This window comes from Novosphingobium sp. AAP1 (assembly GCF_001295765.1).
Lineage (GTDB): Bacteria > Pseudomonadota > Alphaproteobacteria > Sphingomonadales > Sphingomonadaceae > Novosphingobium > Novosphingobium capsulatum.
On record NZ_LJHO01000008.1, the window covers coordinates 1 to 57671 of the forward strand.

Annotated in this window: 44 protein-coding genes (1 of these 44 running past the window's edge); 27 read left to right on the forward strand and 17 right to left on the reverse strand. The window is 66.5% G+C overall.

Translation table 11 applies throughout. The features are described 5' to 3' along the window. Together IP65_RS14850 and IP65_RS14855 are read right to left on the reverse strand one after the other, a co-directional pair. The coding region (locus IP65_RS14850; RefSeq protein ID WP_054132200.1) for a DUF885 family protein at nt 1-1833 on the reverse strand (1833 nt) is incomplete at its 3' end. Nucleotides 1834-1850: 17 nt separating this feature from the next. Then, complete coding sequence (locus IP65_RS14855) at nt 1851-2516, reverse strand: 2OG-Fe(II) oxygenase (RefSeq protein WP_022676162.1); 666 nt, start codon at nt 2514-2516, stop codon at nt 1851-1853. A 375-nt stretch (nt 2517-2891) separates the two neighbouring features. On the opposite strand from IP65_RS14855, the gene IP65_RS14860 reads away from it, so the two are divergent. Beyond that, complete coding sequence (locus IP65_RS14860) at nt 2892-3191, forward strand: PadR family transcriptional regulator (RefSeq protein WP_231627728.1); 300 nt, start codon at nt 2892-2894, stop codon at nt 3189-3191. A 79-nt stretch (nt 3192-3270) separates the two neighbouring features. On the opposite strand, the gene IP65_RS14865 is transcribed toward IP65_RS14860, so the two are convergent. Further along, nucleotides 3271-4284, reverse strand: a complete 1014-nt coding sequence (locus IP65_RS14865; RefSeq protein WP_156306635.1) for an RcnB family protein — start codon at nt 4282-4284, stop codon at nt 3271-3273. 203 nt (nt 4285-4487) lie between these two features. Between IP65_RS14865 and IP65_RS14870 the strand changes: the two genes are divergently transcribed. Next, nucleotides 4488-5069, forward strand: a complete 582-nt coding sequence (locus IP65_RS14870; protein WP_054132203.1) for a pyridoxamine 5'-phosphate oxidase family protein — start codon at nt 4488-4490, stop codon at nt 5067-5069. A 90-nt stretch (nt 5070-5159) separates the two neighbouring features. Here IP65_RS14870 and ettA read toward each other — a convergent pair whose 3' ends face one another. The 3 genes from ettA to IP65_RS14885 form a co-directional block, all read right to left on the reverse strand. Further along, nucleotides 5160-6839 (reverse strand): energy-dependent translational throttle protein EttA, encoded by a 1680-nt coding sequence (gene ettA, locus IP65_RS14875; protein ID WP_022675635.1) that lies wholly within the window; start codon nt 6837-6839, stop codon nt 5160-5162. A gap of 113 nt (nt 6840-6952) precedes the next feature. Next, the gene (locus IP65_RS14880; protein ID WP_054132204.1) at nt 6953-8470 is read right to left on the reverse strand and encodes a chemotaxis protein CheW; all 1518 of its coding nucleotides are present in this window, start codon (nt 8468-8470) and stop codon (nt 6953-6955) included. Further along, on the reverse strand, nt 8457-10187 hold the full coding sequence (locus IP65_RS14885; protein ID WP_054132205.1) for a PAS domain-containing methyl-accepting chemotaxis protein: 1731 nt from the start codon (nt 10185-10187) through the stop codon (nt 8457-8459). Before IP65_RS14885 ends, IP65_RS14880 begins: the two co-directional genes overlap by 14 nt. A 219-nt stretch (nt 10188-10406) precedes the next feature. Between IP65_RS14885 and IP65_RS14890 the strand changes: the two genes are divergently transcribed. Then, nucleotides 10407-11714: an O-acetylhomoserine aminocarboxypropyltransferase/cysteine synthase family protein gene (locus tag IP65_RS14890; RefSeq protein ID WP_054132206.1), complete on the forward strand. Its 1308-nt coding sequence runs from the start codon at nt 10407-10409 to the stop codon at nt 11712-11714. An 86-nt stretch (nt 11715-11800) separates the two neighbouring features. Next, on the forward strand, nt 11801-13168 hold the full coding sequence (locus IP65_RS14895) for a M28 family peptidase (protein WP_054132207.1): 1368 nt from the start codon (nt 11801-11803) through the stop codon (nt 13166-13168). 43 nt (nt 13169-13211) lie between these two features. On the opposite strand, the gene IP65_RS14900 is transcribed toward IP65_RS14895, so the two are convergent. Further along, nucleotides 13212-14282: a sensor histidine kinase gene (locus IP65_RS14900; protein WP_054132208.1), complete on the reverse strand. Its 1071-nt coding sequence runs from the start codon at nt 14280-14282 to the stop codon at nt 13212-13214. A gap of 142 nt (nt 14283-14424) precedes the next feature. Between IP65_RS14900 and IP65_RS14905 the strand changes: the two genes are divergently transcribed. The 4 genes from IP65_RS14905 (at nt 14425) to trxB (ending at nt 18431) form a co-directional block, all read left to right on the forward strand. Continuing rightward, entirely contained in the window at nt 14425-15666 is a 1242-nt protein-coding gene (locus IP65_RS14905) for a M20 family metallopeptidase (protein ID WP_054132244.1), read from the forward strand. Between the two features lie 104 nt (nt 15667-15770). Next, the gene (locus tag IP65_RS14910) at nt 15771-16967 is read left to right on the forward strand and encodes a PAS domain-containing protein (protein WP_231627729.1); all 1197 of its coding nucleotides are present in this window, start codon (nt 15771-15773) and stop codon (nt 16965-16967) included. A gap of 41 nt (nt 16968-17008) precedes the next feature. Beyond that, on the forward strand, nt 17009-17356 hold the full coding sequence (locus IP65_RS14915; RefSeq protein WP_231627730.1) for a response regulator: 348 nt from the start codon (nt 17009-17011) through the stop codon (nt 17354-17356). 103 nt (nt 17357-17459) lie between these two features. Further along, nucleotides 17460-18431 (forward strand): thioredoxin-disulfide reductase, encoded by a 972-nt coding sequence (gene trxB / locus IP65_RS14920; protein WP_054132210.1) that lies wholly within the window; start codon nt 17460-17462, stop codon nt 18429-18431. Here trxB and IP65_RS14925 read toward each other — a convergent pair. From IP65_RS14925 to IP65_RS14940, 4 genes are read right to left on the reverse strand one after another with little or no spacing between them, the layout of a single operon-like run. Continuing rightward, nucleotides 18428-19210, reverse strand: coding sequence for a hydrolase 1, exosortase A system-associated (locus IP65_RS14925; protein ID WP_054132211.1), 783 nt, complete (start codon nt 19208-19210; stop codon nt 18428-18430). The genes trxB and IP65_RS14925 overlap by 4 nt on opposite strands. Then, entirely contained in the window at nt 19207-19899 is a 693-nt protein-coding gene (locus IP65_RS14930; RefSeq protein WP_156306636.1) for a hypothetical protein, read from the reverse strand. The genes IP65_RS14925 and IP65_RS14930 overlap by 4 nt, the downstream gene beginning before the upstream one ends. Beyond that, on the reverse strand, nt 19892-20167 hold the full coding sequence (locus tag IP65_RS14935) for an acyl carrier protein (protein ID WP_054132212.1): 276 nt from the start codon (nt 20165-20167) through the stop codon (nt 19892-19894). The genes IP65_RS14930 and IP65_RS14935 overlap by 8 nt, the downstream gene beginning before the upstream one ends. Before the next feature lie 10 nt (nt 20168-20177). Next, entirely contained in the window at nt 20178-21227 is a 1050-nt protein-coding gene (locus tag IP65_RS14940) for a GNAT family N-acetyltransferase (RefSeq protein ID WP_231627731.1), read from the reverse strand. A gap of 40 nt (nt 21228-21267) precedes the next feature. Between IP65_RS14940 and IP65_RS14945 the strand changes: the two genes are divergently transcribed. The 13 genes from IP65_RS14945 (at nt 21268) to IP65_RS21995 (ending at nt 39732) form a co-directional block, all read left to right on the forward strand. Then, nucleotides 21268-22809: an acyl-CoA ligase (AMP-forming), exosortase A system-associated gene (locus tag IP65_RS14945; RefSeq protein WP_054132213.1), complete on the forward strand. Its 1542-nt coding sequence runs from the start codon at nt 21268-21270 to the stop codon at nt 22807-22809. An 11-nt stretch (nt 22810-22820) separates the two neighbouring features. Next, nucleotides 22821-24068, forward strand: coding sequence for a pyridoxal-dependent decarboxylase, exosortase A system-associated (locus IP65_RS14950; protein ID WP_054132214.1), 1248 nt, complete (start codon nt 22821-22823; stop codon nt 24066-24068). Between the two features lie 293 nt (nt 24069-24361). Continuing rightward, nucleotides 24362-24952 carry an XrtA/PEP-CTERM system exopolysaccharide export protein gene (locus IP65_RS14955; RefSeq protein WP_231627739.1) on the forward strand — a complete coding sequence of 197 codons (591 nt, stop codon included), beginning with the start codon at nt 24362-24364 and terminating at the stop codon, nt 24950-24952. A gap of 58 nt (nt 24953-25010) precedes the next feature. Then, nucleotides 25011-26528, forward strand: a complete 1518-nt coding sequence (locus tag IP65_RS14960; protein ID WP_054132215.1) for an XrtA system polysaccharide chain length determinant — start codon at nt 25011-25013, stop codon at nt 26526-26528. Between the two features lie 11 nt (nt 26529-26539). Continuing rightward, on the forward strand, nt 26540-27664 hold the full coding sequence (locus tag IP65_RS14965; protein ID WP_054132216.1) for an AAA family ATPase: 1125 nt from the start codon (nt 26540-26542) through the stop codon (nt 27662-27664). Then, entirely contained in the window at nt 27661-29352 is a 1692-nt protein-coding gene (locus IP65_RS14970) for a hypothetical protein (protein ID WP_054132217.1), read from the forward strand. The genes IP65_RS14965 and IP65_RS14970 overlap by 4 nt, the downstream gene beginning before the upstream one ends. A 22-nt stretch (nt 29353-29374) precedes the next feature. Further along, complete coding sequence (locus IP65_RS14975; protein WP_054132218.1) at nt 29375-30655, forward strand: XrtA/PEP-CTERM system-associated ATPase; 1281 nt, start codon at nt 29375-29377, stop codon at nt 30653-30655. 17 nt (nt 30656-30672) lie between these two features. Next, nucleotides 30673-31563: an XrtA system polysaccharide deacetylase gene (locus tag IP65_RS14980; RefSeq protein WP_043608188.1), complete on the forward strand. Its 891-nt coding sequence runs from the start codon at nt 30673-30675 to the stop codon at nt 31561-31563. Next, nucleotides 31560-32621, forward strand: a complete 1062-nt coding sequence (locus tag IP65_RS14985) for a FemAB family XrtA/PEP-CTERM system-associated protein (RefSeq protein WP_054132219.1) — start codon at nt 31560-31562, stop codon at nt 32619-32621. Before IP65_RS14980 ends, IP65_RS14985 begins: the two co-directional genes overlap by 4 nt. Then, the gene (locus IP65_RS14990; RefSeq protein ID WP_369801298.1) at nt 32555-33853 is read left to right on the forward strand and encodes a TIGR03087 family PEP-CTERM/XrtA system glycosyltransferase; all 1299 of its coding nucleotides are present in this window, start codon (nt 32555-32557) and stop codon (nt 33851-33853) included. The genes IP65_RS14985 and IP65_RS14990 overlap by 67 nt, the downstream gene beginning before the upstream one ends. Then, nucleotides 33822-35441: an exosortase A gene (xrtA, locus tag IP65_RS14995; protein WP_231627732.1), complete on the forward strand. Its 1620-nt coding sequence runs from the start codon at nt 33822-33824 to the stop codon at nt 35439-35441. The genes IP65_RS14990 and xrtA overlap by 32 nt, the downstream gene beginning before the upstream one ends. A gap of 18 nt (nt 35442-35459) precedes the next feature. Next, the gene (locus IP65_RS15000; protein WP_022675962.1) at nt 35460-37364 is read left to right on the forward strand and encodes an XrtA/PEP-CTERM system amidotransferase; all 1905 of its coding nucleotides are present in this window, start codon (nt 35460-35462) and stop codon (nt 37362-37364) included. 178 nt (nt 37365-37542) lie between these two features. After that, on the forward strand, nt 37543-39732 hold the full coding sequence (locus IP65_RS21995) for an EAL domain-containing protein (RefSeq protein WP_231627733.1): 2190 nt from the start codon (nt 37543-37545) through the stop codon (nt 39730-39732). A 504-nt stretch (nt 39733-40236) separates the two neighbouring features. On the opposite strand, the gene zapE is transcribed toward IP65_RS21995, so the two are convergent. Together zapE and IP65_RS15015 are read right to left on the reverse strand one after the other, a co-directional pair. Further along, nucleotides 40237-41355 (reverse strand): cell division protein ZapE, encoded by a 1119-nt coding sequence (gene zapE / locus IP65_RS15010; RefSeq protein ID WP_022675960.1) that lies wholly within the window; start codon nt 41353-41355, stop codon nt 40237-40239. Nucleotides 41356-41451: 96 nt separating this feature from the next. After that, on the reverse strand, nt 41452-42234 hold the full coding sequence (locus IP65_RS15015) for a succinate dehydrogenase iron-sulfur subunit (protein ID WP_022675959.1): 783 nt from the start codon (nt 42232-42234) through the stop codon (nt 41452-41454). A gap of 373 nt (nt 42235-42607) precedes the next feature. Between IP65_RS15015 and IP65_RS15020 the strand changes: the two genes are divergently transcribed. After that, nucleotides 42608-44548: a S9 family peptidase gene (locus IP65_RS15020; protein ID WP_197279263.1), complete on the forward strand. Its 1941-nt coding sequence runs from the start codon at nt 42608-42610 to the stop codon at nt 44546-44548. Nucleotides 44549-44554: 6 nt separating this feature from the next. Here IP65_RS15020 and IP65_RS15025 read toward each other — a convergent pair whose 3' ends face one another. From IP65_RS15025 to IP65_RS15035, 3 genes are all read right to left on the reverse strand, one after another. Next, nucleotides 44555-45556 carry an SRPBCC family protein gene (locus tag IP65_RS15025; RefSeq protein ID WP_054132222.1) on the reverse strand — a complete coding sequence of 334 codons (1002 nt, stop codon included), beginning with the start codon at nt 45554-45556 and terminating at the stop codon, nt 44555-44557. 109 nt (nt 45557-45665) lie between these two features. Beyond that, the gene (locus IP65_RS15030; protein ID WP_022675956.1) at nt 45666-46247 is read right to left on the reverse strand and encodes a GbsR/MarR family transcriptional regulator; all 582 of its coding nucleotides are present in this window, start codon (nt 46245-46247) and stop codon (nt 45666-45668) included. A gap of 128 nt (nt 46248-46375) precedes the next feature. After that, nucleotides 46376-49216 (reverse strand): ribonuclease E/G, encoded by a 2841-nt coding sequence (locus IP65_RS15035; protein WP_054132223.1) that lies wholly within the window; start codon nt 49214-49216, stop codon nt 46376-46378. Nucleotides 49217-49955: 739 nt separating this feature from the next. Between IP65_RS15035 and IP65_RS15040 the strand changes: the two genes are divergently transcribed. The 5 genes from IP65_RS15040 to IP65_RS15060 all read left to right on the forward strand — a co-directional run bounded on the left by IP65_RS15040 (nt 49956) and on the right by IP65_RS15060 (nt 57021). After that, nucleotides 49956-50867, forward strand: a complete 912-nt coding sequence (locus tag IP65_RS15040; RefSeq protein ID WP_082350182.1) for an N-acetylmuramoyl-L-alanine amidase — start codon at nt 49956-49958, stop codon at nt 50865-50867. 75 nt (nt 50868-50942) lie between these two features. Then, the gene (locus IP65_RS15045) at nt 50943-53522 is read left to right on the forward strand and encodes a penicillin-binding protein 1A (protein ID WP_082350183.1); all 2580 of its coding nucleotides are present in this window, start codon (nt 50943-50945) and stop codon (nt 53520-53522) included. A 31-nt stretch (nt 53523-53553) separates the two neighbouring features. After that, nucleotides 53554-54111: a peroxiredoxin gene (locus IP65_RS15050; protein ID WP_022676314.1), complete on the forward strand. Its 558-nt coding sequence runs from the start codon at nt 53554-53556 to the stop codon at nt 54109-54111. Between the two features lie 135 nt (nt 54112-54246). Further along, entirely contained in the window at nt 54247-55374 is a 1128-nt protein-coding gene (gene prfB, locus IP65_RS15055; RefSeq protein ID WP_022676313.1) for a peptide chain release factor 2, read from the forward strand. A 237-nt stretch (nt 55375-55611) separates the two neighbouring features. Further along, nucleotides 55612-57021, forward strand: coding sequence for a nitronate monooxygenase family protein (locus tag IP65_RS15060; RefSeq protein ID WP_022676310.1), 1410 nt, complete (start codon nt 55612-55614; stop codon nt 57019-57021). 85 nt (nt 57022-57106) lie between these two features. On the opposite strand, the gene IP65_RS15065 is transcribed toward IP65_RS15060, so the two are convergent. Continuing rightward, on the reverse strand, nt 57107-57671 hold the final stretch of the coding sequence (locus tag IP65_RS15065; RefSeq protein WP_054132224.1) for an ammonium transporter. The gene runs 758 nt beyond the window's last position; only the last 565 of its 1323 coding nucleotides appear in the window; its start codon lies beyond the right edge, outside the window — the gene reads right to left on this strand; its stop codon occupies nt 57107-57109.

Genomic DNA, 57671 nt, shown 5'->3' on the forward strand with positions numbered 1-57671 from the left:
CCGCGCCGCCTGTTCCTCGATCCAATCGTGGATCTTGTCTTCCAGCACCGGCAGCGGCAGCGCGCCGCTGCCCAGCACTTGCGCATGGAAGGCGCGCAAGTCGAAGCGTGGGCCGAGGCGGCGTTCGGCTTCGCCGCGCAGGCGCTGGATGGTCAGGGCGCCGATCTTGTAGGCCACGGCCTGGCCGGGATCGGCGATATAGCGATCGACTTCGGCCTGCGCATCGCTGCGGCCCATCCCGGAATTGGCGAGCATGTAGTCCAGCGCCTGGGCGCGGCTCCAGCCCTGGCTGTGCAGCCCGGTGTCGACGACCAGCCGCATGGCGCGCAGCATCTCGTCATCCAGCGTGCCCCAGTGCTGCATGGGATCATCGTACAGCCCCATCGCATAACCCAGGGTTTCGGCATAGAGCGCCCAGCCTTCGACATAGGCGGTGTTGCCGCCATAGCGCTGGAAATCGGGGAGGCGCGGGTTTTCCTGGGCCAGGCTGATCTGGAAATGGTGGCCCGGCGCGCCTTCGTGCAGATAGAGCGTGGCGATCCCGGTCAGGAACCGGCTCTTGAGATCGAAGGTATTGAAATAGAACACGCCCGGCCGGCTGGCATCGGCGGTGCCGGGGCTATAGCTGCCGCCAGCTTCGAACCGTGCGCGATAGGCCGGATGTGGCATGATCAGCAGCGGCGTGCGCGGCATGGTGATGAAGAAGCGCGGTGCCTGCGCTGCCACGACCTGGGCCACGCGGCGATAGCCGGCGGCCAGATCCTCGGTCTTGCGCGGGTGATAGCGCGGATCGACGCGGATTTCGTCGAAGAACGCATGGAGCGAGCCGGTAAAGCCAAGCTGGGTCTTGACCACGTCCATCTCGGCCTGGATGCGCGCCACTTCGGCGAGGCCCAGGGTGTGGACCTGCGCGGGATCGAGATCGAGCGTGGTGTGGTGGTGCAACAGCGCGCGATAGAGCGCAGCGCCGCCGGGCAGGGCATCGAGGCCGACGCTGTCGCGCGTGGCGGGCAGATATTCGTTGGCAAGGAACGCGCGCAGAGTGCGATAGGCGGGATAGACCGCCTCGATCGTGGCGGCGCGATATTCGGCCAGCAGGCGGCGGCGCGCAACCATGGCAGACTTGCCGTTCAGGCCTTGTGCCTGCTGCGCCGGGGTCATGAACAGGGAATGCTCGGGCGGGCGTGCCAGCAGCGCGTCGATCTGCCCGATCAGGGTTTCCACCACCGGGCGCGGGCTGGTCACGCCGCGCGCCAGCCCTTCGCGATAGCGGGCGATGGCCGCATCGAACACCGCCGGCAAGGCACGATCGCGCGCCAGGTTGGCGGCATGGTCTGCGCCGGTAGCAAGCTCCATCGGCCCGCCGGCTGAGGCGAGGCCGGGATATTCCACCTGCAATCCGCCGACAGGATTGAGCGGCATCATCGCCAGCATGTCGGCTACCGGGGGGCTGAGCATGGCCTGCTCGTCATCGAGCACGGCGGCATAGGCCTTGGCCGAAATGCGCTGCGCCGGATCGAGCGTGTCGGGGTTGATCCGCGCCAGGGCATCGCGCGCGGCGGCATTGCGCGCGCGCTGCATCGTGGTCAGCGCCGGATCGAAGATCAGGCGGAACTGCTCGGCCGTCAGTGGCTCGCCCCGTTCCAGGGTGTCGAGCGGATCGAGCGCGCGGCGGGCGGCGTCATCCTGCGCCAGGAACACGGCCAGTGCCGCATCGCTCCGCTGGCGTTGCTCGGGTGTGGTTGTTGTGGCGGTGGCGGGCAGGGCCTGCGCCCCGGCCGGGTGGGTGGCCAGGGCCGATGCCGCCAGCAGGGAAAGGAGGAAGGCGCGCACCAGCCTGGTGCCAGGCCTCAATTCCACGGGCGGGACCGATACCACTTGGTTAGCACGTATTTGACGCCGCGGATCACCGGCCGCCCGGCATGCATGCTCTTGGGATTGGGCCGCCCGTCACGGTTCATGTTGTTCCAGATCAGCAGCGCGCCGGGCTGGGGCGGAACCGACAGGTTGACCTTGGGAAAGTCGGTCGAGCCGCCTTCTTCCACGGTGTTGAGATAGGCCATAGCCGTCCAGCTGCGCTGGCCGCCGTTGCGCATTTCTTCGGCCCACATCGGGTCTGACGGGCGGAAATGATCGAAATGCGCCTTGAATTCCTGGCCGGGTTGATAGCGCTGGCCCTGGATGGTTTCGCCAAAGGCAGGGTCCAGCCCCATCAGGTCGTCGATCCGCCGCTGCAGCATGCGGATGAACGGATCATGGGGATTGACATCGCCGCTATAGCTCGTGCGGCCGCCATCGGTGCTGTAGGTGTCTGATGGGCGGGCCACGGCATCGACCACGCCGATCAGCCGCTCGCACTCGGGCCGGGTGAAGAATTCGCCCACGGCATAGATCTCGAAATCCTCAACCGGGATGCGATAGGCGGCCGGATCGGCATCGAGGCGCGTGCGCACCTGGTTACCGATGCGCTTGAGATCGGCACTGTCGGGATGGGGCTCGGAACGGAACAAAACCATGATAGGGACGTCATGCAAGAACGTGTCGCCGGCTGCAAGCGGGCTCGGCGGGAACCCTTGGGAAAGCGGGCGCAAATGTAAATTCTGGTAGGTTTTGGTCCGATGTGGACCGAAATCGTTGATAATTCTCGCGAAATATTGTCGATATGGGGCTATTGCAAGGTGCGGTTAACCTGAAGCTGTCCAGCGGTTTGGGCATTGTGTCCGATCGAAGGCCTCGCGAAAGTAACGGGAACCACTGTGACGACCAAGCCATTCGCGCCTGCAGTTCCCTTAGGCAGCAAAACTGCTCCAGTTGTGGGAGGTCGCGTTCCGTTGGATGCCCTAGTCGATGCCGAAGCGGAATCCTTCCGCATTGCCAAGGCCTTGTATGCATTGCGCCGGCGTCGCGACGGGGTGACACCGGTGAAGGGCCTGTTTGGCGAACCGGCGTGGGACATCCTGCTGGATCTCTATATCGCCCACAAGCGCGGCACCGAATTGCAGGTGTCGAGCGTGTGCCTGGAAGCCGGCGTGCCTTCCACCACGATTCTGCGCTGGATCGCGCGGCTCGAACGCGAAGGGCTGCTCTACCGCCAGGCCGACACGGGCGATCTGCGCCGGCGCTATGTGCGCCTGACCGACGATGGGCTGGCGATGATGCGCAACATTCTGGGGGCGATCGGCACGATCTAAACGGGGCGTTCCGCGCCGCGCAGATGTTCATCGCATACAAGAAGGCCGGCGCAAGGCCGGCCCTCCCGTGTCATCGTTCTTACCAGAAGAAGTCGTAGATCACGTCCACCACCTGTCCGGTGTAGGTGTCGATCAGCACGACATCGTCGTAATAGCGCACCCAGCGATAAGGCGGATAGGCGGCCGGCAAGCGATAGGCCCACGGATCAGCGATCCAGTATTGCTGGGCAAAAAATGGTGCGCCCAGATAGATGCCGATGTTCAGGCGGCTGTAGCGATAGTTGGGCATCGGCGCGAAGTAGCGCGGCCCGCGGAACAGATCGCGATGGTCACTGCGCCAGCCCTGCCAGTCATAGCGGCGATCCTGCCGCCAATCGTTGCGCCAGGGGCCACGGTTGTCACCCCAACCAGGACGGCCGGGGCCGCGATCGTTGTCCCAACCGGGACGGCCATAGTTGCCGTTGTTGTTCCAGCCGGGACGGCCGGGACCACGATCGTTATTCCAACCAGGGCGGCCGGGGCCACCGTTGTTGTTCCAGCCGGGACGACCCGGTCCGCCATCGTTGTTCCAACCTGGACGGCCTTGGCCACCGTTGTTGTTCCAGCCGGGGCGACCCTGTCCGCCGTTGTTGTTCCAACCCGGGCGGCCCTGGCCACCGTCATTGTTCCAACCGGGACGGCCGGGGCCACGATCCCCGCCAGGGGCGTTGCCCTGCCAGCCTGGCTGCGGCGGTTGACCGGGTTGCGGCACGGCATGTCCGCCGCGCCAGCCACCGGGCTGGCCCTGGAAACCGCCACCAAAGCCGCCCTGCGGGCCGCGCGGGCCTTGCTGCGGCATGGGCTGGGGCGCCTGCTGCTGCATTTGCGGCATCGGGCGCGGTTGCCCGCCACCCGGGAAGCCGCCACCGCGGGGCTGTCCGCCACCGGGGAAACCACCGCCACGCGGCTGGCCACCGCCGGGGAAGCCGCCGCGGTTTTCACCACCGCGATGATCGTGGTCGTCGGCAAAGGCCGTAACGGGAACGGCGGCTGCCAGCGAGGCAACGGCCAGCGCCGCGCCGATCTTCGTTGTCCATTTTCTACTGGCGGCCATGGCCGTCTCCCTTTCGAACGTGTTTTCAGGAAATGTCGCGCGATGGCATTGGTTTCCCATCACTTGCCAATAGTGATAGAGCATTGCCGCTGTCGCATCGCTGAACCGGATGGATAGCCCGCCGTTCATCTTGCTACTTAGGCAATCGGCCAGCCCTATCGGCCATCTTTGCAAAGACGCAGCGCAACGACCACACTATCGCCATGAATAGGCTGGAAGATATTATTGCCGATGCCCAGGCACGGCTGGACGCTGCCGTCGCCGATCGCCATGCAGCGATGCACAGCCCGGTGGTGGGCACGCCCGATGGCGAGATGCGGATCATGGTGTTGCGCGCGGCGGCGCCGGGCCTGAACGCACTGCGCTTTCACACCGATGCACGCAGCCCCAAGGTGGCGACGATCGCCCGATACGGCCGTGCCAGCGTGCTGGCCTATGATCCGGCGGCGCGCGTGCAGTTGCGCCTGGCCGGGTCGGCACGGATCGAGCAGCACGGCGCCTTGGCCGATGCCGCCTGGGATGCTGCGGCGGTGTTCAGCCGCCGATGCTATCTGGCCACGCATGGCCCGGGCGCACCGCTGGCAGAGGCAGGCAGCGCGCTGCCTGCCGATCTGCTGGGCCGCCGCCCAACCCTTGAGGAAACCGAGGCTGGCCGCGATGCCTTTGCGGTGCTGCTGGTAAAGCCCGAGACGCTCGACTGGCTCAGGCTTGATGCCCATGGCGGCGTGCGCGCGCGCTTCGTGCGCGGGGCGCAGGGCTGGGTGGGGAACTGGGTGGCGCCCTGACGTGCGTCGCTCTTGGCTTCCACCACCCCCAAACCCCCTCCTCTTCAGAGGAGGGGGGCGGGGGGTGGTGCGAAACCTAACGCAGCCTGATCAGCGCGTGAGCTTCTTGTACGCCAGGCGCGTCGGGCGATCGGCCGCATCACCCAGGCGGCGGCGCTTGTCTTCTTCGTACATGGCAAAGTTGCCTTCGAACCATTCGACGTGGCTGTTGCCTTCGAACGCCAGGATGTGGGTGGCCAGGCGATCGAGGAAGAAGCGGTCGTGGCTGATGACCACGGCGCAGCCGGCGAAGTTTTCGATGGCTTCTTCCAGCGCCGCGAGCGTTTCCACGTCGAGGTCGTTGGTCGGTTCGTCGAGCAGCAGCACGTTGCCGCCCTGCTTGAGCATCTTGGCCATGTGCACGCGGTTGCGTTCACCGCCCGAGAGCTTGCCGACGTTCTTCTGCTGGTCCTGGCCCTTGAAGTTGAACGCGCCGACATAGGCGCGGGTCGAGGTGTCGAACCCGTTGACCTTCATGTAGTCGAGCCCGTCGGAGATTTCTTCCCAGACGTTCTTCTTGGGATCGAGGTGATCGCGGCTCTGGTCGACATAGCCCAGGCGCACGGTCGAGCCGATGTCGATCTCACCGGTGTCGGGGGTTTCCTGGCCGGTGATCAGCTTGAACAGGGTCGACTTACCCGCGCCGTTCGGCCCGATCACCCCCACGATGCCGCCGGGCGGCAGCATGAACGAGAGGTTTTCGAACAACAGCTTGTCGCCATAGGCCTTGGAAATGTTCTTGGCCTCGATCACCTTGCCGCCCAGGCGCTCGGGCACCTGGATGACGATCTGGGCCTTGCCGGGCGAGCGGTTTTCCTGGCTGGCGACCAGTTCCTCGAACTTCTTGATACGCGACTTCGACTTGGTCTGGCGGCCCTTGGTGCCGGCGCGGATCCATTCGAGTTCGTCGTTGATCGCCTTCTGGCGGCCGGTCGCCTCGCGGTCTTCCTGCTCCAGGCGCTTGGCCTTCTTTTCCAGGTAGGTCGAGTAATTGCCTTCGTAGGGGAAGTACTTGCCCCGGTCGAGTTCGAGGATCCAGCCGACCACGTTGTCCAGGAAGTAGCGGTCGTGGGTGATCATCAGCACCGCGCCGGCATATTCCTTGAGATGGTTTTCCAGCCATTCGACGCTTTCAGCGTCGAGGTGGTTGGTCGGTTCGTCGAGCAGCAGGATCGACGGCTTTTGGATCAGCAGGCGAGTCAGCGCGATGCGGCGCTTTTCACCGCCCGAGAGGCTTTCCACCGACCAGTCGCCCGGCGGGCAGCGCAGCGCTTCCATCGCGATTTCGAGCTGGTTGTCGAGCGTCCAGCCATCGACCGCGTCGATCTTGCCCTGCAGGTCGCCCATTTCGTCCATCAGCGCGTCGAAATCGACGTCTTCTGGCGGATCGGCCATGATGTTGGAAATCTCGTTGAAGCGATCGACCAGGTCGGCCACTTCGCGCGCGCCTTCCTTGACGTTTTCCAGCACGGTCTTGGTGGGATCGAGCTGCGGCTCCTGCGGCAGGTAGCCCACGGTGATGTGCTCACCCGGCCATGCTTCGCCCGTGAAGTCTTTGTCGATGCCGCCCATGATCTTCATCAGCGTGGACTTGCCGGCGCCGTTGGGGCCGACGATGCCGATCTTGGAGCCCTGGTAGAACTGCAGGTTGATGTTGTTGAGCACCGGCTTTTGCGCGCCGGGGAAGGTTTTCGTCATGTTCTTCATGACGTAGGCGTATTGGGCGGCCATCTGAGGGTCCTTGCGCGAGACAGAACGTTTGGCAAAACGTGCGAAATTGTCCCGCGCTCTACAGGGCGCGCCCAAGTTGGGCAAGCACTTGGGGATGCCCGGCGCCAGGCTGGTTAGGCGGTGAGGCAGGCGATATCCGCAGGCGGGGTTGCCTCACCAGCCAGGCCCAGTGCTGCCGCGTCGAGCACTTCCCAGGTCTCGTTGGCGCGGCAGCGGATCGTCGCTGCAGGCAACTGCCGCGAGGTGGCCTGCGTGCGCAGCGCCTGAAGCGGCACGCGCTCGACCGAGCACAGCATATCGACCAGAAAGGCCCGGCGCTGGCCGGCCATGCCGACCACCACCATGATCGCCTCGTCCACGGCTGCGGTGCGCGAGCAGCCAAGGCGCGCGGCGAGATCGAGCACGGGTGTTGGCCGGTCGCGATGCAGGAACACGGCCGATAATGGAAATTGCCCAGCCAGCGGCAAGAGCGGCTGTTCGCCCGGCAGCACCGCTTCCACTGCGCCCAGCGGCAGGGCATAGCGCGCCTCGCCCAGGCGAAAGGTGAGCCAGGCATTGGCCGTGCTGGTGGCGCCGGTGGCAGCGGGCAATCCGCGCAGGCGCTGGTGCCCATCGGTATCCTCGGGCGCGACCGGCACCTGCATGGCCGCCACTTCTGCCAGGCGCGGATCGCCGGTAATCGCCGTCGCGGACAGGTGCAGCACCGGCTGGCCGCCCAGGTCGACCAGGGCATGGGCCGCGCCAGTGCCGGCAATGCCGATCGCACCCAGCGCGGCGCCGGCATGGCGCGGCAATTGGCGGATATCGTCCACCCCGTCGATCAGCAGCGCGGCCCGGGCGCGGGTGCCGGCTGCGCTATCTGCCGGGCCGACGTGGATGACCACGGCGGCGCTGCGCCCCGGCGTGCGGCCGAGGCTGCCCATGCCGGCCAGGCGCAGGGTGTCGACCGCCGGCACAGCCACGCCGTTCCACGCCAGCGACCCCATCCACAGCGCGTTGCTCACCGGTGGCGGAGCGAGGGCAGATTCGGGCAGCGTGGCGACGATGGCGTGGGCATCGAGCGCCAGGCGCTGCCCACCGGCGCGGAACACCAGGCAGGTGACCTTGTCACCCGCGCCATGGCCCAGGCGGTGTTCGTGGCGCTGCCCGGCAAGGCTGTCGGGCACCAGGGGCAGGCCCGGCATGGCGGCAAGTTGCGCGGTATCGAGCACGACCCCGCGCGTGTCGCCGTGCAGGAAGCCAGCGGCGGCAAGACGGTGGAGCGGCGCGTCGTCAGGATAGTGCAGGGCGCCCAGCGCGCTTTCGGGCAGGCGGGCAATGCCTTCGATGCAATCGAGCAGAAGGCCGGTAACGCCGCCTTGGTGCCGCACGATCGCGACGATGCCATCGTGCACGCATGCCGGGGCCAGGCCCAGCATCAGCCCCATGTCGATGACGGGGATGATCGCCCCACGCACCGCGATGGCCCCGGCCAGATCGGGCCGGGTGATCGGAAAGGGCAAGAGCTGCGCCGGCCGGGGCACCACCTCGCGGATCGCTGCCGTCGCCATCGCCAGCGTGATGCCGGCTACCTGCAACAGGCCATAGAGGCGCGAGGTTGCGGCTGGCCCGGCCGGTTCAGGCGGGGTCATGGGCGGCGGCGGCCAGTTCCTGGATCAGGGTGACGATGTGGCGCGCCACCTCGTCCTGGGCCAGGGCAGAGCGGGTGATCACTTCGATCGCAGAACTGGTGTCACCCACGCTGGCGGCGATCGCACTGAACGCGCTTTGTGCAGCCTGGGCGCGCTCGGTGCCCATGCCGATGCGCACCAGGCTTTCCTCGATCAGCCGGCTGATATCGCGCGCAGCGGTGCTGCTGCGTTCTGCCAGCTTGCGCACCTCGCCCGCCACCACGGAAAAGCCGATGCCATGCTCGCCGGCGCGCGCTGCCTCGATCTCGGCATTGAACGCGAGCAGGTTGGTCTGCCCGGCGATCTCGGAAATGACGCGCACGATCTCGGCAATCCCGGTGGCCGATTTCTGGATCAGTTCGATCGATTCGAGCGCAGACTTGAGCGCCACGCCGCCTTCATCGGCCTTCGTCTCGGTCAGATTGGCCAGCTTGTTGGCGGTTTCGGTGCTGCGGTTGATTTCCTCGATGGTGCGGCCCAGGCGATCGGCCACGCCGGCGGTTTCCTGCGATCGCGCGGCGATCTTCTGCTCCAGGCGCACCTGCTCGGTTACGTCCGTAGCGTATTTGACGATGCGGCGCGGCTTGCCGCGCAAATCGAGCACGGGATTGTATGTCGCCTGGATCCAGACGTCGCGGTTGTGCTTGCCCACGCGGTGAAACCGGCCCGACTGGAACTGCCCCTGGTTGAGCGCAATCCAGAAATCGGCATATTCGCGGGTGCGGACAAACTCGGGCAGGCAGAACATCGCGTGATGCTGGCCCAGGATCTCGCGCGGGGAATAGCCCATAACCGACAGGAAATTGTCGTTGGCGCTCACCACGTTGCCATCCAGATCGAATTCCACCACGGCCATGGCGCGGTCGATCGCTTCCAGCTTGGCTTCGTATTCGGCAGTGGACAGGCGCTCGGCGGTGATATCATAGGCTATCTTGAGCACCCGCTCCAGCTTGCCATCGGCACCGCGGATCGGGGTGTAGGAGGCGCGCACCCAGATATCCGTCTCGTTCTTGCCCACGCGCTTGTAGGCGCCATGGCACACCTGGTCGCGGCGCAGGGCGGCCCACAACTCGCGATAGGCATCCGATGCGGCCGTGTCCTTGTCGCAGAACAGCGTGTGCGACTGGCCCATCACCTCGGCCAGGGTATAGCCGGTCAGCTTGAGATAGTTTTCGTTGGCGGCCACCACTTCGCCATCCATGGTGAATTCCACCAGGGCCACGGCGTGATCGAGTGCGCCGAGCTTGGCCTGCGCGTTGAACCGCGCCAAGCCATCGCGGCTGATGTCGATGCCCACGGCCAGGATGCGCGTGGGCAGCCCTTCGGCGGTATCGAGACGCGTGAACGCCAGGCGCACCCACACCGGCGGGCGATCCTGCACCGCCAGGCGCAGCGCGGCAACCTGGCCCTGGCCATCGGCCAGGCGCTGCCAGAAGGCCGGCTCCGTGCTGGGGTCCTGCAAACCCTCGTGGCAAAGATTGTGATAGCGCCGCCCGACAAGGTCTTCGGCCGGCTCGCCCAGCAGATGGGCAAAGTTTTCGTTGGCGCCGATGATCACGCCGTCGCCGGTGAACTCGCACAGCAGCAGCGCGCGTTCGATCGCGTCGTTGCGCTGCACGGTCGCGTTTTCCTGCGCGCGCTTGCGATCGGTGGCGGAAATCGGTGTCTGGTCCGTCATGGCCTGAAAACCCCCAGTTCAAAACCCCATCCCCGGGGGTCGCGCGCGTTGAGCCGTGTGGATGGTGGTGTAACCAGGCCATGGTTGATCGCGCTTGTCCCCGCGCCTGCGCATTGCCACGCAGTATCGGCCACAGGATGCCATGCGCAATTCCGGGCTTGATTATGTCAATTGAATAAGTAGACAAACAGGGCGAATGCCCAGCGACCAGAGGATGCCATGAGCGACACAACGCCAGAAACCCGCACGCCCCGTCCCGAAACCCTGGCCCTGCATGCCGGCTGGCGCGCCGATCCGGCCACCGGCGCGGTGGCCGTGCCAATCTACCAGACCACGTCGTATCAGTTCGACAGTACCGAGCAGGCCGCCAACCGCTTTGCCCTCAAGGAACTCGGGCCAATCTATACGCGGCTGGGCAATCCGACGACCGACGTGCTGGAACAGCGGGTGGCGGCGCTGGAGGGCGGGGCCGCTGCGGTGGCCGTGGCATCGGGCCAGGCGGCCTCGACCTATGCCGTGCTCAACCTGGCGCGGGCGGGTGACAATATCGTCAGTTCCACCGATCTCTATGGCGGCACCTGGAACCTGTTTGCCAACACGCTCAAGGATCTGGGCATCGAGGTGCGCTTTGTCGATCCGGCCGATCCGGAAGGGTTTGCCCGCGCGACCGACGACCGTACCCGCGCCTATTACGCCGAAAGCCTGCCCAATCCCAAGCTGGTGGCCTTTCCGATTGCCGAAGTGGCGGCAATCGGGCGCAAGCTGGGCGTGCCGCTGATCGTCGACAATACTGCCGCCCCGCTGCTGATCCGCCCGTTCGACCATGGCGCGGCGGTGGTGGTCTATTCCTCGACCAAGTACCTGGGCGGGCATGGCACCTCGATCGGCGGCCTGATCGTGGATGGCGGCAACTTCGCGTGGGACGAATTTCCCGAACGCCAGCCGCTCTTCAACCTGCCCGATCCCAGCTATCACGGCGCGGTGTGGGCGCGCGATATCAAGCCGCTGGGGCCGATCGCCTATGCCATCCGCGCCCGCGTGATCCTGCTGCGCGACATGGGCGCGGCGCTGTCGCCGTTCAACGCGTTCCAGCTGATCCAGGGGATCGAAACGCTGCCGCTGCGGATCGAGCGGCACAGCCAGAACGCGGCGGCGGTGGCGCAATGGCTTTCCGGCCATGCCAAGGTCACGCGCGTGATCCATCCCTCGCTGGCCCAGGGCCGCGCGGCAGACCTGGCCGCGAAATATCTGCCGCACGGGGCAGGGGGGCTGGTCGGCTTCGAACTGGCCGGTGGTGCCGATGCCGGGCGGGCGTTCATCGATGCACTCAAGCTGTTCTACCACGTTGCCAATATTGGCGATGCGCGCAGCCTGGCGATCCATCCGGCGTCTACCACCCATTCCCAGCTTTCTGCCGAAGAGCAGGCCGCTGCCGGGGTCAGCCCCGGTTATGTGCGCCTGTCGATCGGCATCGAGCACATCGACGATATCCTGGCCGATCTGGAACAGGCACTGGCGGGGGCGTGAATCGCATGTTTTGAACAGGCTGGCGGTTGACTTCCCAGGGGGGCGCGCAAATGTGGCGCACCCCCAACTCCTTCCGGGATTTGCCGATGCGCTCGTTGACCGCCCGCCTTTCTGCCGCCGCCGCCGTTCTCTCGCTTGCGCCCGCCATGGTGCCCACCCTGGCCCACGCCGCGGCGCCTGCACCCGATGTGGCCTGGGATCTGGTGCGCGACCTGACCACGCAGGTCGGCCCGCGTCCCGCTGGCAGCCCGGCCGAGGCCCGCGCCCGCGAGTGGGCCGCCGCCCGCCTCAAGCAGCTGGGCTTCCAGAACGTGGCAATCGAGCCGTTCACCATGCGCGCCTATCGCCGCGGGATCGACAAGGCCGAACTCGTCGGCTTTGCCGCGCAGCCGCTGGCGATCACCGCGCTGGGCTATTCCGGCGCCACGCCCGAGGCGGGCATCACCGCGCCGCTGGTCTATTTCCCCTCGCTCGCCGCGCTGGAAGCGGCGCCCGATGGTTCGCTGGCGGGCAAGATCGCCTTTATCGACCATGCCATGGCGCCAACCCAGGATGGCAGCGGCTATGGCCCCTATGGCAACGTGCGGCGCCAGGGGCCGGGCGTGGCCGTGGCCAAGGGCGCGCTGGCGGTGGTGATCCGCTCTGTCGGCACCGACAAGCACCGCAACCCGCACACCGGGGTGATCAGCTGGGCCAATGGCGTGAAGCCCATTCCCGCCGGCGCAGTATCCAATCCCGATGCCGATCAGATTGCGCGGCTGGCCGCCACCGGCCAGCCGCTCAAGCTGCACCTGACGCTGACCGGCCAGATCATCGACAATGCGCCTTCGGGCAACGTGGTGGGCGAATTGCCCGGTCGCGATCCGTCGCTGCCGCCGGTGCTGGTGGCGTGCCACCTCGATAGCTGGGATCTGGGCACCGGGGCGATCGACGATGGCGCCGGCTGCGCCATCGTGGCTGGCGCGGCGCTGGGCGCGCAGACCAGCGGGCCCGATGGCGGCAAGCCTCTGCGCACGATCCGCGTGCTGTTTGCCGGAAGCGAGGAAGTGGGAGGCTTTGGCGGCGAAGCCTATGCGCAAAAGCATGGCAAGGAGCCGCATGCCTTGGCGATGGAAAGCGATTTCGGCGCAGACCGGGTATGGCGGGTGATCACCAATTTCGCGCCGTCAGCCGATGCGGTGAAGGCGCGCCTGCTGGCCGCGCTCAATCCGCTGGGCGTGGTGCCGGGCGATGGCACGGCCAATGGCGGCGAAGATGTGGGCGCGATCATTGCCGCGCAAAAGCTGCCGGTGGTGGACCTGAACCAGGACGGCACCCACTATTTCGATCTGCACCACACGCCCGATGATACGCTGGACAAGATCGATCCGGCCATGTTGGCGCAGAACGTGGCCGCCTGGCAAAGCACGCTGGCGATCGTCGCCAACGAGCCGGGGCCGATCGCCGCGCGTTAAGCGGCGCGCGCTGGCCCGCCAGGGCGGTGATCAGCCTGCCTGGTCAGCCCTGGCGGCCAAGCGTTTCGGGGAACAGCACCACGGTGGTTACGCCGGGATTGGCTGCTCCGTCGGTGCCGCTGCGCACGCGGTGGCGGCCGCCCAGCTGCGCCACCAGCCCGGCAATGATCGCCGTGCCCAGTCCGCGCCGGGTGCGCACGCCGCCCGGGATGTGATCGGCCGGATCGGCGGCTGGCATGCCGCGGCCATTGTCTGCCACGGTCAGGCACAGCCGGGCATCATCGACCCGTTCCAGCCGCACGTCGATGCGCCCGGGCTGGCCAGGCGCAAAGGCATGCTTGAAGCTGTTGGCGAGCAGTTCGGTCAGCAGCAGCACCAAAGGCAGCAGGCGGCCTACCTCCAGCCGCACATCCTCGGCCACCACGTCCACGTCCACCGCATCGGCATCAGCCATTTCGCGCGCCAGGTTCACGGCTGAGGCCAGGATTTCGCTGATCGGCTTGGTCTGCGCGGCCGGATCATAGAGCTGGCGATGCACCCGGCCCATCATCTCGATGCGCTGGTCCGCGCGATCGATCAGCGGCAGGGCGAGTGCTGGGTTGCGTTCGATCTGGCGTCGCTGCAGCCGCAGCATCGAGGCGACAGAGGCCAGGTTATTGGCGACGCGGTGCTGCAATTCCTTGAACAGCAAGGCCTGGTTTGCCGCCATCTCGGCCAGGCGTGCCTCGCTTTCCTCCAGCTGCCGCTGGCGGCGGGTGAGGCCATCGATCAGTACGATGTCTACCGCCACCACGCCGGTGTAGAACAGCATGGCGGTGGCAACCTGGGTGTTGATGGCAAAGCTGAATTCGGGCGGCACGAAAAAGTACCACGCCGCAAGGCCACTCAATATGGCGCAGACGATGCCAGGCCCGCGCCCGGCAATGAACGTGGCGATGATGACCGCAGGAAAGAACGTCAGGAAGGGAAAGCCGGGCGGAAACAGATCATCGGCCACCCAGCGCAGCGACAGCGCGAGCACGAACAGAAGCACGCCCACGGTATAGCGGATGGGGGGGCTGCAGGATTGCAGGCCGCGGATGGACCACAGCGGGGGGCGCGGCGCAGACGTCATTCCTTCTAGCCATGCCCGATGGCGCAGCCCAGCGCAACCGCCGGCTCGACACGGCTGTCCAGCCCGTCCTAAAGGGCATGAGGCGTGGGCGATGGCCGCAGTGCATCACCGCGCGGCGCGCAAGTGGCATGGAGAGCATGGGATGGCAGAAGGCAACAGCGGGATCGGCGATGTGCGCGCAGCGGCACAGGCGCTCGCGCCCAAGATCGTGTCCTTGCGCCGCGCAATCCATGCCGAACCGGAACTGGGCCTGCACAACCCAGCCACGCGTGACAAGATCCGCGCCGCCCTGGCGCATCTGCCCCTGGAATGGGCGCAGGGACCATCGACGACGGGACTGGTTGCCACCTTGCGTGGCGGGGCCGTGCCGGCTGGCGCGGATCGGCCCTGCGTGCTGTTGCGTGGCGATACCGATGCCCTGCCGATGCATGAGGAAACCGGGCTGGAATTTGCCTCTACCATTCCCGGCGCCATGCATGCCTGCGGGCACGATACGCACGTGGCCATGCTCGCCGGTGCCGTGGAACTGCTGGCGGCTCGGGCCGACAGTCTGGCGGGCGACGTGCGCTTCATGTTTCAGCCCGGTGAAGAGGGGCACCACGGCGCCCGCTTCATGATCGACGACGGGCTGCTGGGCGATCCGCTGCCTGATGCCGCGTTTGCGCTGCACATCATGCCCAACAGCCGGCATGGCCTGGTGGCGGGACGGGGCGGCGCGCTGATGGCCTCGGCCGACCAGTTCGAGATCGTGGTGGAGGGGCGCGGCGGTCATGCCTCGATGCCGCACGATGCGCTCGATCCCGTGCCGGTGGCGTGCGAGATCGTGAGCGCGATCCAGGCGATGGTCACGCGGCGGTTCTCGGTGGCCGATCCGGTGGTGGCCACGGTGGCGCGGATCGAGGCGGGCAGCGCGCACAACGTGATCGCCGATCGCGCGCGCATGATCGGCACCTTGCGCACGCTGTCGCCCGGCAACCGCACGCGTCTGCGTGAGGCGCTGGAAACCTGCGCCACCCATGTCGCCGCCGCCCACGGCCTGACCGCGCAGGTGACGCTGCACGAAGGCTTTCCCGTGACGATGTGCGATGCCCGCGCAGTGGCTTTGGGCGAAGCGGTGGCCCGCGATCTGGCCGGGCCCGAGGCCTTTGTGCGGCTGGACCAGGCCATCATGGCCGCCGAAGACTTTTCCTATGTGCTCGAACAGGTGCCCGGCGCCATGTTCTTCCTGGGCGTGGCACACGAGGGGGCGGACTGGCGCCATGCCTGCGGCATCCATTCCACCCGCATGGTGGTGGATGAAGCGGCCCTGCCGACGGGCACCGCCCTGCTCGCCGGGTGCGCGCTGCGCTATCTGTCGCAGGGTTTTGCCGGTTTGCAGGTGTAGCGCAAAATTTTCGCTATCGCGGGGAACCGCTCCCGGCCCTGGCGCATTTTGCCGCCATTAAGTGGCATTCTGCCATGGGTCGAGAGAACATCAGGAACAAACGTTTGTCGAGTGACAGGGCAGATCAGGCGCCGGAGCGCCCGGACGAGGCCACGAAGGCGGGTGAAGCCGCGAGCGGCGACGACAGGGCGTTTTACGATGCCGGCGGCGCTGGGCAGTCTGCTGGCCCGCAACGTGCAAGCCAGGCCGGTGGCGCCTATGACGACAGCGCCGAACGGTTCCTTGCCAACCATCCTGACGATGCTTTTATCGGTGCCTCTGGCGTGCTGTTCGAGCAGGCCATGGCCCAGACCCGCATGGCCGTCTGTCTGTGCGATCCGCATACGCCCGACGCCCCGATCGTCTTCGTCAACCGCGCGTTCCGCTGGCTGACGGGCTATGAAGAACATGAGATCATTGGTCGCAACTGCCGCTTCCTGCAGGGGCCGGGAACCGATCGCAGCGCTGTTGCCCGTATTCGTCAGGCAGTCGACAACGAAGACGTGGTGGTGGTGGAACTGCTCAATTATCGCAAGGACGGTTCGGCGTTCTGGAACGCGCTCCACCTGGGCCCGATCTATGACGCGCAAGGGCGCCTGATCTATTATTTCGGCAGCCAGTGGGACGTGTCCGACGTACGCGCCGCCCGCGCCGATGAACGCCATGCCCGCGAACTGGCGCGTGAACTCTCGCACCGCATGAAGAACATGTTCGCCGTGATAGGCGGCATCGTCAACTTTACCGGGCGCAGCCGCGGTATCGAGGTTGAAGCGCGCGAGATCAACGATCGCATCCAGGCCTTGGGCCGCGCCTATGAAACCACGCTGGACGAGGCATCGAGCGGGTCGATCGAAGTCGGCCAGGCGATCCGGTCCGTGCTGTCGCCTTATGACCCGGATGGTAAGCGCATTCATTTCAAGGGCAACGGGTTGCGCAGCGATTTCTCCGCGGTTTCCGTGCTGGGACTGTCGCTTCACGAACTGGCGGTGAACGCGGCCAAGCATGGCGCGCTCAGCAGCGATGGTGGCGAGGTTACGGTCGCCTGGCAGAAGAACGGTTCCAGCGAGGCACCCACGATCGTGATCGACTGGATCGAACAGGGCGGGCCGGCGGTAAACCCGCCCGAAAACAACGCGGAGGCGCCCACCATGGGGATCGTCGACCGCATGCTGCACATGGCAAGGGGCAACATCATGCGTGACTGGCATCCCGATGGATTGAGGGCAAGGCTGCGCGTTCCCCTGCGCGAGGACGCAGTCTGATGGGCCAGTCGTGTTGCCCGAATGATGGTTGTCGCGTGCTGGTGCTCGACGACGAGCCCCTCATTCTGCTCGATCTGGAATTTGCGGTGGAGGATGCAGGTTGCGTTCCGCTGACCGCGCTTGAACTGGCCGAAGCGCTGGCAATTGCCGAGAGCGAGCACATCGTGGCGGCCATTCTCGATGTCTCGCTCGCCCATGGCCAGACCTGCGCCCCGGTGGCCAAGGCGCTGGCGGAACGTGGCGTGCCCTATGTCTTGCACACCGGCGATCTTGATCGCATGGATGAAGCCGTGCGCAAGCTGGGCGGCGTGCTGGTGCCCAAGCCCACCCCGGCGGCGGTTGTCGTCAGCCGCGCCTTGGAAGGCGTGACGCTGCGCCAGGGTGCCTGAGCCTAGGCGTATCCGCGCCCTAGTTTAACCGCAGGCAAGTTTTGCTTGGGCTGGTGTTTTTCCCGACCAGCCCCTATCTCGCGCGCCATCGGAAGGAGTTTCCATGGCGACGACGCACAAGACCCGCATGCTTATCATCGGTTCCGGCCCGGCAGGCCTGACGGCGGCCATCTATGGCGCGCGCGCCGGGATGGAGCCGATCGTGGTGCAGGGGCTGCAGCCCGGCGGGCAGCTGACCATCACCACCGATGTCGAAAACTATCCCGGCTTCCGCGACGTGATCCAGGGCCCCTGGCTGATGCAGGAAATGGAAGCGCAGGCGCAGCATGTCGGCACGCGGATGATGTGGGACACCATCACCGATATCGATCTGGCCGGCCCTCCGTTCCGCGCCGTGGGCGACAGCGGCGATATCTATGAAGCCGATACCCTGGTGATCGCCACCGGTGCCCAGGCCAAGTGGCTGGGCGTACCGGGCGAACAGCTGCTGTCGGGCAAGGGTGTTTCGGCCTGCGCCACCTGCGACGGGTTCTTCTATCGCGGCAAGAAGGTGGTGGTGATCGGTGGCGGTAACACTGCCGTGGAAGAAGCACTCTACCTCACCAACCATGCCGAGCATGTCACGCTGATCCACCGTCGCGACAGCCTGCGCGCCGAACGCATCCTGCAGCAGCGCCTGCATGCCCACCCCAAGATCAGCGTCTTGTGGAACAAGGCCGTGGCCGCGTTTGCCGGCGATCCCATGGCTGGCGGCCTCAAGGCGGTGGAACTGGTCGATACGGTGACCGGCGAAGGCAGCCGCGTGGAAACCGACGGCGCGTTTGTCGCCATTGGCCATGCGCCCGCCACCAGCCTGTTTGCCGGCAAGCTCGCGCTCGATGAAAGCGGCTATATCGTGGTTGAACCCGGTACGCCCAAGACCGCCATCCCCGGCGTGTTCGCCTGTGGTGACGTGATGGACCACACCTACCGCCAAGCCGTGACGGCGGCGGGCACCGGCTGCATGGCCGCGCTTGATGCCGAACGCTTTGTGGCAGAGCTGGACTTTGCCACCGGGCAACTGACCCAGGCCTAATCGCCTAGCGCGGCAAGTACCTGGTGCAACAGCCATTCCGGCGCATCGGCAAAGGAATGGCTGGCACCGGGGTGGCCGATCACGCGCGGATCGGCGCCCCAATGGCTGGCAAACAGCTGCGCGGTGCGATCACCTTGCGCCAGCAGGATGGTGACCTGGCCGCGATAGCTGGCCAGCGCGGTGCGCATTTCTTCTGCCAGCGCTGAAGCCGCCTGGGGCGCGGCAGCGGTGCGCAGCCCGCCCGCCAGCTTGCCCAGCGCCACCTTGCCGGCCAGCAGGCGTGCCCATTGGCGCGGATCGGCCAGGCGGCGCAGATAGTGGCGGCGCAGCGCAGCGGCGGAATGGACCGGCGCCGTTTCATTTTCTCCCTCCACCGTCCAGGGATTGGCCAGGATCAGCCCGTCGAGGCCGGGCAACGCGGCGGCATGGAGCATCAGCGCGCTGGCGGCATCGCAATTGCCCATCGCCACTATCCGCTTAACGTGCGGCGCGGCGGCGCGGAATGCGGCCAAGGCCGCGGCAATATCGGGTCCACTGCCCCGAAAACCCCGGTTTTCGCCTTCGCTATCGCCTACGCCGCGCCGGTCGAAGCGGAACACCGGCACCCCTTCGCGGGCCAGTGCGGCGCCAAGCCAGGCCTGACCGCCCCAAGCACCGCTGCGAATCTCGTTGCCACCCGATACCAGCAACAGGCCAGTGGCGCCGCTGGCCAGGCCCATGTCGAGCGTGCCCAGCAACTGTGCGCCTTGGCAGGAAAAGGGGATGACGCTGCGGTTCATGTCGCCAGGTCTGCCACGATGCGCGCGGCCAGCGCGGCGGCGAGCGCGGGGGCCGGGGCCGGTTCCTGGCGCAGCCACGGCGCTGCACCGGTCACGCCCAGATCGCCGACCGCGAGCACCTGATGCCCTTCGCCCTGGCTGCGCGCGCCGTGAAGCCCGGCGATCAGCGCCGCGCCACAGCGGTAGCCGCCCAGCATGATGCCTGTGGCCCGCCCGGTTTCCAGCAGCGTGGTGGCGGTGGTGTCCTCTCCCTGTGCCCGCGCAGCGAGCATGGCGGCGCGCAGCAGTGGGCGCAGCACGGCATCGCCATCGAGTGGCGCCAGCGCCCAGCCGGGCAGGGTGGGTGGCGCGACCAGTGCCCCGCCGCGCAGCGCCAGGACATGGCTGGCGTCAAAATGACGCGCCGCCGCCGCCATGGCCGCGCGCCAGGCGTTGAGGCTTTGCGCGGAAAAATCCTGCACGCTTTCGCCGCAGCCGGGCAGATCGGGCAGCATCGCTGCCACGCCCGCCGCGCCCAGATCACGCAGCAACGTGGCGAGCATGGCCCGCGTGCGGTTCATTTCATCAAACAGCGGCGACACGATCAGCAGCCGCGCCAATGGCGCAGCGCCATCGGTGGCCAGGGCCCATTCGCCGTCCTCCCCCGATCCGGGGCAGGGCCAGCGCAGCGGGCCGAGCGGTTCAGCCACGGCCCTGCTTGCGCGCGACGAAGGCCAGCAGCGCGCCATAGGTTTCGAGCAAATCGCCGTCGATCTCATCCTCTTCCAGGATGAAGCCGAAGCTGTCTTCGAGCGCAGTGAACAGGCCCGCCACCGCCATCGAATCGAGTTCGGGCAGCGCGCCGAACAGCGGCGTCTGTGCCGTGAACGCGGCCACCCGCGCCGGGGCCAGCCCCAGCACATCGGCGAGAAGCGCGCGCAGATCGGCGTCGAGCGAAGCGGGAAGCGTGTCGGTCATGCCTGGCGCCTTACCCATCGCCCGGCGGCGGGGCAAGCAGCGTGCGCCCGGCCAGGCGGCGGCCCAGCCCGCGCGCCAGCGCCGGCCAGTGGCGCCAGGCCGCAGGATGGTGCGCGCGCAGGCGCCAGCGGGTGCGCGTGTGGTCCATCCAGTCTGCCTTGTAGGGATCATCGCCCGTGCCGAAATCGATCGCCGCGACGCGATCATGGTCGATCACGTGGGCAAACAGCGCGGCCGACAGCAGCGTTCCAGGCGACGCGGCGCGCGCATCGTCGCGGTGGGCGAGCTTGTGGATGAAGGCCGTGCCGTGCTCCACGCTCCACAATTGCGCGGCCACCGGTGCCCCGTCGATCGTCGCCAGGCCCAGCCGCAGCGCGCCAGCCGCGCTTTCGGCCTGGGCAAAGGCGCGCAGCAGCGCGGGATCGCCCTCTGCCGGTTTCCAACTGGCGGCATAGACTGCCTCATAGGCGGCCCAGTCGGCCGGATCGAAGCGGGTGGCGACGCGGCACTCCACCACCCCGCGCGCGCCCTTGCGCCGCACCGTGGCGCGCAGGGCGCCGGGGCGAGTAGACCACCACTGGGCAAAATCCTGTCCCTGCACGCTCATGTGCCGGTTGATGTGGGCGGGTTCGACCGTGGCAATCCAGCCAGCGGCGCGGAATGCACGCGCCATCCAGCCGGCCTCTGGCGCGGGCAGCGGGGCAAAATCGATCGCGCCATGGGGCGCCAGATCGCGCGCGATGGCGGCTAGCAGCACTTCGGCGCGATCGGGCGCGGTGGTGAGCGGGCGCGCCCAGAAACTGTACCAGTTGGTGCAGGCGGCAAGCCCCTGGGGCGTTGCCAGCAGGGGCAGGGCAAGCAGCGCGCCTTCCGCGTGGGCGGTCGAGCCCGGCTCTTCCGCCACGGCCAGGAAAGCACGGCCCGGCGCCCGAGCGGCAATCAGCCCCAGCCAGTCTGCCCGGTCAAACGGCCCGGCCGCAGCCCCGCGCGCCATCAGCGCGGCAAGGCGCGGATGGTCTTGCACTTGGGCAAGTTCGGCATGATAGACCCGGCAGGCCACGCTTTGCCTGGTTCCCTTTCCTTGTTCCGTCAGGAGTGCCGTGACGCCTTTGCCCGACCCTGCCGTCAACCCGCTGGACCATCTTGCCCTGCGCGGCAAGCGTGATGCGCCGGCGCTGGTGCTCAAGGATGGGGTGCTTAGCCACGAGGGGTTAAATCAGCGTGTAGGGCAATTGGCGAGTTGGCTGGCGGCGCAGCCTGGGGCAGAGCCAGGGGCGCGGGTGGCTACCTGGTTGGGCAAGGGGCTGATCGCCTGCATCATGCCCTTGGCGGCGGTGCGCGCGGGGCTGGTGCATGTGCCGATCAACCCGGTGCTGCGCCGGGCGCAGGCCGCGCATATCCTGGCAGACAGCGGTGCGGCGCTGCTGCTGGGCAATCTTGGTCGGCTGGAAACCCTGTTGCCTGGCGATGCCGCAGCCGCCACCGCCCATGATGAAGTGGCGGTGCTTGCCGCGCTCGATGCCCAGCAACCGATGCCACCCTCGGCAGCGCTGCCGCACAGCCTGGCGGCGATCCTTTATACCAGCGGTTCCACCGGCAAGCCCAAGGGCGTCATGCTCGGCCAGGCCAACCTGTGGCTCGGCGCGATCAGCGTGGCGCATTACCTGGGGCTTGCGGCCGACGATCGCGTGCTGGCGGTGCTGCCGCTGGCGTTCGACTACGGCCAGAACCAGTTGCTGTCGGCCTGGGCGGCGGGGGCCTGCGCCGTGCCGCTCGATTACCTGATGCCGCGCGACGTGGTGCGCGCGGTGGCGCGCTACGGCATCACCACGCTGGCCGGGGTGCCGCCGCTGTGGCTGCGACTGATCGAATGCGCCTGGCCGGATCACGCCGCGCAAACCCTGCGCCGGCTGACCAACAGCGGCGGCGCGCTCACCCCCGATCTGGTGCGGCGCCTGCGCACGCTGTTTCCCGCCGCGCGCCTGTTTGCGATGTACGGCCTGACTGAGGCGTTCCGCTCTACCTATCTCGACCCCGCGCTGATCAATGCGCACCCCACTGCGATCGGCACGGCGATCCCTTTTGCCGAAGTGATGGTGGTGAGCGATGCCGGCACGGCGGCGGCCGACGGGGAAGAGGGCGAACTGGTTCATGCCGGGCCGCTGGTGGCGCAAGGCTATTGGCAGGACGATGCGCGCACGGCCGAACGCTTTCGCCCGGCGCCGTCGTTTTCGCAGATGGGCGGCATCGCGGTGTGGTCTGGCGACAGGGTGCGGCGCGATGCCCAGGGGCTGCTCCATTTCGTGGGCCGGCGCGACGCCATGATCAAGACCTCGGGCCACCGCGTCAGCCCGCAAGAGGTGGAGGAGGCCGCGCTTGCCACTGGCCTTGTGGCCGAAGTGGTGGCGCTGGGCCTGCCCGATGCGGCGCTGGGTCAGGCGATTCATCTGGTCTGCCGTGCCGTGCCTGGCGCGGGGGAAGACGATGCCGCGCTGCGCGCCGCCATGGCCCAGGATGTGCCGGCCTTCATGCTGCCGCGCGCGGTGCACTGGCGCGCGGCGCTGCCGCTTTCGGCCAATGGCAAGCACGATCGCGCCGGGCTTTACGCCGATCTTTACCATGCCTTGACTGGCAGGGCATAAGACCCCGGCAGATGAAACCGCTTGGCCCCATTCCCCCGCATTTTCCCGCCCAAGGGGCAGACCTGATGATTGCCGGGCGCCCGGCGCGCGCCTGGGCGCAGGAGCACGGCACGCCGTTGTTCGTCTATGACGCCGCCGTGGTGCGCTCGCGCGTGGCAGAACTGCGTGCGGCGCTGCCGCCGGCCGTCCGGCTGCACTATGCGGTCAAGGCCAATCCCTTTGGCCCGCTGCTGGCGCTGCTGGCGGGCCTGGTCGACGGGTTTGACATCGCCTCTGCCGGGGAACTGGCGCTGCTCGCCGCACAGGGCATCGATCCGGCGCGCGCCGGGTTTGCCGGGCCGGGCAAGCGCGATGCAGAGATTTCCGCCGCGATCGCGGCCGGTGTCACGCTGCATTGCGAATCCGCGCGCGAGGTGGAGCGCGCCCTGGCGCTCGGCGCTGCCGCTAACCAGCGGCCCCGGCTGGCGATTCGCGTCAATCCTGATTTCGACCTGCGCGGTTCGGGCATGAAGATGGGCGGCGGCGCGCGGCCCTTTGGCGTGGACGCGGAAAAGGTGCCGCCGCTGGCCCGCCGCATCGTGGCCGCCGGGGCAGACTGGCGCGGTTTTCACATCTTTGCCGGCAGCCAGGCGCTTGATGCCGAGGCGGTGATCGCCACCCAGGCCGCGACGCTCGACCTGGCGCTGCGCCTGGCGCAAGAGGCGGGCGTACCGCTGCCGGCGCTCAATCTGGGCGGCGGTTTTGGCATCCCCTATTTCCCCGGCGATCGGCCGCTCGATCTGCCCGCCGTGGGCGCGGCGCTGGCGCAGGAACTGGAGCGCCACGCAACGCAGTTGCGCGACACACGGCTGGCGGTGGAACTGGGCCGCTATCTGGTGGGAGAGGCCGGCGTCTATCTGGCGCGGGTGATCGAACGCAAGGAAAGCCGGGGTGAGGTGTTCCTGGTGACCGATGGCGGGCTGCATCACCAACTGGCCGCCAGCGGCAATTTCGGCACGGTGGTACGGCGCAACTATCCGCTGGCGCTGGCCACACGCATGGATGCCCCGGCCGATGAGGTGGCCAGCGTGGTGGGGTGCCTGTGCACCCCGCTCGATCGGCTGGCAGACCGTGCGGCCTTGCCGGTGGCGGCCGAAGGCGATGTGGTGGCGGTGTTCTGTGCCGGTGCCTATGGCGCCACGGCGAGTCCCGCGGCGTTCCTGGGGCATGGTCCGGCGACGGAAATCCTGGCGGAAAGCGCCGCACACACGGTGGGTTAATCTTTGCCCGGGCACCCGTCCCGAATTGGGACCGGGCGACCAAGCGCCTTGTCCGGAAAGCCCGTTGGCAACAAGGATAACCGTATCTTCACCCTTTTTGTCGATAGCCGATGATGAAGGTCGCAGGTCTCGATGGTCCCGATAGGGGACACTACGTGGGCCGGCGCAAGAGCCAGACAAAGGAATCGATTGCGATGCCGTTCCATTCCGGCCCAGCCCTGAACGCCGCACGGCCCGCAGGCCCGCGCAGGCGTCTTGCCCGCCTGGGCCTGGGAACGGCGTGCCTGTCGCTGATGCTGACCGGCTGTGCCGGTGGTGCCCATGGCCCGCAATTGCCGCCTGCCGCGTTCGTGGCGCTGCAGGAAGGTCCGGGCGAGGAATACGTGATCGGCCCGCTCGATGAATTGACCATCTTCGTGTGGCGCAACCCGGAACTGGGCGCCTCGGTGCAGGTGCGGCCCGATGGGCGCATCACCACGCCGCTGATCACCGACATGCCCGCCGTGGGCAAGACGCCCTCGATGCTGGCCGAAGACATCAAGCTGCAGCTGTCGCAGTATATTCAGGAACCGATCGTCTCGGTGATCGTCAACAAGTTTGCCGGCACGTTCAGCCAGCAGGTGCGCATCGTGGGCGCCACCGAAAAGCCGGCCTCGATCCCCTATCGCGCCAACATGACGCTGCTCGACGCGATGATCGCGGTGGGCGGGCTTTCGGAATATGCCGCCGGCAACCGCGCGCGGCTGGTGCGGTTTGACAAGACCACCGGCAAGCAGACCGAATATGCCGTGCGCATCGGCGATCTGTTGCGCAAGGGCGATACCAAGGCCAATGTCATGCTGATGCCCGGCGACGTGATCATCATCCCCGAAAGCACGTTCTGACGATGGCGCGGGGGCACCACATCAGGCCGGCGCCGCACCTGCGGGAGCGCGGCGCGGCATGACCAACATTCTCGATGAAGTGCGCATCGCGCTTTATGGCATCTGGCACCGCCGCTGGCTGGCGCTGGGTGTGGCCTGGCTGGTCTGCCTGCTGGGCTGGCTGGTCGTGGCGATGGTGCCCAATTCCTATGAATCCAAGGCGCGCATCTTCATCCAGATCGATGATGTCCTGTCCGACCAGATCGGCATTGGCGGCAATGCCAAGCAGGATATCGAGCGGGTGCGCCAGACGCTGACCAGCACGGTCAACCTGGAAAAGGTAGTGCGCGCCACCCGCTTGGGCGACAAGGTCACCAACGACAAGCAGATGGAATCGGCCGTGGCGGGGCTGGCCACGCAGATCAAGGTGGTGAGCCAGCAGGACAACCTGTTCGAGATCAGCGCCACATCGGGCCGCGGTTCCTATACCGATGCGCAGAATGCCAAGCTCGCCCAGGACGTGGTGCAGAAGATGATCGACATCTTCCGCGAGGAAAACCTGGCCGGCGGGCGCGGCGAGATGACCGACAGCCTGGCCTTCATGGATCAGCAACTGGCCGATCGGCAGAAGGACCTGGAAGCGGCCGAGCAGAAGCGCCAGGAGTTCGAAGCCAAGAATGCCGCGCTGATGCCGGGCACAGGCTCGGTCACGGCCAAGCTAGAAGGCGCGCGCACCGAATTGCGCGGGGTGGAATCCGATCTGTTGGCAGCGCAAAGCGCGCTTGCCTCGATCAATGGCCAGCTTTCCGGCACGGCGCCGACGATCACCATTCCCGGCGCTCAGGGCGGCGCCCATGGCGCTCTGGCCCAGGCGCTGGCCGACCTGGCCTCGATGAAGGCGCGCGGGCTGACTGACAGCCATCCCGATGTTCTGGCGGCCAAGGCGCAGATTGCCAGCCTGCAACGGCAGGCCGCCGCCGAAGGCAAGATTGGCGGCACGCCCAACCCGGCCTATGCCTCGCTGCAGTCGATCAAGGCTGATCGCGAGGCGAGCATGGTGTCGCTGCAATCGCGCAAGGCCTCGTTGCAACAGGAAATCGGCCAGCTTACCGGCCAGCAATACAGCGAGCCGGCGGTTGCCGCCGAAGCGGCGCGGATCAACCGCGATTACGATGTGCTCAAGGACCAGTACGACAAGCTGCTGCGCGATCGCGAGCAGCTGCGCCTGCGCGGACAGGTGGAAAGCGAGCACAACTCGGTCAAGTTCGATGTGATCGATCCGCCCAGCACGCCGCGCGGGCCTTCTGCGCCCGATCGGCCGCTGCTGCTGATGCTGGTGCTGGTCGTCGGCCTGGCAGCGGGCTGTGGCGCGGCGTTTGCCATGGCGCAACTGCGTTCGAGCTATGCCACCACTGGCCAGCTGGAGCGGGCCACGGGTATGATCGTGCTGGGCTCGGTGTCGCTGACACAGACCGCTGCGGCGCGGGCGCGGCAGTGGAAGCAGCTGAAACTGTTCGGTGGTGCCACGGCTGGCCTGGTGCTGGTATTGTTCGTGCTGCTGGCCGTGGAATTCATGAAGCGGCGGATGGTGGCATGAGGGTGCAGGACATGACGGACCAGAGCAACACGCCCCAACCGCCGGAAGATAGGCCGCCCGAAAGCGGGCCACGCAAGGCCGGTCCTTCGCTGATCGAGCGCGCGGCCGGGACGTTCGATTTCCGCCAGCACTTGCGCGCGCCGGTGCTGCCGCCGGTGCCGCCGGCGCCTGCCGCTCCGGTGGCTGCACCGCCAGCGCCCGCCGCTCCGATGGCCGAGCCGGTTCAGCCCGAAGTGCCCGCGCCCGAAGCCGCCGAGCCAGCGCCCGCTGCCCCGTTCGCACCCGAGGGCGCGCAGGTGTTCGTTCCCGCGAGCAGCGATGCTGCACCGGTCGAAGCCGGCACGCCGGCGCCCTTTGCCAATCCGGCGCTCGAAGGCATTCCCTCGCGGCAGCGCTTCAAGAAGGCGCCGCAGCCGATCGATCGCCGCCTGCTGCGCGAGCAGTGCCTGATCGAGCCGGAGGGCCAGGTCAGCGCGCTGTTGGAAGAGTTCCGCATCGTCAAGCGGCAGCTACTGTTGCAGGCCGCCGATTCGCGCGCCGGCCGTACTGCCCGCCATGGCGAGCGCATTCTGGTGTGTTCCGCCCATCCGGGCGAGGGCAAGACGTTCTGCGCGGTGAACCTGGCGCTGTCGATCGCGGCGGAGAAGGACAACGAAGTGCTGCTGGTCGATGCCGACTTTGCCAAGCCTTCGGTGCTGTCCACCCTGGGGCTGCCGGGCGGGCCGGGGCTGATGGATGCGCTGGCCGATCCGGAGGTGATGGTGGAGGAATGCATCATTCCCACCGATATTCCCGGCCTTTCCGTGCTGCCGGCGGGCAACCAGACCGGCTCTGACACGGAATACCTGGCCTCGGTCCGCACCCGCGCGATCCTTGACCGGCTGACCGCGCAGTCACCCAATCGCATCGTCATTTTCGATAGCCCGCCAGCGCTGGCAGCCTCGCCGGCATCGGAACTGGCCATGCACGTGGGCCAGGCGGTGATGGTCGTGCGCGCCGACGTGACCGGCGAGGCCGCGCTGCGCGATGCCGTCGGCATCCTGTCGGGCTGCGCGGACATCAAGCTTCTGCTCAACGGCACGCGGTTTTCGCCCACCGGGCGGCGGTTTGGCACCTATTACGGATACAAGGAATGAAACGCGCGCGTTCCCTTATCCTGGGCGGCCTGCTGGCTGGCCCCTGCCTGGCGGGCGCGACGGCGGCCGAGGCACAGGTTCTGCCCTATCAGGTCGGCAGCGACGATCGCCCGGCTGCGCCTTCCGGTGGCGGCAGCGATGGGCACGGCAGCGCACGCGGCGTGGGTTCGGGCGTGCGCACCACGATCCGTCCCTATCTGGAAGTGACGCAGAACCTGCTGGCGCAGATCACGCCGGGCAACGACGTGGTGACCTATACCGCGCTGGCCGCCGGGGTGGATGCCACGCTGGCCGGGCGACGCACGCAGGGCCAGATTTCGGTGCGCTATGAACGTCGCTTTGTCGAAAAGGGGCAGGTTGGCGATTCCGACACGATTTCCGGCCTGGCGCGCGTCTCGCACCAGTTGATCCTGCGCACGCTGAGCATCGACGCTGGCGCGCTCGCCGCGCGCACGCGGGTGGAGGCCAATGGCTCCGCCTCGCTCAACCCGCTGTCGGTCAACGATGCGATCAGCCAGGTCTATTCGGTCTATGCCGGACCGAACCTGACGACCCATGCCGGCGACGTGGCGATCAATGCCAACTACCTGGCCGGCTATACCAAGCTGACGCAGAAGAACGCCTATCAGCCTGCCGCCGGGCAACCGCGCATCGACCTGTTCAACCATTCGCTGATGCAATCGGCGCAGGTTTCGGCCGGGACCAAGGCCGGCACCGTGCTGCCGGTTGGCCTGGTCGCCAGCGCCGGGTGGGACCGCGAGGATATCTCCAACCTCGATCAGCGCATCGACGACAAGCGCGCCGGCTTGCAGGCAACCTTGCCGGTGAGCCGCACGGTACAACTGGTGGGCGACGTGGGCTGGGAGCATATCCGCGTTTCGTCACGCGATGCGCTGCGCAATGCCAATGGCAACCCGGTGATCGGCAGCGACGGCCGCTATGTCACCGACAAGAGCCAGCCGCGCCGCATCGCCTATGACAGCGACGGACTGACCTGGGACGTGGGCGTGATGTGGCGGCCCAGCCGGCGCACGTCGCTCTCTGCCTTCATCGGCCGGCGCTATGACAGCACGACCTATTTCGGCAGCTTCTCCTATGCGCCGAACACGCGCAGCTCGCTCAACATCTCGGTGTTCGACGGCATTTCCGGTTTCGGATCCAGCCTGTCGAACGCGCTGCGCCAGGTGCCGACCGATTTTGCTGCGGGCGGCGCGACCGGCTGCGGCATCGGGGCGACGGGCGGTTCGTGCGTCAACGGCGCGCTGTCGTCGGTATCGTCCTCGGTCTTCCGCCAGCGCGGGGTCAGCGCGACCTATGGCTTTGCCATGGGCCGGCTGCGCCTGGGCGTGGGGGCGGGCTATGTCCGCCGCCGCTTCATTGCCGCGCCGGGCACGGTGCTGGCCCAAGCCAATGGCACGGTGGACCAGAATTGGTACGTGACTGGCGGGGTTTCGGGCCAGTTGGGCCGCGATGCCAGCTTCAGCGTGGCGGTTTACGATGCCTGGTACGATAGTGGCACCGCGCTGTTGGGAACGACCAATTCCTATGGCATTTATGCATCTTACTATCGCCGCCTGGCCGATCGTCTCACCGCAACGGCTTCGGTTGGGCTTGACGGGGTGAGCCGCGATCTGGCTGCGGACCAATTGGAAGCGACAGGCCTGATCGGCCTGCGCTACACGCTTTGACGGTTCTGGAGGCGTAACGCCGATGTACGATGACTTTTACCGCCTTTCGGCCCGTCCGTTCCAGCTGACGCCCGATCCCGATTTCTATTTCGAAAGCGCCACGCACAAGAAGGCGCTGTCCTACCTGGGCTATGGCCTGGCGCAGGGTGAGGGCTTCATCGTCATCACCGGCGAGGTGGGCGCGGGCAAATCGACGCTGGCGGCGCACCTGCTGGCCAGCATCGACCGCGCGCAGCTAACGGCCGCGCAGATCGTGACCAGCAAGCTCGATGGCCAGGAACTGGTGCACATGGCCGCACGCGCGTTTGGCCTGGATGTGGCGGGCCATGACAAGGCCGCCGCGCTCGCGCGGATCGAGGCGTTCCTGCATGACGAGGCCCGCGCCGGGCGGCGCTGCCTGCTGGTGGTGGACGAGGCGCAGAACCTGAGCGTGGAAGCGCTGGAAGAGCTGCGCATGCTGTCGAACTTCCAGTTGGGCGCGCATCCGCTGTTGCAGATCCTGCTGCTGGGTCAGCCCGAATTCCGCACCCTGCTGCAGCAATCGCCCCGGCTGGAGCAGTTGCGCCAGCGCGTGATCGCCACGCACCATCTGTCGCCGATGGAACCCGAAGAAGTCGGCCCCTATGTCGAGCATCGCCTGGTGCGCGCGGGATGGAACGGCAACCCGGCGTTCGAGCCGCGCTTCTTTGCCGATCTTGCCCGCGCCAGCGGCGGCGTGCCGCGCCGGGTCAACCAGATCCTGAGCCGTGTCTTGCTGGCCGGCGCGCTGGAGCAAGCCAGCCGGATCGAGGCCGGGCTGCTGCATGCCGTGCTGGATGACATGGCGTCTGACAGCGCCGTTTCGGTGGAAAGCGCGCCGGCGCCCGCCGCTGCCCCGGCCGCTGCTTCGTCTGCCATGCCCGAGGCGGCATCGTCGCAGGCACTGGGGCTGACGGCCGATACCTTCCACGGCGAAGGGCAGGGCCAGGCCAAGCCCGAGGGCGACGGCAGCCGCACCACGCGCCACGATTTCGATCTCGCCGCGATCGAGGCGGCCATGGCCAGCCGCGACGAGCAGATCGCCGAACTGCAGCAGGCGGTGATCGAAGTGGCCGAAATGCGCGCCGCTCACGGTGACGAAGCCGCTGCGGCCCAGGCCGATGGCACGGCGCGGACCGAGGCGCTGGAAGCCGCGCTGAGCGATGCCGCCGCGCGCATCGGCGTGCTGGAGCATCGCCTGGCCGAGCAGGAGCAGGCCATTCGCCACGTGCTGACCATGCTGATCGAATGGTTCGAGACCGACCGCCCCAAGCGCGCGGCCTGAACGAAAGCAGCCCATCCATGTCTGCGCCTGTCATCAATGGCCTGTCGGTCGATGTTGAGGAATGGTTTCAAGTTGGCGCCTTTGAAAAGGTGATCGACCGCGCCGCCTGGGACGGGCTGGATTCGCGGGTGGAGCGCAACGTCCAGGCCATTCTGGCGATGTTTGCCGCTGCCGGCGCCAAGGGCACGTTCTTCACGCTGGGCTGGGTGGCGCAGCGCCATCCCGCGCTGGTGCGCGCCATTGCCGATGCCGGGCACGAGGTGGCCAGCCACGGCTGGGATCACCAGCGCGTGTTTACCATGGATGCGGCACAGTTTGCCGCCGATCTGGCGCGCGCCCGCGATGCGCTGGAACAGGCGAGCGGGCAGGCCGTGACCGGCTATCGCGCACCGAGCTTTTCGATCGATGCACGCACGCCCTGGGCGCACGAAGTGCTGGCGCAGGCCGGCTATGCCTATTCTTCGTCCGTGGCTCCGATCGTTCACGATCACTATGGCTGGCGCGAGGCGCCGCGCTTTGCCTTCCGCCCAGTGCCGGGCAGTGCCCTGCTGGAAATTCCCGTGACGACGGCCGAAGTGGCCGGGCGGCGCATGGCGGCGGGCGGCGGCGGCTTTTTCCGCCTGCTGCCCTATGGCGTGTCATCCTGGGCAGTCCGGCAGGTCAATGCTGCGGGGCGCCCGGCGGCGTTCTATTTCCATCCCTGGGAAATCGATCCCGATCAGCCGCGCCGCACCGATGCACCCTGGCGCTCGCGCTTTCGCCATTACACCAACCTTTCGGTCATGGCCGGCAAGTTGGAGCGGCTGCTGCGTGATTTTTCCTGGGGGCGGATGGACGCGGTGGCGCGGGCCGAAGCCGCCTGGGTGGCCAGCCGTGACGCCGCGCTGCCCGCTGCGGCGGCGGCATGAACGCGCCGTTTCGCCTGGCCGCGCCGCAGGTGCGCGAGGCGCAGGCGGCCGACCTCGACGCCTATGTCCGCTTTCTGGCGGGGCAGGACCAGGCGACCGTTTTCCACGACCCGCGCTGGCTTGATGGCGTGGCGCGCGGCAGCGGCCATGCCAGCCGCCTGCTACTGGCCGAGCAGGCCGGCGTGATCGTCGCGGCGCTGCCGCTGCATGCCGTATCGTCGTGGCTGTTTGGGCGGGCGCTGGTCTCGACCGGCTTTGCCGTGGGCGGCGGGGTGGTGGGTGATGAAGTCGCCGCGCCCGCGCTGATCGGCGCGGCGCAGGATCTGGCGCGCCAGCTCAACAGCCCGACGATCGAGCTGCGCGGCGGGGTATTGCCGCAAGGCCCGGATTGGCATGTGAAGCACGACAGCCACGCCGGCTTCGTCATGCCGCTGGCGGCGGACGATGCCGCGCAGTTGCAGGCCGTGCCGCGCAAGCAGCGCGCCGAACTCCGCAAGGGCCTGGCCCAGCCGCTGGAAATTCGCACCGGGAACAGCGCGCAGGATCGCGCCTGGCACTATCGCGTCTATGCGCAATCGGTGCGCAACCTGGGCACGCCGGTGTTTCCGCGCCGGCTGTTTGCCAGCGTGCTAGATGCCTTTGGGGATGATGCGGATATCCTCACCGTGCTGCACGACGGGCAGCCGGTGGCGAGTGTGCTCAGCCTCTATCATCGTGGCGCGGTCATGCCCTATTGGGGCGGCGGGGTGTTTGCCGCGCGGGCCCTGCGCGCCAACGACGTGATGTATCACGCGCTGATGAACCACGCGCGCCGGCGCGGCATGACGCACTTCGATTTCGGCCGGTCCAAGGTGGATTCGGGCGCCTATCACTTCAAGCGCAACTGGGGCTTCGTGCCCCAGCCGCTGTCCTATGCGCAGTGGACTGCCGATGGGCAGGCGCCGCGCGACGTCAACCCGCTGAGCCCGCGCTACCAGGCCAAGATCCGGTTGTGGCAGAAGCTGCCGCTGCCCGTGGCCAACCTGATCGGGCCGCTGATCGCGCGCGGGCTGGCCTGACGGGCATGGGCGAAATCCTGTTCCTTGCGCATCGCATCCCGTTCCCGCCTGACCGGGGCGACAAGATCCGCTCGCACCATATTCTCAAGGCCCTGGCCGCGCTGGCGCCGGTGCACGTGGCGTGCCTCGCCGACAATGCCCAGGACATGGCGCACGAAGCGGAACTGGCAGCCGTGGCGGCAAGCCATTGCCTGGTGCGGCGGCGCGGATCGCTGATCGGTGCCGGGCTTTCGGCACTGCTTTCCGGCCGGCCGATCAGCCTGGCGGCGTTCGCGTCCACCCGCCTGGCCCGCTATGTGAAGCAGGTGCTGGCAACCCGGCCGATCTCGACGATTTTCGTGTTTTCCGGGCAGATGGCGCAATACGTGCCGGCCTCGTTCCAGGGCCGGGTGGTCATGGACTTTGTCGACGTGGATTCGGCCAAGTTCGGCCAATATGGCCGGCGCCCCGGGCTGGGCGCGCCGGTCTATCTGCGCGAGGCGTGGTTGCTGCGCCGCTATGAGGCGCGGATTGCGCGGCGCGCCACCACCAGCCTGCTGGTGAGCGAGGCCGAGGCCGATCTGTTCCGCAGCCGCCTGAGCCGGGGGCCGGTGCCCGATGTGCGGGCGCTGGGCAACGGCATCGACACCGCGCTGTTCGATCCGGCGGGTATTCCGATGGCGCCCGAACTGGTCATGGGCGGGCCGCAGATCGTGTTTACCGGGCAGATGGACTATCCGCCCAACGTTGAGGCGGTGGTCACCTTTGCACGGCAGGTCATGCCGCTGATCAAGGGGCGCTTTCCCGGCGCGCAGTTCAATGTGGTGGGCCGCGCGCCGACCGCGCCCGTGCTGGCGCTCGATGGCGTGAACGGCACGCGGGTAACCGGCGCGGTGCCCGATGTGCGGCCCTGGCTGGCCGGGGCCGATCTGGTCGTGGTGCCGCTGAGCCTGGCGCGCGGGGTGCAGAACAAGGTGCTGGAGGCGATGGCCATGGCGCGGCCGGTGCTGCTTACCCCGCAGGCCGCCACCGGCATTGCCGCAGTGGATGGGCGTGACTTTGCGATTTCGCCGGCCGACCCGGAAGAACTGGCGGCACGCGCCGTGGGACTGCTGACCGACACCATCCGCGCCGATGCGCTGGGCCGCGCGGCGCGTGCCTTTGTGATCGGGCAGTGCAGTTGGGAGCGGATGCTGGCCCCTTTGCCTGGCCTGGTTGGCCTTGATCGCCGGTTTGGCCGCCGTGCGGCTTGAAAACCCCTCCGTCGGGCCTGCGGCCCGCCACCTCCCCACGAGTGGGGAGGATCACGTATCCTCGCTCGCTGTGCGCGATGGGGCGGCCACCGGTGTTGTGCCCTGGGTCATGCTGGGCTTGTGCTGGCTGGGCCTGATCGGGTTGTTCCATGCCGATTGGGCGGCGATGGCGGGGCAGTGGTGGGACAGTTCAACCTATAACCACATCCTGCTGGTGCCGGCGATCCTGGCCTGGTTGGTGTCGATGCGCTGGCCCGCGTTGCGCCAGATTGCGCCGCAGGGCTGGTGGCCGGGATTGGTGCTGTTTGCCGGGGCGGCGTTCCTGTGGATGCTGGGCGATTTTGCCGGGTTTTCGCTGGTGACGCAGACCGCCTGCGTGGTGATGCTGCAGGCCAGCTTCCTGGCAATCATGGGGCCGCGCCTGGGCGCGGCGCTGTTGTTTCCGCTGGCCTACATGCTGTTCCTGGTGCCATTCGGGGATGAACTGATCCCGCTGCTGCAGATCGTGACGGCGCGCATTGTCATGGTGCTGCTGCATCTGGTGGGCATTCCCGCCGCGCTCGATGGCGTATTCATCACCACGCCGGCTGGCTATTTCAAGGTGGCCGAGGCCTGTTCGGGGGTGAAGTTCCTGATTGCCATGGTCGCCTATGGCGTGCTGGTGTGCCAGGTGTGCTTTCGCCGCTGGCCGCGCCGCGCAACGTTCATGGCCATGGCCCTGATCGTGCCGATCCTGGCCAACGGCGTGCGCGCCTGGGGCACTATCGTGATTGCCGGCTGGCGCGGTATCCAGTTTGCCGCCGGTTTCGATCACGTGTTTTACGGCTGGGTGTTCTTTGCCGTGGTCATGGCGCTGACGATGCTGGCCGGCTGGCCGTTTTTCGATCGGGCGCGGGATGATCCGCCGGTGTCGGTAGCCGCGATCCTGGCGGATCGACGCCTGGCCTGGGCAGCGGGGGCACGCGTGGGGCAGGGGCTCGCGCTGGGTGTGCTGGCCGCTCTGGCGCTGGCGTTCGTGGGCTGGGGCGCGGCGGCCGGGCGCCTGGCTGCGCCACTGCCCGCCCGTATCGACCTGCCGGCCGTTCCCGGCTGGCACCGCGTGGCAGCGCCGGGCGGCTGGCCCTGGCAGCCGCGCCATGGCGGGGCCGATCATCGCCTGCTGGGCCGCTATGCCGACGATGCCGGCCATGTGGTGGACGTGTCGTTTGCGCTCTATGCCGCGCAGGGCGATGGGCGAGAGGCAGGCGGCTTTGGCGAAGGGGCCGTGCCGCCGGGTAGCGGCTGGGCCTGGGAAAAGCCGGCGCCAAGCATCGCCGGTGGCAAGGGTGACATGATCCAGGCGCCTGGCCCGGTGCACCGCTTGGCGATTACCTGGTACCGTACCGATGGCTGGCTGGGCAGCAGCAACATGGCGCTCAAGCTGTGGAACATTGCTGACCGACTCTTGCTGCGCGCGCAGCCCACGGCCACGCTGATCCTGTCGAGCGAAGACAATGCCGGGGCGCCCGCCGCGCCGGCCCTGGCCGCTTTCGTGGCGGCCACCGGGCCGCTGGACCGCTGGATCGATACCGTTTCGCGCGGGCAATAGGGGGCTGGTTTTCAAGGCATGTGCGGCATTGCGGGGATCTTTCACACCCAGGGGATGAAGCCGGTCGATCCGGAACGGCTGCGCGCCATGGGCGATGTCATCGCGCACCGCGGCCCCGATGGCCATGGCGTGTGGACTGCGCCTGGCGTGGGGCTGGGCCACCGCCGCCTGTCGATCATCGACCTGGCCGGATCGCCCCAGCCCATGGCCAGCGCCGATGGCGCCGCCGTGCTGGTGTTCAATGGCGAAATCTACAACTACCAGGAACTGCGCCGCGAACTGGCGGCCCTGGGCGCGCGGTTCCGCACCGACGGCGATAGCGAGGTGATCCTCGCCGCCTGGCAGCAGTGGGGCGTCGATTGCCTGGCGCGGTTCAACGGCATGTTTGCCTTTGCCCTTTATGACCAACGCGCCCGCACGCTGTTCCTGGCGCGGGACCGGCTGGGGGTAAAGCCGCTGCACATGGCCACGCTGGCCGATGGCAGCGTGATCTTCGGATCGGAACTCAAGCAGTTGCTGGCCCATCCGATGTTGCGGCGGACGGTCGACCCACTGGCGGTGGAGGATTACCTCGCCTGGGGCTTTGTGCCCGATGGCCGCGCGATCCTGGCCGGGGTGGAAAAGCTGCCGGCCGGGCATTACCGCCTGCTGCGCCATGATGCACCGCCGCCCCCCAGCGTGCGCTGGTGGGATGTCTCGTTTGCCGAGCGCGACAAGGCCAGCCAGAAAGACCTCGAAGCGCATCTGCTGCACCGGCTGCGCAAGGCGGTCACCTCGCGCATGGCGGCCGACGTGCCGCTGGGCGCATTTCTTTCGGGCGGGGTGGACAGCTCCACCGTGGTGGCGCTGATGGCCGAGGCCAGCCGCGACCCGGTCAAGACCTGCGCGATCGGTTTTGACGTGGCCGCGCTTGATGAAACCAGCTGGGCCGGCGCTGTGGCGCAGCGCTTTGCCACGCAGCACCATGCGCGCACGGTATCGTCCGATGATTTCAAACTGGTCGACCGCCTGGTGGCGATGTTCGACGAACCCTTTGCCGATGCATCGGCGCTGCCCACGTTCCGCGTGTGCGAGCTGGCGCGGCAGCATGTTACGGTGGCGCTGTCGGGCGATGGAGCGGACGAGGCGTTTGCCGGTTATCGCCGCCAGGTGTTCCATCACCGCGAAGAGCAGGCGCGCGCGCTGGTGCCGGCGGGGCTGCGCCGCCCGGTGTTCGGTGCGCTGGGCCGTCTCTATCCCAAGGCCGACTGGGCGCCGCGCCCGCTGCGCGCCAAGGCCACGTTCCAGAGCCTGGCCGAAGATGGCGAAACCGGCTATGCCCGCGCCTTGGCGGTGACCGCGCCAGAGGCGCGCGCCGCGCTGTTCAGCCCGGAGTTCCTGCGGCTGCGTGGCGATTACCGGGCTGAGACGCCGCTGATCGACCTGATGCGCCAGGCGCCGGCGCGCAGCGGGCTCGACCGCGCGCAATATGCCGATCTCAAGTTCATGTTGCCCGGCGATATCCTGACCAAGGTCGATCGCACCAGCATGGCTGTGAGCCTTGAGGCGCGCGAGCCGCTGCTCGACCACCGCCTGATCGAATTTGCCGCCGGCCTGCCCGAGGCGATGCGCGTGCATGGCGCCACCGGCAAATGGCTGATGAAGCAGACGATGCGCCGCTATCTGCCCGATGATGTGCTGTTCCGGCCCAAGATGGGCTTCGTCACGCCGATCGCCGCCTGGCTGCGTGGCCCGCTGGCGGGCGCAGCGCGCGCGATCGCCACGGGTGGCGCACTCACCCGCACCGGCTGGTTCGATGCCACCCGCATCGCCACGCTGGCCGAATCGCATATCGCCGGAAGGGCCGATAACAGCCGCGTCCTGTGGCAATTGCTGATGCTCGACCGCAGTTTGGCTCGGCTGGATACGGCTTTGTCGTCATAGCCTTGGCGGGCACATGGTGCCTCGCCTGTTACCATCGGTGGTAAACGGTAAGGTGATCTAAACCATTTCGGACTAGCCCCGTAGGGTAATCCAACTGCGCCGATGGTCCATGCGAAAGTTTCTACGATCACCGATCGGAATATCGCTGCTGCTGAGCCTGGCGCTTTGGCAGCCGCTTTTGAGCATCACGGACATTCCGCGCCACGTCTATTGGAATACGGCTTTTCACTTTGTGACGCGCCCGGCGCCCTCGTCGGTGGTGGTGGTGTCGGTCGATGGCATGCCGGAACTGGATACGGCGACCGAAGCGCGCGTGTTGGAGGGAGTGCGGCGGCAGATGCCGCGGCAGGTATTCGTGGATTTGCGCATTCCCTACGGGCTTGATGCCAGCGGGGACAAGCAACTCAAGGCCATCATCGACAGCTACGGCACCGACGTCGCGTTCGTCGCGCGCGCGAGCGAAGCCAATCGCAAGGACAAGAGCGCCTTTACCTTTCCGGCCCGGGAGATTGCCGGCAAGCATCCCATCTATGTTTCCTCTTGGAACGACAACTTCATCCACGCTGCCGTCTCCGCACCCTATTCGGTGACGATCGGAGAGCGGACATATCCCGCGTTCGCGGTCGCGCTTGCGGGTTTGAAGGCGGTTCCGCCCGGCACTTTCTATCCTGATTTCACGGTCGATCCCGCCACGATCCCCCAGGTTAGCGCGCGCACGCTTCTCCAGAATGGCTATTCTCCCGGTTTGCTGACGGGGCGGACCGTGGTTATCACGGCGTCCAATGGCATCGCCCCGATGCGGTACCTCGGGCACGGCATCAAGCCGCCGGTCTCGCTCGACATCGCGGGCGCGGAAGGGCTGAAGCGCCCACTCAACGCTGATCTGTCGTTCCTGCCGCTGCTGTTGCTGGCGGTGGGCACGGTGCTGCTGACCAACCGCATGCAACGCCGCGCAGCCAAGAACATGGCCTATGTCGCGCTGACGATGATCCTGGTGTTCCTGCCGATCTCGGTTCGCTTCCTCGGCTTGGTAGTCCATCCAGATGTCGCCATGACGTTCATGTCGATCTACGGGGCGATCCGGCTGTGGCAGCGGCGCACCCGACGCATTCAACAGACTAGCACGTCAGGATTGCCGAACTTTCTTGCCCTGTCGTCCCACCCGATCGAGGTGGGACGTGATGTGATCGTGGCAGTGGTTGGGCGATACGAAGAGATTCTCGCGACTTTGCCCCGCGATCTGCATGGGGAATGTGCCAATCAAATCGCCCGACGACTGTCGGTGGGATCTGGCGCAGGCCAGATTTTCCACGGGGATGGCGGGCATTTTGCCTGGGCTGAAGAGGCACGCCCGCTCGATGTCCAATTGAGCCACCTGGAAGGGCTGCGTGCCCTTTTTTCCGCGCCTTTGCAGATTGGCACACATACCTTCGACACCAATATCCACTTCGGTCTCGATCGTAACGAGGGGCTCGACGCGCTGACCCGCGTCAATTCGGCGCTGGCCAGTGCCAACGAAGCGCTGAGCAATGGCCGCCCGGTGGAGGTGTTCGAGGCGCATCGGTTGGCCGAGGCGCCTTGGGAACTGTCGTTGCACGCGCGCATCGACGAGGGGCTGCGCAACGGCGACATCTGGTTGGCGTTCCAGCCACAGTGGGATTATCGCACCGGGCGCATTTCCGGCGCCGAGGCGCTGATCCGCTGGAACCACCCGACGCGCGGCTACATCGCGCCCGATGCCTTCATCCTCCAGGCCGAGCGGGCAGGGCGCATCGATGCGCTGACCTATTGGGTGCTGGAAGAGGCCATCACTGCCGCGCAAGCCGTCAATGCCCTGGGCTCACGCTTTCAGATGAGCATCAACCTGTCCGGGCAGATGGTGGACAAGCCTGATCTGGTCGAGAATTTCCGTGAGATCGTCACGCGCCGTGGCATCGACCCTGGCTTGCTGACGATCGAGATCACCGAGACATCAGGCATGAACAACCGGAGCGATGCGGTGCGCAACATGTCGCGCTTGCGCGATCTGGGTTTTCGCCTGTCGATCGACGATTTCGGCACGGGTGAAGCCAGCCTGGCCTATCTGGCCGATCTGCCCAGCGACGAACTCAAGATCGACCGGCGCTTTGTCTCGCGCCTGCTCAGCAGCGACCGTGACCGTGCGATCATCACCAGCACGATCGGCTTGGCCCATGCGCTGGGCCAAGCGGTGGTGGCCGAGGGCATCGAGGACGAGGCGACCTTCCACCTGCTGGCGGCGCTCGGCTGCGATCATGCCCAAGGCTATTACCTCAGCAAGCCGCAACCTTTTGACGTGATGTTCCGCGATTACCAGGCGCGCCTGATGCGGCACAGCAGGGCTGTCTGACCCTTCCAACCACCTAAGGCAGCGTTTCCGTCTCCCTTGCCTGGGCGCACGAGGTGTCCTCGTTCTACTCCCGACTCGAGCGGCCTTCTTCGCGCGATCCGCGCCTATCCCATTGGTTAATCTTGTCTCGCTGCGCTTAAGGGCAAGCCCTAGCTGGCTCATCGGTGCGCGGGCGCCTCCGGTAGCACAATTCCCTGCAAATCTATGGGCTTGGCTGTTCCGAAACGGGACGGCTGCAACGGTTTGCGCCGAATTTGCAATTGTTTACTTCTTGTTAACCAAGGAACTTAGTGATATTCAAAGGCCTCTAACCGTGGATGGAGGTTTTCATGCTGCTTCGCCTGCTGTTCGGCTAATGCCGAAATAGGAATACGCTGGGTATCCGGAGAAATCTTAAGTGATGACCGGCCTGGCCTGTTAATTCCTACCAAAAAGCAAAAGCCCGCGATGAATAATCGCGGGCTTTCGTATTTTCGGAATAAATAAATTTGTCTTCGGTCAGGCTCACTCGTTGCCGTGGCCAAGGGCCAGATAGTCCTGGCTTTGCATTTCCATTAGTCGACTGATGGTTCGATCGAATTCGAACCGGCCATCGCCCGATTCGTAAAGGTTAATGGGCTCGGCATCGGCCGTGGCGATCAGCTTGACCTTGTGTTCGTACAGCGCGTCGATCAGCGTCACGAAACGCGCCGCCTCGTTGCGCTGTTCCGGCCCCAGGCGGGGGATGCCGACGATGATTACCGTGTGATAGGCATGGGCAATCGCCAGGTAATCCGACGCGCCGCGTGGCTGCGCGCACAGCCGCTTGAAGCTGAACACGCCCACACCCTTGAGGCTCTTGGGAACATGCAGCGTGCGTCCGCCGCCCAGATCGAGATCGGCGCTGGGCACGTTGGCGCTGTCTTCCGGGGCAAAGTCGGTCATGCGGAAGAACGCCTCGCGCACTGCTTCGGTGGCCGCCGGGCCATTGGGCACGTGCCAGGTGCCCACGCCCTGCAGGCGCTGCAAGCGGTAGTCGACCGGACCATTGAGCGCGAGCACGTCGAGCCGCTCTTCCACCAGCGCAATGAACGGCAGGAAATGCTCGCGGTTGAGCCCGTTCTTGTACAGCTCTGACGGAGCGCGGTTGCTGGTGGTGACGATGACCACCCCGTGTTCCACGATCAGGGCGGTGAACAGCCGGCTCATGATCATGGCGTCGGCGCTGTTGTTGACCACCATTTCGTCAAAGCACAGCACGTGGCATTCCGCCGCGATGCTGGCCGCCACCGGCACGATCGGATCGCCGCTTTCGCTCTTGCGCGCCTCGCGCAGCCGCGCGTGCACGTCGAGCATGAAGGCGTGGAAATGCGCGCGGCGCTTGGCGGTGACGGCCAGGTTATCGTGGAACAGGTCCATCAACATCGATTTGCCGCGCCCGACGCCACCCCACATGTAAAGCCCGCGCGGCACAGGCGCCTGCTTGCCACGCAACAGGCGGCCGAACAGGCCGGGGGCTGGCGGCGGGTTTTCCAATTCCTGCTGCAACTGGTCCAGGCGGTTGGCAGCGGCGGCCTGCTCTGGATCGGGGCGCAATTCGCCCGAGGCGACGAGTTGGGCATAGCGCTGGGAAATGCGGGTCATGATAAAGCGACGGGCCTTGGGAAAAGCGAAACGCCGGCCGGGGGAACCGGCCGGCGTTCGGGAATGACGCGAAGGGAAAAGGCCAAACCTGGCGCGTCAGATCGCGCGCTCGGCCTGCATCTTCTTGATTTCGGCGATGGCGCGTGCGGGCGAAAGGCCCTTAGGGCACACGTTAGCGCAGTTCATGATCGTGTGGCAACGATAGAGGCGGAAGGGATCTTCCAGCTCGTCGAGGCGCTCGCCGGTCATTTCGTCGCGGCTGTCGGCCAGCCAGCGATAGGCCTGGAGCAGGATTGCCGGGCCGAGGAACTTGTCGGAGTTCCACCAATAGCTGGGGCACGACGTGGAGCAGCACGCGCACAGGATGCATTCGTAAAGGCCATCGAGCTTTTCGCGCTGTTCCGGGCTCTGCAGGCGCTCCTTGCCCGAGGGCGTGGGCGACACGGTCTGCAGCCAGGGACGGATCGAGGCATATTGCGCGTAGAAGTGCGTGAAATCGGGGACGAGGTCCTTGATCACCTGCATGTGGGGCAGGGGGGTGATGCGGATTTCACCCTTGAGGTCTTCGATCGCGGTGGTGCAGGCCAGGCCGTTGCGGCCATTCATGTTCATCGCGCACGATCCGCAGATCCCTTCTCGGCACGAACGGCGGAAGGTCAGCGTCGGGTCCTGCTCGCCCTTCATCTTGATCAGCGCGTCGAGCACCATCGGGCCGCACTGTTCGAGATCGATCTCGAACGTGTCGTAGCGCGGGTTCTCGCCGCTGTCGGGATCATAGCGATAGACCTTGAACTTCTTGATCTTGCCGTTGGTGGCGGCCGCGTGATGGCGCGCCTTGCCGGTGATCGTGGAGTTCTTGGGGAGCGTGAAAGTCGCCATAAAACCGGGTCCTGCTGCACTGGGCCGCTGGCCGGCAAGGCCAGATCGGCTTGAACGAGTCGTCCTTAGCGCAATCGCAGCATGGGGCAAGGGGAGAGTGCCGCTCTTGCCCCATGGTCTGCGTGCCCGAAAACGCGGGTGCGGACACGAGGCATGGTGGCACGCAGTAATCGCATCCGTGTTGGCATTATTTGCGATGCGGCAGGATGGACTAACCGATGCAATCGGCATAACCCTGAAAACATTCGGATAAGGGGGCAAGATGCAGAACAGGGGATGGGCGGGTGCGCAGCGGCTGGGGGCAGGCGTTGGGCGATTTGGATCGGCGCTGACACTGGCATGTGCAGCCGGCGCGATCATCGCGTCGGCAGCCGTGGCGCAAACGGCGCCGCCGCCCGCGCCGGCTATAGCCTCTGCTGCTGCTGCACAGAAGGGCGCGCCTGCCGCGGTGCTGGATGCCGACGCGTTTGCCCAGATCCCGTTCTTTGCCGATGGCGCGCTTTCGCCCGATGGGCGGCGGATCGCCGGCAAGTTCGGCATGGGCGGTACCCAGGTGATCGGCGTCCGCAACCTGTTCGATCCCCAGGAAAAGCCCATGAACCTGGCCGTGCCCGATCAGACCGAGGCCGATTGGGTGCAGTGGGTCGGCGATGACTATCTGCTGGTGAAGCTGCGCGCGCTGCTGCCGATGCAGGACTCCGGCGATCGCACCTATGTCAGCCGGCTGATCTCCATCGAACGCAAGACCGGCAAGATCACGCGCCTGTTGTGGACGCTCGCCGGCCAGAATGTGGCCGACGTGATCTGGGTTGCCCATGACGGCACGCCTGAAATCCTGCTGTCCGCACAGAATTCGATGTACCTGGACGAAGGGTTCTTTCCGTCCGTGCACCGGGTGAATCTAGCCACCGGGCGTGAGCATGTGGTGCAGAGTTCTCGCGACGGCGTGCTGAGCTGGCAGGCTGATGGCAACGGTGTGGTGCGTAGCGGGGTTTCGGTGACCAAGTCGGGCCGGATGTCGCAGCTGTACTATCGCGGTGCCGACCCGAGCCAGCAGTTGCGCACGATCGACCGCGCCAGCAGCAAGGCCCACGAATCCCTGCTCGATCCGATCCTGTTCGTGCCCGGCACGGACAACGCTATTGCCGTTTTGACCGGCGATGATGGACGCGACCGGCTCTATGAAATCAACATGCTGACCCAGCAGACGGGGCGCGTGCTGTTCGAGGCGCCGGCCGGCACCGAAATCGCGCGCACGCTCCTGTCGCAAGACCGCTCTGCCGTGCTGGGCGTGACGACCTCTGACATGCCCGATCGCGTGCACTGGCTGGACAAGGACATGGCCGACCTTCAGGCCGCGTTCGACAAATCGGTCGAGCCGCAGAAGGTCAGCGTGGAGATTTCCAGCCTGAGCGCGGATCGCCGCGCCATGTTGTTGACTCTGGCCCGGCCCGACAGCCCCGGCGCGCTCTATTACTTCAGCCTCGATGGCGGGATGATGCAGCGCGTCGCCGTGTTCAACGACAAGCTCAAGCAGGTGCCGGTTTCGCCGGTAAAGACCGTGCACTACAAGGCGCGCGATGGCTTGAGCATCGAGGCAGTGGTGACCACGCCCAAGGGGCGCGAGGCACACAATTTGCCCGTAGTCATGCTGCCCCATGGTGGCCCCTGGGCGCAGGACGTGGCAAGTTGGGACTATCTGGCGCAGTATATCGCCAGCCGGGGTTATCTGGTGATCCAGCCCAACTTCCGTGGCTCCACCGGCTATGGCGCCGATTTTCTGCACAAGGGCGAAGGGCAGATGGGCCTGGCCATGCAGGATGATATTACCGATGGCCTGGCCTGGGCAGTGGCCGAGGGCATGGCCGATCCCAAGCGAGCCTGCATCGTGGGGGCATCCTATGGCGGCTATGCCACGATGTGGGGCCTGGCCAAGGACCCCGATCTCTATCGCTGCGGCGTCTCGATCTCAGGCGTCGCGAGCCTGCGCCGCGAGGTGAACGACTTCGGCAACTATTACATGGAAGGCAAGTATTCCGACGCTTGGAAAGCGATGACGCCTGATTTCGCGGCGGTTTCTCCGCTCAATGCGGTAGATCGGATCAAGGCGCCGTTGCTGCTGATCCATGGGCGCAAGGACGTGACCGTGGCGGTGAGCCATTCCGATGCCATGGCCGGCCGGATGCGCGCGGCGGGCAAGACGGTGGACTATGTAAGCCTGCCCAAGGCCGATCACTATTTCACCCGGCTTGATGATCGCAAGGCGATGCTTGACGCGATCGGGGCGTGGCTGGCCAAGTACAACCCGTCGTAATTCCGATCATCCGGCCTTGTGGCGGGCTTCGGCCCGCTGCTTGACCACGGCCAGGACATTGTCCTGGATATCGCCGAGCAGCAGTTCGCCCCACCAGCGTGCGTAGAGATTGACGTGGGTCATCGCCACGTAGTTGGTGGTCAGCGTCAGCCGTGTCGTCCCATCGGGCAGAGGTGTCAGGCGATAATCGCCAGTGTCGATCTTGAGGAACGGGCCGTCGGGCGCGATGTGCTCGTCGGTGTGGTGCTGGAGCGAGCTGTTGGTGAAGGCAAAGCGCCAGGCCAGCCGGTGGCCGGGTTGCCACGCGGTCACCCGTTCCTGGAAATCGATGCCCTCGCTCCAATAGGCCGTGCGCACGCCACCCACGCCGGGGCGATCGAGCACCGTGGCGCGAGGACGGGGCAGGCCGAGCACGCTTTGCGAAAAGGTCCAGCGGCCTTCGTCTTTGCCGATGTGGGTGTTGCTGACGGCATAGGGCCAGATTTCGGCGGGGCTGGCGTTAACAATGACCGAGCGGGTCAGCGTCACTGTATCGTGCGGGACGGGGATCTGGCTTTCAACGCTGCCCGCCAGCAGCGGCAGGAATAGCAAGGACGCGTGGAAGCTCGCCGCATCGTCACGCCGACGGCGCATCCTGCGCACTGAGAAGGCGCCAATCAGCCCGAAGATCAGCCAGATCGGTGAGAGCATTACCAGGCAGATAATGCCTTCGCCCAGGAACGCGGCCGAGCCAAAGATTACCAAGCCCACCAGGATCGGTGGCACCGATACATAGAAATTCCTCGAGCGGGTGCCGGCCGGATCGCCGACATAGCAGATCAGCGCACAGAGATAGGCCGGAAATACGGCGAGAAACCACAGGCTGGCAAAGGCTTGATTGCCCGCCCGGCTGGCGCTCATCAGCAAGTAGGCGCTCAGCGCGATGACCAGCGCCAGGGAAAAGCCAGCGATGATCCGGCCCTTGAGCAGGGCGACGGGGGCGCGATCGTCTTGAGGTTCGGCGGGCATGGCTGGGACCTTTTCTATGTTCAGGCAATTCTGAAACGAAAGAAATCGGTATATGGGTAAGATGGTAGCCACGGCCCCGCCGCCGTGGCCGTTGTGCGCGGTGACGGGGTCAGGTCTGGTCGGTTTTGCTGCCGCCGCGCCCGCTGACAAAGCGCAGCAGGCTGACAACCTTGGCGCCCATGCGGATCAGCGTCATGATCTGGGCAGGTGGGACGTTGAGCATCTGCTGATACCAGCCATCCACCGTGTTGACGAAATCGTGCATCGCCACCAGCCGCTGGCGCACCTTGGCGCTGATGCGCGGGTCATCGATATCCTGCATCGCCGCGCCGATTGCCGCGACCATGGGATCAATCTCGCGCGCCTTGCGACCCTGCGCCACTTTGGTGGCCATCTGCCAGAGATCGGCCTCGGCTTCGTAATGATCGCGGCGATCGCCCAGTACCGGCACCCGGTGGATCAGTTTCCACGCGAGCAGTTCCTTGAGGCTGTTCGACACGTTGGAGCGCGCCATGTTGAGCTTTGCCGCGATGTCTTCGGCCGTCAGCGGTCGTTCCGACAGAAACAGCAGCGCCTGAATCTGCGCCACGGAGCGGTTGACGCCCCATTGCGTGCCCATGTCGCCCCAGCGCAGCACGAACTGCTCCACCGAAGGGGGAAGGCGATCCGAGTCGTTTGATATTTCTGTCATGACAGAAATATCTGTCAGATGTGCTTCTTGGTCAAGGCACTTGGTGATCTTTGTCGCCGGGCCACGAAAAAGCCCGCCCCGGCACTGCCGAGGCGGGCTTTTCTCAGAGCCGCAAGGGCCTCTGGCGATCAGGCGCCGAAGGTGCGCTGCCACCAGCCACGGCGCGGCGAAGCGCCGTCTTCGCCATCGGCTGCGGGCTGTTCGCCGGTATCGCTTTCGCCAGCCGCGTCAGCATCTGCCGGCATAGCCGCAGCGGGTGCCACTTCGGGGGCAGCGTCCACGCTTGCTTCCGCGGGTGCTTCAGCAACCTTCTTCTTGCGCACGCGCTTGGGCTTGGCAGGCGCTTCGGTAGCCGGAGCCTCGGCAGCAGGCGCTTGCGCGGCGGTGGCCGGTTCGGCGGCCGCTTCGGCCGGAGCGTCGGCGACCTTCTTCTTGCGCACGCGCTTGGGCTTGGCAGGCGCTTCGGCAGCCGGAGCCTCTGCAGCAGGCGCTTCGATGGCAGGTGCCGGCTTGGCGGCGGCTTCGGCAGGAGCCTCTACCACCTTCTTCTTGCGGACGCGCTTGGGCTTGGCCGGGGCTTCCTCGGCGGGCGCTTCGACGTCTGCTGCCACCGCCGGTTCAGCGGCAGCGGCGGCTGCCACCGGGGCTGGTTCGGCAGCGGGGGCGTCAGCGATCACCGGCTCGGCGTCGGCGGTCTCACCGTCTTCGCCCTGGGCGTCGGTTGCGTCGTCGCGCTGGCCACCGCGACGGCGACGGCTGCGGCGGCGGCGCTTGCGCGGGCCACGATCGTCGTCGGCTTCGGCCTGGCCTTCGGGGGCACCGTCCTCGTCGCCAGCATCAGATGCGGCTTCCACCACATCGTCGGCCGCGTCTTCGGCATCGCTGCCTTCGGCTTCGTCGGTGTCATGCTCGTCACCGGCTTCGCCCGAGGTTTCGTCACGGCGATCGCGGTTGCGGCCACGACGGCGCTTGCGGCGCTTGCGACGGCCATTGCTGTCGGCTTCGCCCCTGCCTTCGCCACGGCTTTCCTCGCGCTCGCTGCGTTCCTCGACGACGTCTTCCTCGTCCTCGTAGGTGTCCTCGATCACGTCGTCTTCTTCAGGTTCGACGATGGGTTCGAAGCGCGGCACGAATTCAGGCTTGGGCCCGCGCGAGGCAACGCGCATCTTGGCGCCTTCGTTCTCGCCCTCGGGGATCACTTCCACGGCCACGCCATAGCGCATTTCGATCTCGGCAAGATCGGTGCGCTTGGTGTTGAGCACGTAGATCGCCGCTTCCTGGCTGGCGTAGAGCGTGATGATGCTGCCCTTGCCCTTGGCGGCTTCATCCTCGATCATGCGCAGGGCGGAAAGGCCGGCGGACGAGGCGGTGCGCACCAGGCCCGAACCATCGCAGTGCGGGCAGGCGCGGGTGGTGGCTTCGAGCACGCCGGTGCGCAGGCGCTGGCGGCTCATTTCCATCAGGCCGAAGCCGGAAATGCGGCCAACCTGGATGCGCGCGCGGTCGTCCTTCAAGGCGTCCTTCATCGCCTTCTCGACCTTGCGGACGTTCGATCCGTATTCCATGTCGATGAAGTCGATGACGACCAGGCCGGCCATGTCGCGCAGGCGCAACTGGCGGGCAATTTCGCGCGCGGCTTCCAGGTTGGTGGCAACGGCGGTCTGCTCGATGCCGTGTTCCTTGGTGGAGCGGCCCGAGTTGATGTCGATCGAGACGAGCGCCTCGGTCGGGTTGATCACCAGGTAGCCACCCGAACGCAGCTGAACCACGGGATCATACATCGCCGAAAGCTGGTCTTCGGCGCCATAGCGCTGGAACAGCGGCACCGGATCGGCATACTGGCGCACCCGCTTGGCGTGGCTGGGCATCAGCAGCTTCATGAAGTCCTTGGCGGCGCGGTAGCCCGCTTCGCCTTCGACAACCACTTCCTCGATATCGCGGTTATAGATGTCGCGGATGGCGCGCTTGATCAGGTCGCTGTCGGAATGGATCAGCGCCGGGGCCGAAGAGTGCATGGTGCGCTCGCGAATCTCGTCCCACAGGCGGGCGAGATAGTCGAAATCGCGCTTGATCTCGGGCTTGGTGCGCTGCAGGCCGGCGGTGCGGACGATGCAGCTCATCGAGCGGGGCAGTTCCATTTCGGCGATGATCTGCTTCAGGCGCTTGCGGTCAGAGGCCGAGCTGATCTTGCGGCTGATGCCGCCACCGTGGCTGGAATTGGGCATGAGCACGCAATAGCGGCCCGCCAGGCTGAGATAGGTGGTGAGCGCTGCACCCTTGTTGCCGCGTTCTTCCTTGACGACCTGGACCAGCAGCACCTGGCGGCGCTGGATCACGTCCTGGATCTTGTATCGCCGGCGCAGGGCCATGCGCTTGGCGCGCAGTTCTTCGGCTTCCTTGCTCTGGCCACGGCCCTGGCGGCGCGGACGGCGCTGGCGGCGGCCGTTGTCGCTGTGCGATTCTTCGCCATCGGCGGCGTCTTCGGCTTCATGGTCAAAGCCGTTTTCGACTACGCCGCCTTCGATCGTGGCGACCTGGTCCTTTTCCGAGGTATCGACCTCGGTAACGCCCTGGCCGTCTTCGAAGTTGCCGTCGTCGTAGCCGCCTTCGTAGTCGGCGCCGCCTTCATAATCCTCGTCGTCGCCATCTTCGGCGGCGCGCAGGGCGGCTTCTTCCTCGGCGTGAGCGGCTTCTTCGGCCAGCAGCGCTTCGCGATCTTCCTTGGGGATCTGGTAGTAATCCGGGTGGATTTCGCTGAACGCCAGGAAGCCGTGGCGGTTACCGCCAAAGTCGACGAACGCCGCCTGGAGCGAAGGCTCTACGCGGGTAACCTTGGCGAGGTAGATATTGCCCTTGATCTGCTTGTGATCAGCAGATTCAAAGTCGAATTCTTCAATACGATTGCCCTTGAGCACAGCCACCCGGGTTTCTTCCTGGTGGCGCGCATCGATCAGCATGCGCTGGGTCATTCTGTTGTCTCCAGCCGCGCGGCCGCGGGACATTGCCCGGGAATTTCGCGCGGTTTCTTGTGGTGAGGCAAAGGCCTGGCGTGCGGCCGTGATCCTTTTGATGAAGGAGGCCGGGCCAGTGGCGCTTTGCAAATGCGGGTTTGCCGGATCGGAGCATGGGCAGGCTGCCATGTGGCAAGGCCCTGCGATGCTCGCCGCCCGGCGGCGGTTGGTGTGCGTCTGCGGTGGCGAAGGCGTGCAACGATTGCCCTGCATGGACGCCCCGGTTTGCAAGAGAGTTTGCAGCAGTGCCGGGGTATTCGTGCGTGCCGGCATCCGTCCAAAGCACAAAGGCCCCGGTGGGGCGCTTTGGCTGGAACGGTACGCGGCTCTTCATCACGGCATCAACCTCAAGCGCGGGCGAGGGTGGCGTATCTGCCTTGTCCCTTCCTGCCCGCCAGGACCAAGCCCGACTGCGTCATCCCCCTGCCATTGGCGCATCGGCCGTGGGCGTTGCTGCCTGGGCGCTCATCAAGGCGCGGCGGCAACGCGGCGAGGGACGCAGCAAGTCAAACTGCTCCGTGTGATGGGTGCTAGCACCCCAATCGCAAAGCGGCAATTAAAACCGTGTCCCGCAACGCTCCGGCATTTCACGGGGGTGGCAAGGGCCTGTCCAAGAGCCCAAGCTTGCGCCGATTGGGAGGCGGCGCGGTTTTGCGCTGGACCACTGCCCCGGCAGCGCGGCATAGGCAGCGCAATCATGGTAAAGCCTTCGCCCGAATTGATACCGCAGCGCCTGGTGATCGCCGCGCTGTTCGTGGTGCCGCTGCTGGTGCTGGCGGTATGGGCGCGGGTCATGCTGGGCATTGGCGCGGGCGGCGCCGGGCGCGATCCCGCCTATGTCGTGCACGTGGCGCTGCCCGATGGCACGCGGCCGATCGATCTGCCGCCGGTATTGGGGCCGGCCGATGCCAGCCGCCCGCTGGTCGTGATCGATGCCGGCCACGGCGGGCATGATCCGGGCGCGAGCGGCGAGGGCAGCTTACGCGAGAAGCAGTTGACCCTGGCCCTGGCGCTGGCGCTGCGTGATGCGCTGCTTGCGCAGGGCCATGTTCGCGTGGCGCTGACGCGCAGCGACGATCGCTTTCTTGCGCTCGAAGAACGCTCGGGCATTGCTCAGCGCCTGCACGCCGACCTGTTCCTGTCGATCCACGCCGATTCCGCGCCCAGTGCGGATGCCGGCGGCGCCACCGTCTATACGCTGTCCGATCGCGGGTCTGACGCGGTGGCCGATGCCCTGGCGCGGCGGGAAAACAGCGCCGACATGGTAAACGGCGTCGCGCTGCAGGGGCGTTCCAGCGCGGTCAATTCCATCCTGGTAGACCTGTCGCGGCGCGAGATGCGCACGCGGTCCATCCATCTGGCTGACCTGATCCTGCGTGAAGGGCAGGGGGCGATCCGGTTTCATGTCGACCCCCGGCGCGAGGCGGCGTTCGTGGTGCTCAAGTCGCTCGATCTGCCCTCTGCGCTGATGGAAGCCGGCTATATCAGCAACCAGGCCGATGCCGCCGCGATGACCGACAAGGCCTGGCGCGATCGCTTTGCCAAGGCCGTGGCCGGGGCCATCGCGATCTTTCTGGCGGAACAGGAAAGCCGGCCGCTGGGGGCGTAGCGCGGAAACGCCAGGGCGCATTTGCGCGATAGGCACTGGTGCGCCGTCAAAGCCCCGTGCTAGAGCGCGGCCACGATGGCCGACGACCTGCCCCCGATCATTGCGCGCGGCGATGCGCCCGAACCTGACCGTGAACCCGAGGGGGAGCCTGATGGCCGCCGCTTCCGCATTCGGCGGGGCGGCAGCCTGGCCGGCCGGATCAAGGGCCTGTGGCAGCGCTCCAAGTGGCTGCGGCGCGTGGGCTGGCTGGTACTGATCCTGCTGATCCTGCGCGGTTTGCTGTGGGTGACGGTGGAGCGCACGCTGCCCTCGGCCGATACCCTGCTGACCTATCAGCCGCCCTTGCCGACGATGGTTCGCGGTGCCGATGGGCAGATCGTGTCGAGCTATGCCCGCGAGCGGCGGGTGCAACTGCGCTTCGTCGATTTTCCGCCGCAGCTGATCAACGCGTTCCTGTCCGCCGAAGACAAGTCGTTCTGGAGCCACGGTGGTGTCGACCTGACGGGCTTGGCTGGTGCCGTGGTGGACTATGCCACCAAGCTGGGAACGGGCGCCCGGGCGCGCGGCGGCTCCACCATTACCCAGCAGGTGGCCAAGAACATCCTGATCGGCAACGAATATTCGGTAACGCGCAAGCTCAAGGAAATGCTCCTGGCGCGGCGCATCGAAAGCGTGTTGACCAAGCAGCAGATTCTGGAGCTTTATCTCAACGAAATCCCGCTGGGCCGCCAAAGCTTTGGCGTGCAGGCGGCAGCGCGCGCCTATTTCGACAAGGACGTGGGCGACCTGCAACTGCACGAAGCCGCGTTCCTGGCGATTCTGCCCAAGGCACCGGAAACCTACAGCCGCGCCAAATTTGCCGAAAAGGCCATTGCCCGCCGCAATTGGGTGCTGGACCAGATGGAGAAGAACGGCTGGGCCAGCGCCGCCGATGTGGCGCAGGCCAAGGCACAGCCGCTGGGCCTGGTGCCGCGCCGGACCGAAAACTACACCGCCGATGCCGGCTATTTCCTGGAAGAAGTGCGCCGTCAGCTGATCGATCAGTTTGGCGAGCAGGCCAAGGACGGGCCCAACAGCGTCTATGCCGGTGGCCTGTGGGTGCGTACTTCGCTCGACCAGCAGTTGCAGACTGCAGCGCAGGATTCGCTGCGCGCCGGGCTGCTGCGCTATTCCGCCGGGCGGGCATGGCATGGGCCGATCGCGCATATCGACATGGACGACAGCGACTCAGGGAGCTGGCAGACGCAGCTGATCAACAGCAACCTGTCGATCCGCTATCTCGATTGGCGCGTCGCGGTGCTGATCTCGCGGCGCGGATTGAGCGGGCAGGTCGGCTTTGCCGATGGGCAGACCGGCACGCTCTATGGCGTGCCCGATGCCATGAAGGCGGGTGACGTGATCACCGTGGCCCCGGCCGGCAACGGCACCTGGGGCCTGCGCGTGGTGCCCGAGGTTTCGGGCGGCATGGTGGTGGAAGACCCGCAGAGCAGCCGCATCCTCGCCATGCAGGGCGGGTTCGACGCGCGCCTCGGTTCGTTCAACCGCGCCACCCAGGCGCAGCGCCAGCCTGGCTCGACGATCAAGCCGTTCGTCTATGCCACGGCGCTCGACAACGGCATGACGCCGGCCTCGATGGTCGTCGATGGCACGTTTTGCGTCTATCAGGGCGCGGCGCTGGGCCAGAAGTGCTTCCGCAACTTTGGCAACGAAGGCGGATCGGGTAGCCACACGATGCGCTGGGGCCTGGAGCAATCGCGCAACCTGATGACCGTGCGCGTGGCCAACGACACCGGCATGGACAAGGTGGTGCGCACGATCAAGAACGTCGGCATCGGCGATTACCAGCCCTATCTGTCGATGGCGCTTGGCGCTGGCGACACCACGGTGACGCGCATGGTCAATGCCTATGCCGCGCTGGCCAACCATGGCCGCCAGCGCGACGCGACGCTGATCGACTATGTCCAGGACCGCAACGGCAAGGTGATCTGGCGCGCCGACAACCGCGCCTGCACCGGCTGCAACATGCCGCGCTGGGATGGCACGGCGATGCCGCGCCTGCGTCCGGCAGGCAAGCAGGTGCTCGATCCGCGCACCGCCTATCAGGTGGTGCACATGCTGGAAGGCGTGGTGGTGCGCGGCACGGCCGAAACGCTGCACGATCTGGGCCTGCCGCTGTTCGGCAAGACCGGCACGACGAGCGGCCCCACCAACGTGTGGTTCGTGGGCGGATCGCCCGACATCATCGCCGGCGTCTACATGGGCTATGACCAGCCGCGCAGCCTGGGCGGCTATGCCCAGGGCGGGCGAATCGCCGCGCCGATCTTCAAGCAGTTCGTGCTGGCCACGCGGCCGCGCTGGGCCGACATTCCGTTTACCGCGCCGGCCGGCGTTTCCATGGTCAAGATCGATCGCGTTTCGGGCAAGCGCGTGTTCGGCGGCACGCCGCAGGACAATGACCGCAAGGCCTCGATTATCTGGGAAGCATTCAAGCCCGATACCGAGCCACGGCGCACGGTCCAACCCTCGGAAATCACCGCCAAGGAAGCCGTGCTCGATGCCCTGCGCAAGGCGCGTTCGGCACGCGGCGCCAAGGCCGCGCCGGCTGCCCGGCCGGCGGGCAGCAACTTTGTGGAGGACCAAGGGGGCATCTATTGAGGGGCGCGGCGCTGTGCTAAGCCTTCTAGCCATGAACACGCGCTCCCCCCTTGCCGCGTTGGCGGCCTTCGCTCTTTCCCTCACTCCCATGGCCGCCGCGCACGCTGCGCTGCCGCAGGGCGCCCGCGCGCCCGATTTCTCGGCACAGGGTGCGCTGGGCGGCAAGCCGTTCAGCTTCAACCTGAAAAAGGCGCTCAAGCGCGGGCCGGTGGTGCTCTATTTCTATCCCAAGGCCTTTACCCAGGGCTGCACGATGGAAGCCCACGCCTTTGCCGATGCCACGGCCGATTTCGCCCGCGCCGGCGCCACCGTGATCGGCATGTCGAACGATGACATTGCCACGCTGACTCGCTTTTCCACCGAGGAATGCCGCGACAAGTTTGCCGTTGCCGCCGCCAGCCCGGCCGTGGTCAGGGCCTATGACGTGGATCTGCAGCAAGGCGGCAAGTCCACCGGGCTGACCACGCGCACCAGCTATGTCATTGCGCCCGATGGCCGGATCACGCTGGTTCATTCCGACATGGACTATCGCGACCATGTCAGGCTGACGCTGGCGGCCGTGCAGGCGATGCACCGGCGCCACGGCTGATCGCATTTGCGCGTGGGCCCCGTCGGCAAAACACCCGCAGCAATCGGGCGTTTCCCGGCGGGGCCCAAGCGCACACCTTTACAAACGAGCCGGCTTCGCTAAGCGGCCAGTTCGTTTGTATGGAGTAAGACCGTCATGCGTGCCGAAGGGCAGGCTCATATCGACCGCATCGAGGCCGCACTCGCATTGGTGCGCAAGTTCCTCGACTGGGACCGCGCGGTGCGCCGGCTCGACGAACTCAACGCCCGTGTCGAGGATCCCAAGCTGTGGGATGATCCGAAGAAGGCCGAAGCCGTGATGCGTGAGCGTCGCCGGCTCGATGCCTCGATCGGCACCGTCAACCAGATCGGCCAGGAAATGGCTGACGCCATCGAGTTCGTCGAACTTGGTGAAGTGGAAGGCGATGACGAGACGATCGCCGAAGGCCTCGCCACATTGGCCGCGCTGGCCAACCGCGCCGATGCCGACAAGGTCCAGGCGCTGCTGGCTGGGGAAGCCGATGCCAATAACGCCTATCTCGAAGTGCATGCCGGCGCCGGCGGTACGGAAAGCCAGGATTGGGCCGAAATGCTCCAGCGTATGTACACGCGCTGGGCCGAACGCCATGGCTACAAGGTGGACCTGGTGGATTACCACGCCGGGGAAGCAGCCGGGATCAAGAGCGCCACGCTGCTGATCAAGGGCGAGAACGCCTATGGCTATGCCAAGACCGAAAGCGGCGTGCATCGCCTGGTGCGCATCAGCCCCTATGACAGCTCGGCGCGGCGCCACACCTCGTTCAGCTCGGTCTGGGTCTATCCCGAAATCGATGACAACATCGAGGTGGAGATCAACCCGTCCGACCTCAAGATCGACACCTACCGTGCCTCGGGCGCGGGCGGGCAGCACGTCAACACGACGGACTCGGCGGTGCGCATCACCCACGTGCCCACCGGGATCATCGTGGCGAGCCAGAACGACCGCAGTCAGCACAAGAACCGCGCCACGGCGATGAACATGCTGAAAGCGCGCATTTACGAGGCCGAACTGGCCAAGCGCGAAGCGGCCGCCTCGGGCGAATATGCCGCCAAGACCGAAATCGGCTGGGGTCACCAGATCCGCTCCTACGTGTTGCAGCCCTATCAGCAGGTCAAGGACCTGCGCACGGGCGTGGTGAGCACGAATCCGACCGACGTGCTCGACGGTGCGCTCGATCCATTCATGGCGGCGGCGCTGTCGCAGCGCGTGACCGGTGAAAAGGTGGCGGTGGACGACGACGATTGATCGTTTCTGCCGCTTTGGAGAGGATTTTTGCCGGTTGGGCGCGTCATTTCAGCGCGCCAAAAAGGCAAAAGCACGAGACCGGACTTTCGCTGGGCGTCATTTCGCCGTAAACCAGCGCATTCGGGTTTTTCATGTCCGGCCAGGCGCGCCGCGCACGGACGATCGCAAGGGATCGATCGGCCGTGCCGCGCTACAAGCCGGAAAACGCCACGCGCACGGGCGCGTCGAAGGAATGATATGTCTGCGTTCAAGGGGTTGAAGCCTATCCTCTATGGCGGCCGTGAAGTTTGGCCACTGGTGGAAGGCGGCAAGGGGGTTGCTGCCACCAATCACATGAGTTCCGGCGCCTGGGCTGCGGCCGGGGGAATCGGCACGGTCAGCGCGGTCAATGCCGACAGCTATGATGCCGAAGGCAAGATCATTCCGCAGATCTACAACGCCCTCACGCGCAAGGAACGGCACGAAGAACTGATCCGCTATGCCATCGATGGCGCGGTGGAGCAGGTGCGCCGCGCCTATGACATCGCCAGCGGCAAGGGCGCGATCAACATCAACGTGCTGTGGGAAATGGGCGGCGCTCAACAGGTGCTCGAAGGCGTGCTGGAACGCACCCGCGGCCTGGTCTCGGGCGTGACCTGCGGTGCGGGCATGCCCTACAAGCTGTCGGAAATCGCCGCGCGCTTCAACGTCAGCTATCTGCCGATCGTTTCCTCGGGCCGCGCGTTCCGCGCCCTGTGGAAGCGCGCCTATCACAAGGTGGCGCACCTGATGGCGGCGGTGGTCTATGAAGACCCGTGGCTGGCCGGTGGGCACAACGGCCTGTCGAACGCGGAAAACCCGCGCCAGCCCGAAGATCCCTATCCCCGCGTCAAAGCGCTGCGCGACACGATGCGCGCCGAGGGCGTGAGCGATGACGTGCCGATCGTGATGGCCGGCGGCGTGTGGTTCCTGCGCGAATGGAACAACTGGATCGACAACCCGGAGCTGGGCGCGATCGCTTTCCAGTTCGGCACGCGCCCGCTGCTGACCGAAGAAAGCCCGATCCCCCAGGCGTGGAAGGACCATCTGCGCACGTTGGAGCCGGGCGACGTGCTGCTGCACAAGTTTTCGCCCACCGGTTTCTATTCCTCGGCGGTGCGCAATCCGTTCCTGCGTTCGCTGGAAGCGCGTTCCGAACGCCAGGTGCCCTATTCCAAGGTGGCTGCGGGCGAGCACACGGTGCAACTCGACGTGGGCGTCAAGGGCAAGAACTTCTGGGTGGCGCCGGCCGACCTGGCGCGTGCCCGCGAATGGTTCGGCGCCGGTTTCACCACCGCGCTGCGCACGCCCGATGACACGGTCATCTTCGTCAACCCCGAGGAACGCGACGAAATCCGCAAGGACCAGGCCGATTGCATGGGCTGCCTGTCGCACTGCGGGTTCTCGTCGTGGAAGGACCACGACGATTACACCACCGGGCGCCTCGCTGATCCGCGCAGCTTCTGCATCCAGAAGACGCTGCAGGACATCGCCCACGGTGGCGATATCGACCAGAACCTGATGTTTGCCGGCCATGCTGCCTATCGCTTCAAGCAGGACCCGTTCTATTCCAACAACTTCACCCCCACGGTGAAGCAGCTGGTGGATCGCATCCTGACCGGCGACTGATCGCCATCAGGCCAAGCCATTACGAAAAAGCCCGGGATCACCCCGGGCTTTTTTATTTTGAGGGCAATGGCTTGCGCGTGGTTGTTCAGTCCTGCTGCAACATGGCCTCGCCATGGCAGGTCGCGTCCAGGCCGGCCATTTCCTCGTCCCGCGTCACGCGCATGGGCAGGGCCATCGACACCATCAGCGCGGCAATCGCGGTGGCGATCGCGCTCCACGCAGCCACGGCCACCACGCCCACGGCCTGGCCCACCACCTGGTGCGCCAGGGTCATGCCGGGGCCATAGCCGGTGCCGCCGAGCGCGGGGTGGAGAACCAGCGCGGTGAGCATCGTGCCGGCAATGCCGGTCATGCCCTGGCCGGCAAAGACACCCAGCGAATCGTCGACCTGCAAGCGGACCTGAACCAGGCGTGCGGTGCCTTTGGCGACGAGTGCGGCGACGAGGCCCAGCACCACGGCCATGCCGGGGCTGGTATAGGCAGAAACCGGGGCGATCAGGGCCAAACCGGCCAACGCGCCGCGTGCCAGCCCGGTGGGGCCGGGGCGGGTGCCGCCCAAGCGATCGAGCAGCAGCCATGCCAGCGCCGCCGTGGCGATGGCCACGTGGGTGTTGATCAGCGCCATGGCAGCGTCATCACCAGCGGCCAGA

Coding starts and splice junctions, on each gene's coding strand:
- IP65_RS14855 (WP_022676162.1), bottom strand. CDS start 2,516: ATGGTTTTGTTCCGTTCCGAGCCCCATCCCGACAGTGCCGATCTCAAG.
- IP65_RS14865 (WP_156306635.1), bottom strand. CDS start 4,284: ATGGCCGCCAGTAGAAAATGGACAACGAAGATCGGCGCGGCGCTGGCC.
- IP65_RS14870 (WP_054132203.1), top strand. CDS start 4,488: ATGAATAGGCTGGAAGATATTATTGCCGATGCCCAGGCACGGCTGGAC.
- ettA (WP_022675635.1), bottom strand. CDS start 6,839: ATGGCCGCCCAATACGCCTACGTCATGAAGAACATGACGAAAACCTTC.
- IP65_RS14880 (WP_054132204.1), bottom strand. CDS start 8,470: ATGACCCCGCCTGAACCGGCCGGGCCAGCCGCAACCTCGCGCCTCTAT.
- IP65_RS14885 (WP_054132205.1), bottom strand. CDS start 10,187: ATGACGGACCAGACACCGATTTCCGCCACCGATCGCAAGCGCGCGCAG.
- IP65_RS14890 (WP_054132206.1), top strand. CDS start 10,407: ATGAGCGACACAACGCCAGAAACCCGCACGCCCCGTCCCGAAACCCTG.
- IP65_RS14895 (WP_054132207.1), top strand. CDS start 11,801: ATGCGCTCGTTGACCGCCCGCCTTTCTGCCGCCGCCGCCGTTCTCTCG.
- IP65_RS14900 (WP_054132208.1), bottom strand. CDS start 14,282: ATGACGTCTGCGCCGCGCCCCCCGCTGTGGTCCATCCGCGGCCTGCAA.
- IP65_RS14905 (WP_054132244.1), top strand. CDS start 14,425: ATGGCAGAAGGCAACAGCGGGATCGGCGATGTGCGCGCAGCGGCACAG.
- trxB (WP_054132210.1), top strand. CDS start 17,460: ATGGCGACGACGCACAAGACCCGCATGCTTATCATCGGTTCCGGCCCG.
- IP65_RS14925 (WP_054132211.1), bottom strand. CDS start 19,210: ATGAACCGCAGCGTCATCCCCTTTTCCTGCCAAGGCGCACAGTTGCTG.
- IP65_RS14935 (WP_054132212.1), bottom strand. CDS start 20,167: ATGACCGACACGCTTCCCGCTTCGCTCGACGCCGATCTGCGCGCGCTT.
- IP65_RS14950 (WP_054132214.1), top strand. CDS start 22,821: ATGAAACCGCTTGGCCCCATTCCCCCGCATTTTCCCGCCCAAGGGGCA.
- IP65_RS14955 (WP_231627739.1), top strand. CDS start 24,362: ATGCTGACCGGCTGTGCCGGTGGTGCCCATGGCCCGCAATTGCCGCCT.
- IP65_RS14960 (WP_054132215.1), top strand. CDS start 25,011: ATGACCAACATTCTCGATGAAGTGCGCATCGCGCTTTATGGCATCTGG.
- IP65_RS14965 (WP_054132216.1), top strand. CDS start 26,540: ATGACGGACCAGAGCAACACGCCCCAACCGCCGGAAGATAGGCCGCCC.
- IP65_RS14970 (WP_054132217.1), top strand. CDS start 27,661: ATGAAACGCGCGCGTTCCCTTATCCTGGGCGGCCTGCTGGCTGGCCCC.
- IP65_RS14975 (WP_054132218.1), top strand. CDS start 29,375: ATGTACGATGACTTTTACCGCCTTTCGGCCCGTCCGTTCCAGCTGACG.
- IP65_RS14980 (WP_043608188.1), top strand. CDS start 30,673: ATGTCTGCGCCTGTCATCAATGGCCTGTCGGTCGATGTTGAGGAATGG.
- IP65_RS14985 (WP_054132219.1), top strand. CDS start 31,560: ATGAACGCGCCGTTTCGCCTGGCCGCGCCGCAGGTGCGCGAGGCGCAG.
- IP65_RS15000 (WP_022675962.1), top strand. CDS start 35,460: ATGTGCGGCATTGCGGGGATCTTTCACACCCAGGGGATGAAGCCGGTC.
- zapE (WP_022675960.1), bottom strand. CDS start 41,355: ATGACCCGCATTTCCCAGCGCTATGCCCAACTCGTCGCCTCGGGCGAA.
- IP65_RS15015 (WP_022675959.1), bottom strand. CDS start 42,234: ATGGCGACTTTCACGCTCCCCAAGAACTCCACGATCACCGGCAAGGCG.
- IP65_RS15025 (WP_054132222.1), bottom strand. CDS start 45,556: ATGCCCGCCGAACCTCAAGACGATCGCGCCCCCGTCGCCCTGCTCAAG.
- IP65_RS15030 (WP_022675956.1), bottom strand. CDS start 46,247: ATGACAGAAATATCAAACGACTCGGATCGCCTTCCCCCTTCGGTGGAG.
- IP65_RS15035 (WP_054132223.1), bottom strand. CDS start 49,216: ATGACCCAGCGCATGCTGATCGATGCGCGCCACCAGGAAGAAACCCGG.
- IP65_RS15040 (WP_082350182.1), top strand. CDS start 49,956: ATGGTAAAGCCTTCGCCCGAATTGATACCGCAGCGCCTGGTGATCGCC.
- IP65_RS15045 (WP_082350183.1), top strand. CDS start 50,943: ATGGCCGACGACCTGCCCCCGATCATTGCGCGCGGCGATGCGCCCGAA.
- IP65_RS15050 (WP_022676314.1), top strand. CDS start 53,554: ATGAACACGCGCTCCCCCCTTGCCGCGTTGGCGGCCTTCGCTCTTTCC.
- prfB (WP_022676313.1), top strand. CDS start 54,247: ATGCGTGCCGAAGGGCAGGCTCATATCGACCGCATCGAGGCCGCACTC.
- IP65_RS15060 (WP_022676310.1), top strand. CDS start 55,612: ATGTCTGCGTTCAAGGGGTTGAAGCCTATCCTCTATGGCGGCCGTGAA.